Below are 57,671 nucleotides of genomic sequence, written 5' to 3'. Positions count from 1 at the left end.
AGCTGGATCGGCCCGCGGCCGTAGTAGGCCGCCTGGCCCGCGGGACAGCCGTACGACTGGCTGGTGTCGCAGTAGTGGGGGTAGTTCGCGGTGTTCTGCTCCACCACGTAGACCAGGCCGCCGGTCTCATGGTTGACGTTGGCCAGGAACGCGGCCGCCTCCTGCCGCTTGACGGTGTCGCTGCCCGTGTTCGCGAAGCCGGGGTAGGCGCTCAGCGCCGCGGTCAGGCCGCTGTAGGTGTAGAAGGAGTTGCGGTTCGGGAACATCTGGTTGAACTGCGCCTGGCTCACGACGAAGCCCGTCGAGGGCGGGTTCGTGGGGGGATTCGTGGGCGGGGTCGTGCCGCAGGTGTACGGCTCCCAGTACCACGTGCTGATCACGGGGTCGTAGCCCGGGTTGTCGTGCTCGGCGATGTAGAACCTGCCATCGGTGTACTTGACGATGTTTCCGGTGACGTACGCCCTGCCGGCCACCCAGTTCGGGTAGCTGCAGCCCGAGGTCGGGGGCGGTGTCGTGCCGCCGCCGCACACGCCCTGGTCCGCCCAGACGTCGGAGGTGCCGGGAGTCTCGTTCTGGGTCCACCACTTCGCGGACCAGTTGTGGCCGTTGTAGGAGGCGGCCGTGCCGCCGACGTACACCGTCGAGGAACTCCACGCGGTGGTGCAGCTCGCGGCGGAGGCGGAGGACATCGGCAGGACGACCGCGAGCACGCTCGCGAGCGCCAGGGCGGAGAGGGAGGCCATGATGCGCTGTCTCAACACTTGATCACTCCTTCGTGCGGTGGGGGCCGCACAGGTTCGGTGACAGGGCCGGTCCTTACACGAGCTGTCGGCACCGTGACCGGTACCTCATCCGGGGAGGTCGCCGCCGGATCGGGGGCACGAGTGGCCGCGCGGGAGGTTTGCGGACCCGGTCGCCGGCGAGCGGGGAAGGAGTGCGTCGCATGATCGCTTCCATGGGGGAAACCGGGGGGTGTGGGGCGTCCGGACGGTCGGACTTCCATGCGATGACGGCCTGCGTCATCGAGTTCGCGCAGCTCATGGTCGGACCGGACAGTGGCGAGCGGGTTGCCGGAGCTTCCGTTCGCCGTTTCTCTTAAGAAAGTTTCCTAAGAGTTGTCGTGATACTAGCCTTGACAGACTGTTGTCACAACCCCTGAGGTCGCGAGTTTCCCTTGTGCCGCCGGGGTGCGTTCCCCGTCCGGGCGGGGGACGCACCCCCGTTCACCTCGGGGTTGCCCGTCCGTTTAGGTGCGAATGTGTCCGTTAATGGGGATTTCGGATGTCATCATTGCGGCATGTTGGAATCCGTCGGGCTGGATCCTGTGGAGGAACGCGTCTACCGGTTTCTGGTGACGACCGCCGAGGCGGATGTCACCGACCTCGTGAGGAAGCTGGACCTCGACGCCGAGACGGCCGAGACGGTGCTGGTCTCCATGCGGGACAGAGGTCTGATCCGGGAGGCGCCCCCAGACGGACGGCGGTTCACCGCCGTGGCCCCGGACATCGTGCTGGGCTCGCGGCTCCTCCATCACCAGCAGTCACTCGACTGGGCGCGGCGCGAAGTGGAGCAGCTCTCCGAGGAGTATCGGGGCAACGCCCGCCGCCGCGACGCGGGACGGCTCGTCGAGGTGCTGCCCAACCGGCTCGCGATACGCGAGCAGCTCTACCACACGCAGGCGAACGCCCGGGAGGAGGTTCTCTACTTCTGCAAGGGGCGCCCGATGGTGATGCAGGCGACCGAGAACGACGAGGAGCCGGCCGCGCTGCTCCGCGGGGTCGCCTACCGGGTCGTCTACGAGCGCGACCTGCTGGAGGAGCCCGGGATGCAGGCCAACGTCGCCTACGGCGTCAAACTGGGCGAGCAGGCCAGAGCCGTACCCTGGCTGCCGGTGCGGCTGACGGTCGTCGACAGGAAGATCGGCGTGCTGCCGCTGGTGCAGGAGGCCGGAATCTCCGAGCCGACGGCGGCGCTGGTGCGGAGCGGCCAGCTGCTGGACGCGCTGATCGCGCTCTTCGAGGGGTACTGGGACCGGGCGACGCCGCTGCGGGTCGCCGAGGACGGCGCCCTCACCGAGGGCGCGCAGACCTGCCCGCTGAACTCCGACGACCTCTATCTGCTCTCACTGCTGGTCGCGGGAGTGGCGGACAAGTCGATCGCCACCCAGCTGGGGATCAGCCAGCGGACCGTGCAGCGGCGCCTGTCGCACATCATGGAGCTGGCCGGCGCGCAGACCCGGATGCAGCTGGCCTGGCACGCCGCCAGGGAACGCTGGCTCTGACGCGGCGTCCTGCCCGAGCCGGTCAGTCGGTGCCGAACTCCATCGCGGCACGGTCGAGCATCTCGTCGTCGCCGGAGACCTCGCCGCGTGAGGCGATGGCCTCGGCGCCGCCCTGCGGCATCGCGCCGACCAGTTCGGTCGAGGCCACCTGGGCGGCACCGAGGAGCGCGTGATGGGTGCCGACCATGCCGAGGCCGGCGTACTGCTCGAGCTTGGCGCGCGAGTCGGCGATGTCGAGGTTGCGCATGGTGAGCTGGCCGATCCGGTCCACCGGGCCGAACGCCGAGTCCTCGGTGCGCTCCATCGACAGCTTGTCCGGGTGGTAGCTGAAAGCCGGGCCGGAGGTGTTCAGGATCGAGTAGTCCTCACCGCGGCGCAGCCGCAGCGTCACCTCGCCGGTGACCGCCATGCCGACCCAGCGCTGCAGCGACTCTCGCAGCATCAGCGCCTGCGGGTCGAGCCAGCGGCCCTCGTACATCAGCCGGCCGAGCCGCCGTCCCTCGTTGTAGTAGTTCGCCAGGGTGTCCTCGTTGTGGATCGCGTTGACCAGTCGTTCGTACGCCGCGTGCAGCAACGCCATCCCCGGCGCCTCGTAGATGCCGCGGCTCTTGGCCTCGATCACCCGGTTCTCGATCTGGTCCGACATGCCCATGCCGTGCCGTCCACCGACCGTGTTCGCCTCCATCACCAGGTCGACCGGGGTGGCGAACTCCTTGCCGTTGATCGTCACCGGGCGGCCCATGTCGAAACCGATGGTCACGTCCTCGGTGAGGATCTCGACCGCGGGATCCCAGAATCGCACGCCCATGATCGGGTTCACGGTCTCGATGCCGGTGTCGAGGTGCTCCAGGGTCTTGGCCTCGTGGGTGGCGCCCCAGATGTTGGCGTCGGTCGAGTAGGCCTTCTCGGCGCTGTCGCGGTAGGGCAGGTCGTGGGCGAGCAGCCACTCCGACATCTCCTTGCGGCCGCCGAGCTCGGACACGAAGTCCGCGTCGAGCCAGGGCTTGTAGATGCGCAGGTGGGGATTTGCCAGCAGGCCGTACCGGTAGAACCGCTCGATGTCGTTGCCCTTGAACGTCGAGCCGTCGCCCCAGATCTGCACGCCGTCCTCGGCCATCGCCCGGACCAGCAGGGTTCCCGTGACGGCGCGACCGAGCGGCGTGGTGTTGAAGTAGGGGCGCCCGGCCGAACGGATGTGGAACGCACCGCAGGTGAGCGCGGCCAGGCCCTCCTCGACCAGCGCCGCGCGGCAGTCGACCAGGCGCGCGATCTCGGCACCGTACGCCAACGCGCGGTCGGGCACCGAGGCGATGTCGGGCTCGTCGTACTGGCCGATGTCGGCGGTGTAGGTGCACGGAACGGCACCCTTGTCGCGCATCCACGCGACGGCCACCGAAGTGTCGAGGCCGCCCGAGAAGGCGATACCGACGCGCTCGCCGGTGGGCAGGGAGGTGAGAACCTTGGACATAAGACAAGAGTATGCACTGCGACGCATGTTCATGCAAAGCCCTGCGGCCACATCGCGTCGGGGTTTGTTGGCCGCCGCTCCGGCACCGGACGGGAATCGCTCGCTCCACCGCCTGATCCGTCCCGCTACCGGCGACCAGGGGAGACCGGCCCTCGTCCGTGCGCCACGCAAAAAACCCCGCCCGTCTCCGAAGAGACGGACGGGGCTTCGTGAGATCCGGCTACGGCGTGCCGAGCATCGGGACCGCGAAGAAGACGATCATCGCGATCGCCAGGGCGATGACAAAGCCGATCAGCTCCCAGGCCCAGTCGTGATGATGGCGCCGGCCGTACCTGATCATCTTGTGCTTGTGCCGCGCATGCCCGTTCGCCGGGTCCGGGACGGAGGTCGCCACCTCGGGCTCGCGGATCGCGGCCATCTCGCTCGTCTCGGCGAGCTCCGCCGCCCTCGGCGCCCGGCCGAGGTCCAGGTCGTCCGGCCGCTCCTCGTGCGGTGCCGGGGCGCCCGGCTGGTAGACGTGGGTGGACCAGCTGGGGAACACCGGTTTCGCGTACGGCAGCTGGTCGTGCTGCGGCCCGGGGCCCGGATGATCCCTGTCGGTGAACCAGTCGGGGAGCGGCGGCTGCGCGCGTTCGGAGTCTGCCGGGGGATCCGGATTGGTGAGCCACTGGGGCAGCGGCGGCTGCTCGTGACGTGCCAGGGCGTCCAGCTGGTCCGTCTGCAGGGGCCAGCCGGGGAGCGGAAGCACACGGGACGCCCTCTCCCGGCGGGCCGCCATGTCCCGGATCGCCTCGTCGAGGGTCATCTCACCGGGAGGCGCCTCGTCGGAGACCGTCCTGTCGGAAACTGTCGTATCGGAGACCGCCGTATCGGAGGACGTCTCGTCGGAGGACGCCGAGGCGACCAGCTTGTCGGCGGGGGCGGGCGTCACCCGCACCTCGGGGGTGAGCGGCCGGAACAGGTTCTCCGCCGGGGCGTCGTCGAGCACGTCCGCCGGGATCGGCGCCGACAGCGGCATCGCCCGGCGGGGCTTCGGCCGCTGGAGCCTCAGGCGGGAGACCCGGGCCCCCGCGTCGTCGTCGAGTGCCGTCAGGACCGAGTCCCTGATCTTGGGCATCGGGGCGGTGGCGGCCTCGTGGGCGGAGACCACCGCGGGGTCCGGGGGAGAGAACGGGTCCGGAGAGCGGTTCGACGGGGAGAACGGGTCCGGGAAGCGGTCCGGCGGGGAGGCCGGATCCTGAAAGCGTCCCGGTGAGGAGGGGCCGGTCGGCGAGCCGGCCTCGGCGAGCGGCAACGGCCACGCGGGCGTCGTCGGCCAGAGCTGTTTGACCAGCGGGGACGGAGCTCGCCGGGCGGCCGTCGCCGTGACGGCCCGCGGTCCCAGCAGGGCGGCGCGCAGGCCGACGGGCGGGACGGCCCAGGGCGCGCGGGTGAGCACGTCGCGGATCGGGGCGACGCTCATGGCGCCGAACACGTCGGCCAGGTGGTCCGGGACCTGGGTCGAGGCCAGGGCCAGGCTCAGCGACTGGGCGAAGCGGCGGCAGGCGCTCACGGTCAGCTCGTCGGCGGTGTCGCCGGCCACGTCGAGCACCCAGGCGAGCTCGGAGGTGTCCATCTCGCACATGCCGGACAGGTACAGGACCTCGCGCTGGTGCGGGCGCAGTTCGCGCAGGACCCGCTCGACGAGGGCGGACGCCGGGTCGGCGCCGACGGACAGCGGGGCGTAGACGACGTCGCGCTGGTGGATCTCACGACGGGCCAGCGCGTACAGGGCGGCACGCGGCGGGTTCTCGGCCGTGACGACGGCGAGGACGGACGTCAGCGCGTCGGCGGCGGAGGCGGCGTCGCCGAGCTGGTCGTGGCAGTACGCGAACAGCCCGGTGGCATGGCGGTCGTAGAGCTCGGCGATGAGGTCGCCGCGCGAGCGCTGAGCGAGGAGCGGTTGGGTCACGGGACCGGTTCCTCCGCGGGATGGTTCGGCGAGCGTGGTGCAGAACGGGGGTTGTGAAATCTGTGAAACTTGTGACGTGCGATGCCGGAGGGGTTTACTCCGGCAATGTGGGTAATCATGTCAACTCATGGGCACCTCCCGCACTACCCAATGCCTATTTGATTAGAAATACACCTCTCCCGCCCCTCTTGACACGGGGGTGGGGCGACAGATCGTAAATGACGACCGTAGGCTGGGCCGCCGTGGATCGCGGGGGCGGTCATGGGGCGGGGAGCCGCGACCCTGCCGAAAACAAGAGGTTGCGCATGATCACATTCAACGGTGTCACCAAGCGCTACGCCGATGGAACCGTCGCCGTGGACAATCTGAGTCTTGAGGTCCCCACCGGGGAGATAACCGTGTTCGTCGGCCCTTCGGGCTGCGGCAAGACCACCTCCCTTCGCATGATCAACAGGATGATCGACGCGACCGGAGGGCAGATCCTCCTTGACGGTGTGGACGTCAAGACGATCGACCCGCCGACCCTGCGCAGGGGCATCGGGTACGTCATCCAGCAGGCGGGGCTCTTCCCGCACCGCAAGATCGTCGACAACGTGGCGACGGTTCCCTACCTGCTCGGCTGGGACAAGAAGAAAGCCCGTGCCCGGGCGATGGAGCTGCTCGAACGGGTCGGGCTCGACCTCAAGATGGCCGACCGCTACCCCTTCCAGCTCTCCGGAGGCCAGCAGCAGCGGGTCGGCGTGGCCCGCGCCCTGGCCGCCGACCCGCCGGTGCTGCTGATGGACGAGCCGTTCAGCGCGGTGGACCCGATCGTGCGCGCGAGCCTGCAGGAGGAGCTCCTCCGGCTGCAGTCCGAGCTCAACAAGACCATCGTGTTCGTCACCCACGACATCGACGAGGCCGTCAAGCTCGGCGACCGGGTGGCCGTGCTCCGGGTCGGGGGCAAGCTGGCGCAGCTCGCCGATCCCGCGACGCTGCTGACCCGGCCCGCCGACGACTTCGTCCGTGAGTTCCTCGGACGTGACCGGGGCATCCGGCGGCTGTCCTTCGTCTCCGGCGACGGGCTACGGCTGCGCACCGACCTGACCGTGCCCGCCTCCGCCGAGGTCTCCTCGCTGCGAGGCACGACCGAACCCTGGCTGGTCGTGGTGGACGAGGACAACTGTCCGCTGGGCTGGATCGCCTCCAAGGACCTGCCGGAGTCCGGCACGCCGGCGGACGTGGAGCTCGCGCCGTACGGAACGTTCGTCAAGGGCCGCGACTCGCTGCGCGCCGCGCTGGACGCGACGCTGCTGTCCCCGTCCGGGAGCGCGATTGCGGTGGACGAGTCGGGGCGCGTCGTGGGCGTCGCGGTCCGCGAGGCGCTGGACGAGGAGCTGGCGCTGGTCGCCGGGGGTGTCGGAGGCGTCGATGGCTGAGGAACCGCTGGTCCGCTGGGACTGGATCGGACGTAACTGGCCCAACATCCAGGGACTGCTGGTGGACCACGTCGTCATGGCGCTGGTGCCGGTTGTCATCGGGCTGCTCATCGCGCTCCCGCTCGGGCTGGCCGGCGCCCGCTGGCGCTGGCTCTACCAGCCGACCGTCGGCGTCATGAACGTGATCTACTCGCTGCCCTCGCTGGCCGTCTTCATCGTGCTCATCCCGATCACCGGCCTCGCCACCCGGGAGACCGTCATGGTCCCGCTCACGTTCTACGCCATGGCGGTGCTGATCCCGGCCGTCGTGGACGGTCTCACCTCGGTCCCCGACCACGTGCGCCAGTCCGCGGTGGCCATGGGCTTCACCCCGCTGCGCAGGCTGCTCCGGGTGGAGCTGCCGATCGCGGTGCCGGTCGTGCTGGCCGGGCTCCGGGTGGCGGCGGTCTCCAGCATCAGCCTGGTCAGCGTGGGCGCGCTGGTCGGCAGGGGAGGGCTGGGCTACCTGTTCATCGACGGCTGGCAGCGGCAGTTCTACACGCCGATCGTCGTGGGCATCGTGCTGACCGTGGCGCTGGCGGCGGCCGCCGACCTGCTGCTGGTCCTGGCGCAGCGACTGCTGACCCCGTGGTCTCGGGCAAGGAGGACCGCGTGAACTGGGTGATCGACTTCTTCACGAATCCGGACAACTGGTCCGGCCCGGACGGCATCCCCACCCGGCTGCTGGAGCACCTGGAGTTCTCGGGCATCTCGCTGCTGCTCGCCATGCTGATCGCGCTGCCGCTGGGGCTGTGGATCGGCCACACCGGCAAGGGCGCGCTGTTCGCGATCCTGAGCGCCAACGCGGCCCGCGCCCTTCCGACGCTGGGCCTGCTCGTGCTCATCGTGCTGCTGATGGGCGTGGGCACCATCGTCCCGGTGCTGATCCCGCTGGTGGCACTCGCCGTGCCGCCCATCCTGGTCAACACCTACGAGGGCATCCGCAACGTCGATCCCGACCTGCGGGACGCCGCGTACGGCATGGGCCTGCGCGGCGGACAGGTCCTCGGCCGGGTGCTCGTGCCGACCGCGCTGCCGCTCATCATGCTCGGTCTGCGGGTCGCCGCGATCCAGGTGGTGTCGACCGCGACCGTGGCGGCTTACGTAGGCTTGGGGGGTCTCGGCCGGTTCATCGTCGACGGTCTCGCGACCAAGGACTTCCCCAGCACGATCGGCGGGGCCGTTCTCGTGGCGCTGCTGGCTCTGATCGTTCAGCTGGGGTTCGGGCTGGTGCAGCGTTTTCTGGTCTCTCCGGGGGTGAGCCAGCGCTTGACCATACGCTAATCTCCTAATTACCCCCCGCTTTGGAAGGGAACGTACGATGAAGCGCCTTTTCAGCACCGCGGCAGTCATTCTGTCCGCGGCGCTCACTCTTACCGCGTGCGGTGGCGGCGACCCGCTCACCAGCGCCTCCGCGAGCCCCGCGGCCTCCGGATCCGCGCCCGCGGCCGGGGGGAAGGTCGTCGTCGGCTCGGCCAACTTCCCCGAGAACGTCCTCCTCGCCGAGATCTACGCCCAGGCCCTGGAGGCCAAGGGCGTGCAGGTCGAGAAGAAGCTCAACATCGGCAGCCGTGAGGTTCTCGTCGACCAGGTCAAGAGCGGCGGCCTGACGGTCCTGCCGGAGTACATCGGCTCGCTGCTCGCCTTCATCGACAAGACGACGACGGTGAAGAGCAAGGAGGAGATCGTCGCCGGGCTCAAGGAGAAGCTCCCGGCCGAGCTGGAGGTCCTGGAGCCCGCCGCGGCCGAGGACAACAACTCGCTGACGGTCACCAAGGAGACCGCCACGTCCGGCGGCCTCACCACGATCGAGGACCTCGTCAAGGTCGCCAAGGGCTACACGGTCGGCGGCCCGCCGGAGTTCCAGTCCCGGCAGGAGACGAACTTCAAGGACACCTACGGCCTTGAGTTCAAGGAGTGGAAGAAGACCGGTGACGCCACCGCCGACGCCATCAAGGACGGCACCGTCCAGGTCGGCAACGTCTTCACCACCGACCCGAAGATCGTGCTCAACGACCTGGTCTCGCTGCAGGACAACAAGAACGCCTTCGCCGCCGACAACATCGCGCCCCTGGTCAACAAGGCCGGCGCGAACGACACCGTGAAGACGACGCTGAACGCGGTCTCGGCCAAGCTCGACACCCCCGGTCTCCTCGCGCTGATGAAGCGCGTGGCGATCGACAAGGACGACGCCGCCACGGTCGCCAAGGACTGGCTGACGCAGAACGGTCTGCTCTAGTCGCTCCTGATCGTTTTTCTCCTGTTTCGATCTGATCCAGCCGTACGGCCCGCACCGCTCCACCGGTGCGGGCCGTACGGTTTCCGCCCGGGACGCCGTGGACGTCGTGGACGCCGTGTGCCGCCGCGTACGTCGTGTGCCGCCGTGTTCGCGGTGCCCGTCCGAGCTCACGGGATTCATCGGGCCCGCCGGAGTCCCGTTCACGGGCGATGCCAAGGGTGACACCGGTTTCCGGGATGATTACCGGCATGAGTGAGTTCATCGAGGCAATGGCCCAGGTGCCGACCGCCGTGACGGTCATCACCGTCAAGGATGAGCGTGACGACGTGGGGACCACGGTCGCGACCTTCACCTCGGTCTCACTGGACCCGCGGCTCGTGATGGTGAGCATGGAGAACACCCGCTACCTCAACGAGCTTCTGCTCCGCCACGACCGCTGGGCCGCCAGCGTGCTGTCGACCGGGCAGAAGACGATCGCCAGTCGCTTCGCCACCGCCGGTCGCCCCGGCGCGCGGCTCCTGCTCGCGGGGACGCCGCACCACCGGGGTGAGCTGAGCGGGGCACTCATCGTGGACGGCGGCGTGACCGCCCTGGAGGCCGAGACGGTCCAGGTCGTCCCGGCGGGGGACCACACGCTTTTCATCGCCAGGGTCCTCGCGGTCGACTACGTGGACTCGGCACTTCTCCCGCTCGTGCGGTTCCGCGGCCGCTACCGGCCCACCGCCTGATCGCCGGCACCCCGGGCGCATTCGCGGCGGCCTCTCACGGTGATCGGCATGGCCTGCCGGCTCGCGAGGAACTCGGACCGCTCGCTCCCAGGGGGTGAGACCGTCCGCCGAACGCCGTTCCCCGTCCGCCGAACGCGAGACGGGGAACGTCGGTTCCGGCGGCACGCGTCAGCGGATCGTCCACCCGCCCGGGAGCATGAGCGGGCCGTACGAGGGCAGGCCGAGCTCGGTGGCGAGGTGGGCGATCGGGCCCCACGCCTCCAGGCGGACCTGGGCCAGGGCGGCGGACTTGTCCTCGCTGGACTCCGCCGGGCGCAGGCGCTCCAGCGGGCTCAGCCTGGGATAGATGCGGACGGGGGCATCGTCGGCGAGCCTGGCCTTGCCCCTGGCCAGCGCGAGGGCGTCCTCAAGACCGCCGAGCTCGTCGACGAGACCGCGTTCGCGCGCGTCGGCGCCGGTCCAGACCCGGCCCTTGGCCAGCTCGTGGGCACGCTCGCGGGGCAGGCCGCGGCCCTCGGCCACCTTGTTCACGAAGTCGTCGTAGACCCGGTCGAGCCAGGCGTTGACCCGTGCCCACTGCGCCTCGGAGAAGGCGTTCGTGGGGGAGAACATCCCGGCGTTGGCGCCTTCTCCGACGGTCTCGGAGGACACCCCGAGCTTCTCCAGCAGCCCGCCGATGACGGCCTTGCCGCCGAAGACGCCGATGGAACCGGTGAGCGTGCCCGGCTGCGCCACGATCACGTCGGCGGCCATCGAGACCATGTAACCGCCGGAGGCGGCCAGGTCGCCCATCGAGATCACGATGGGCTTGCCCGCCTTGCGGGTGAGCACGACCTCGCGCCAGATGGCGTCGGAGGCCACGTAAGAGCCTCCGGGACTGTCCACCCGGAAGACGACGGCCTTCACGTTGTCGTCGCGGCGGGCCGCGCGGAGGGCGGCGCAGATGGTGTCGGAGCCCATCGCGCCACCGCCGCCCAGCGGGCTGCGGCCACTGCGGCCGAGCCGGATCGCGCCGGTGCCGTGGACCAGCGCGACGGTCTGCTCACCGGGATGCGGGAGCTTCCTGGCGATCAGGTTCTTGGCGTAGCGGCCGACGTAGAGCAGCAGCGAGTCGTCGCCCACGGCCTGCTTGACCTCGTCGTAGACCTCGTCACGGTAGGCCAGCCGGTCCACCAGCCCCGCTTCGACCGCCTCGGCGCCGATGAAGGGGCCCCGGTCGATGAGCTCGCGGACCTTCGCGGGGTCGAGCCCGCGTCCCTCGGCGACGCCCGCGATGACCTGCTCGGTGACCGACTCGGTGATGCGGCCCATCGACTCGCGGTGGGCGTCGGTCATGTGGTCCTGGGTGAAGGTGTTGGCCGCGGTCTTGTATTCGTGCCGCTGGCCGATCTGGTATTCGACGCCGAGCTTGCCCAGCGCGCCCCGCAGGAAACGCTGCTCCATCGCGACGCCGGTGAGCCCGACGTCGCCCGACGGCTGCAGGTAGACCCGCTCGAAGGCGCTGGCCAGATAGTAGGGGACGGTGCCGGCCCCGAACTCGCCGAAGGTCTCGGCGAACGCGATCGTCAGCTTGCCCGCCGCCCGGAAACGGGTCACGGCCTGGCGCAGCTCCTGCACCATCGCCAGTCCCAGCGGCTGGGTGCCGATCTTGACGACCAGCGCCTTGACCCGGGGGTCCTTCCCGCCGCGCTTCAGCCCGGACAGCACATCGGCCAGGCTCGTCCTGCGCATCGACAGGATGGCGCTCAGCGGATCCGCCGGGGGTCCCTGGGTCAGGCCCTCGGTGAGGTCGAGCTCTAGGACCAGTGGAGCGGTGCGCCGCTGCCGGTACCGGTCGACGGTGTCGATGATCACCTTGGTCGCGTCCATGTTCTTCACCCTAAGCGACACATCGCCGACTTATATCGCATGGCGGGTGTTCACCTGCTTTCTCAGGAGCAAGGTGGTTGTAGAGGGCGGAGTACCTTTCAGGCGCTTTTTCTCCGCCGACGTGAGGGCGTCCCTGAACGTGGTCGTCTTGCCGACCTTCGCGGTGAAGTTGACCCCGCCATGGGCCCAGTTCAGCCAGGCGGCGAGCAGTTCGCTCTCGAAACCGGCCCTGGCGGTCTTCTTGGCGGGCTTGAGCACCCGGTAGGCCGTACCCAGGGTGGAGACGCGCGTGAGCTCGGAGAAGACCTTGCTGGCCTTGGCGGTCATGCCGAGATAGCAGGCGAGCGTCGCGTCGGGCAGCGTTCCCTTGCCCCGGGTGATCTCCACGGCCCACTGCGCGGCGGTCAGCGTCTTCTTGGACGTGCCGCGCGTGCACATGACGGGCGCCGCGGCGGGGGTGGCGGGGGTGGCGGTCACGGTGACGGTGACGGTGACCTGCGGCAGGGGAATCGGCTCCGGCGCGGGGGCCGGCGGGTCGCTGACCGGGGAGGGACCCGAGCTCGGCTCGGGGCTCGGGTCGCCCGCCAGGTCGTCATCGGGGTCGCCCGGGGTGGATCCGTCTCCCGGATCGGGGTTCTGGGTTATGGCGGGATCGGGAGTGTCTCCGGCGATCGCGACGCCCAGGTCCAGGCGCGGGGTGCTCACCCCGTCGTAGACGATCGGGCGGCCCGCCGCCTTGAGCAGGTCGAGCAGCGCGTCCGGAGCGCCGGGGGACTTCTGCGCCATCAGCGCCATGGCGCCGGTGACGTGGGGGGTGGACATCGAGGTCCCGCTGTAGACCTGGTGTCCGCCGCCCGGCACCGCGGAGTCGATGTCGACGCCGGGGGCGAAGAGGTCGAGTACGGAGCCGTAGTTGGACCAGTAGGGAACGTGGTCGCCGTCATCGGTCGCGCCCACGGTCACCGCGCCGGACAGACAGCCGGGAGCCCCGGCGCCGGGGGAGCCCTCGTTCCCGGCCGCGGCGACGACGGCCACGCCCTTGGCGCGCAGGACCTCGACCCGCTCCTTCATCGCTGCCAGGTCGGGCTCGGCGTCGCATGCCCCCTCGTAGAGCCCGCCCCCGAGGCTGAGGTTCACCGCGACGAGACCCGGAATGGTGTTCTTGAGCTCCGCGACGCGATCGAGGGCGAGCAGGAGCGAGGACTCGTAGGCGGTGAGGCAGGCTCCACCCTCGTCGCAGTCGTTGATCCGGCTGAAGACCTGGATCGCCACGATGCCCGCGTCGGGCGCGACGGCGTGGGCGATGCCCGCCACGTGGGTGCCGTGGTCGCACAGGTTGACCCCACCGTCGAGGCAGGCGGGGGTCTTGGCGTCGGCGGATTCGGAGTCGGTCTCATCCCCGTTGGGACAGAGCGACTGGGCGCCCTCGCTCTCGTCCGTCACGGAGAAGCATTCCTGATCCACGACCTTGTTCGCGAGATCGGGGTGACCGGCGTCGATCCCGGTGTCGATGATCGCGATCGTCTGACCCTCGCCTCTGATCCCGGCTCCGTGTGCCTTGTCAGCGCCGATCACCTGCAGGCCGGAGGCCAGCGAGGTGGGGAAGTAGGCGCGGTCCCGGCGGATGGAGCGGACGCGAGGGTCCTCGGCCAGGCGGGTCAGGGACTCGCCGGTGCCCTGGACGACGATGAAGGAGGTGTCCGGCGGCTCCAGAATCACCTGTGCGTCGGGTAGCAGTCGCGCCTCCCCGGCGACGGGGGCCGCCTCGGCGGGGGCCGCCACCTCGACGATGACCCGTGCCCCGTCGGTGTCCACCCCGAGGCCGGCCTCCAGCTTCGGAGGGGCGGCCGGATCCTCCGCGGGGGGAGCGGGTGCCGGAGGGTTCTCGGTCGTGGCGGGAGCGGGTGTCGCGGAAGGGGCGGGCGCCGGGGGACTCCCGGCGAAGGCAGGTACGGCGGGGGCGAGGCTGAACACGATCGCCATGGCCACGAGGGCTCGAAGTCGCACTTGTCCTCCGGGGGATCAACAGGCGATTCGGAGTCTAGGTAGCGATTCGTCCCTGGTGAATACTTTGCCCCGGATTTAGAGGATCTTCTCAGAAACGGGCTCGGCCCCCCGCGGCGTAACGCACACGGAGGGCCGAGTGTTCGAAATATTACTTGAGGCCGTTGGCGATCGCGGTGATGAGCTCACCGTTGGCGGTGTCTCCGCTGGTCTCCCAGAAGAACGCGCCGCCCAGACCCTGGTTCTTGGCGTAGGTCATCTTGCCGGCGATGGTGCTGGGGGTGTCGTAGCTCCACCACTGGCCGTTGCAGAAGGCGTAGGCGGTGCCGCCGACGGTGCCGGTGGCCGGGCACTTGGTCTTGAGGACCTTGTAGTCCTCGTTGCCCGCCTCGTAGGTGCCCGGGGCCGCGCCGGTCGCGGTGCCGCCCGGAGCCGCCTGCGTCACGCCGCTCCAGCCTCGGCCGTAGAAGCCGATGCCGAGCAGGAGCTTGCTGGCGGGGATTCCCTTGGCCTTGAACTTCTGGATCGCGGCGTCGGAGTTGAAACCGGCCGTCGGGATGCCGGTGTAGGAGGTGAGGGGCGAGTGCGGGGCCGTCGGTCCCTGAGCGTTGAACGAGCCGAAGTAGTCGTACGTCATCGGCATGAGCCAGTTCAGGTTGTTGATGGCACCGGCGTAGTCGGCGACGTCGATCTTGCCGCCGGCGGAGCCGTCGGCGGTGGTCGCCGCGGTGACCAGGGCGTTGGCGCCGAACCTGCTCCGCAGAGCGGAGATCACGTTCTTGAACGCGTTCGGGCCGCTGGCGTCACAGCTCAGACCGCAGGCGTTGGGGTACTCCCAGTCGACGTCGATGCCGTCGAACACGTCGGCCCAGCGCGGGTCCTCGACCAGGTTGTAGCAGGACTCGGCGAACGCCGCCGGGTTGGCCGCGGCCTGGGTGAAGCCGCCGGACCAGGTCCAGCCGCCGAACGACCAGATGACCTTGATGTTCGGGTAGGCCTTCTTCAGCTTGCGGAGCTGGTTGAAGTTGCCGCGCAGCGGCTGGTCCCACGTGTCGGCCACGCCGTCGACGCTCTGGTCGGCGGTGTAGGCCTTGTCATAGTCGGCGTAGGAGTCGCCGATGCTGCATCGGCCGCCCGCGGTGTTGCCGAACGCATACAGGATGTGCGTCAGCTTCGCCGCCGAACCACTCGTGACCAGATTCTTCACGTGGTAGTTGCGGGCGTAGACGCCCCATTCGGTGAAGTATCCGACGAGCTTCTTACCCGAGACCGGGGGAACGGTCGGGGTGACCGTCGGGGTCGGGGTCGGGGTCGGAGTGGGCGTCGGCGTCGGGGTGACCGTCGGCGTCGGCGTCGGGGTCGGCGTGGGGTCCGGGGTGCCGGTGCCGTTGCAGGCGCCGCCGTTGAGCTTGCAGTTCAGCACGCCGGTCAGTCCGCCGGGCGCGCCGTTGAATCCGAAGCTCACGGTGGCCCCTGCCGCCACGGCCCCGTTCCACGACTTGTTGACGAAGGTGTAGTGATCGCCGCTCTTGGTGAGATCGGCGTCCCACGCGGAGGGGATCGACTTGCCGGCGGGGAGGTCGAACTCGACCTTCCAGCTCGTCAGGGCACTCGTTCCCGCTTTCACGGTGACCTTGCCCTCGAAGCCTGAGCCCCAGTCGGACACGGTGGAATAGGTGGCCGTGGCGGGAGTGGCGGCCGTCGCGGCGTTCATCCCCATGGGGGCGAGCAGCGCCGCCGCTGCGATGAAGGAGCCGATGGTAATTCGTCGCAAGGGTCGCTCCAGGTCAGTTGGTGCCTAGTCCCCGTATTCATAGGAAAGTTTCCTATTAGTTCTCAGAGCGTAGGTTCTCGTTCGCGGGCGGTCAATGCCTTGTCCGTCGATATAAGGCCGATTTAAGGTTTTCCGTCCATGTGACGTACACGCGCCGGTTGAGCGCGTGACGAATGACCTGCGGAGCAGGGGAGACGCGGGCCGGATCGCGGCTGGGCGTCACATCCGGGCGGGGTGGTAGGCCGAATTACGGATGGGCGCGAAGCGCAAAAAGGCCGACCCCATATCGAGCGGCCAGCCTGAAAGAGACATGAAACGAACCGGTCGCCCGTTGAGTGACCGGTTCGACCAAGACATGAAACGGGCCGGTTGTCTGTTGAGCGACCGGTTCGACCAAAACATGAAACGGGCCGGTTGTCTGTTGAGCGACCGGTTCGACCGAGATATGAAACGGGCCGGTCACACGACAGGTGACCGGCCCGAATGCGGGTTGGGAGCGGAGGCTACCGTCTGCGGCTCATCCCTCCGCGGCCGGTTCTCCGATGCTCCGTTTGCCCGGGCCGCTCTGCCCGTTCTGAATGCTCTGAGCGCTCTGGATATCCCGGACCTCCTGGGGGGCCGGGGCGTCCCGCTCGCTCTCGTCGACGGCCTGGACCCCGTAGGCCGGAACGGGAACCTGCCGGAGCCAGAGGGCGCCCAGGGGAGGGACACGCAGGCGGGCGGAGTACGGCAGGCCGTGGCGGGGCTCGTCGATCGCCTCCACGGTGCCGAGGTTGCCCACCCCGCTGCCCGCGTAGTCGTAGGCGTCGGTGTTGAGCACCTCCTCCCACGACCCCGGATAGGGCAGACCGAGGTTGTAGTCGTCGTGCGGCGAGCCGGAGAAGTTGGCCACGCAGGCCAGGGCCGAGCCGTCCTTGGCATAGCGAAGGAACGAGAACACGTTGCCCATCGCGTCGTCGGCGTCGATCCAGCGGAAGCCCTCGGGGGAGGTGTCCATGTCCCAGAGGGCAGGGGTCTCCTTGTAGATCCGGTTGAGATCGCGGACCACCCGCTGGACCCCCTTGTGCCCGTCGAAGTCGAGCACCCACCAGTCGAGCCCGCGCTCCTCCGACCACTCCGAGCCCTGGCCGAACTCCCCGCCCATGAACAGCACCTGCTTGCCGGGGTGGGCCCACATGAAGGCGAACAGCGCGCGCAGGTTCGCGAACCGCTGCCACTCGTCGCCGGGCATCTTGCCGAGCAGCGATCCCTTGCCGTGCACCACCTCGTCGTGCGAGAGCGGCAGCACGAAGTTCTCCGAGTAGGCGTACATCAGCGAGAACGTCATCTGGTGGTGGTGGTAGCGCCGGAAGATCGGCTCGTGCTTGAGATAGGCGAGCGTGTCGTGCATCCAGCCCATGTTCCACTTGAACCCGAAGCCCAGCCCACCCAGGTGCACCGGCCGGGAGACGCCCGGCCACGCCGTCGACTCCTCGGCGATGGTGGTGATGCCCGGCGCCTCCCGATAGGCGACCGCGTTCATCTCCTTGAGGAACTCCACCGCGTCGAGGTTCTCCCGCCCGCCGTACTCGTTGGGCGTCCACTCACCCTCGCGCCGCGAGTAGTCGAGATAGAGCATCGAGGCGACCGCGTCGACCCGCAGCCCGTCGATGTGGAACTCGCGCAGCCAGTAGACCGCGTTGGCGACCAGGAAGTTGCGGACCTCCCGGCGGCCGAAGTCGAAGATGTAGGTGCCCCATTCGGGGTGCTCGCCCCGCGCGGGGTCGGCGTGCTCGTAGAGCGGCGTCCCGTCGAACCTGGCCAGCGCCCAGTCGTCCATCGGGAAGTGCGCGGGCACCCAGTCGACCAGCACCCCGATCCCGGCCTGGTGCAGGCGTTCCACCAGGTATCGGAAGTCGTCGGGAGTGCCGAACCGGGCCGTCGGGGCGTAGTAGGACGTCACCTGGTAGCCCCAGGAACCGCCGAACGGATGCTCGGCCACCGGCATGAACTCCACGTGGGTGAAGCCCATGTCCACCACGTAGTCGACCAGCTCGGTGGCCATATCCCGGTAGGACAGCCCCGGCCGCCACGAGCCGAGGTGAACCTCGTAGGCGCTCATCGGCTCCGCCGCCGCATTGCTGCCGGCGCGCCGCCGCATCCACTCCTCGTCCTGCCAGCCGTACTCCGACTTGTCGATCACCGACGCGGTCGCGGGCGGGCATTCGGTGCGCCGGGCCATCGGGTCGGCCTTGGCCCGCCAGACCCCGTCCGCGCCGAGGACGCCGAACTTGTAGCGGTCACCCTCGCCCAGCCCCGGGATGAAGAGCTCCCACACTCCCGAGCTGCCCAGCGAGCGCATGGGGTACGCGGTGCCGTCCCAGTGGTTGAAGTCTCCGAGGACCCGCACCCCGCGCGCGTTCGGCGCCCATACGGCGAAGGCCGTGCCCTGCACGTCCTCGTGCAGCATGACCCGCGCGCCGAGCACCTCCCAGAGCCGCTCGTGACGCCCCTCGCCGATCAGATGGAGATCCACCTCGCCCAGCGTGGGCCAGTGCCGGTAGGGGTCGGTGGTCTCGTACGGCTCGGCCCCGGCGTAGGCGATCCGGAGCCGGTAATCGGGGATCTTGTCAAGGCCGGGAAGCGTCGTCGCGAACACTCCGTGGGCCACATGTCTCATCTCGTGAGCCTGGCCGTCCACGACCGCCTGGACCTTCTGCGCCAGTGGCCGCAGCGTCCTGATGGTCACACCCTCCGGTCCCAGGTGCGCCCCCAGAATCGAGTGCGGATCGTGGTGTGCACCGCCTGCCAGCCGGTCCAAGTCCGCGTTCATGGCTCACTCCCGCTAGATCGATATCCCTAACCCTGCCGTACCCGGGCACCCAACTCATGCCCTTGTCCGCTATCACCATGCGTGTCGCGAAAAGGTGCGGATTTGTGGGCGGAAAAATCCCGATTGGCATCCCTTGAAGCTTATGAAAACACTGTCCGCGCACCGAGTGGATCACACGGAGAGTGATGGCGCATCCGTATGATCCACCGCCACCCGTACCCGCCCGGCCTCTCCACGGCGTGAGTGCCGCGTTCCCGAAGCCTCCCGCACTTCACGGGGGCCGCGCGAGGGTTGCGCGAGACCGGTTGAAGGTCGTGTTCCCACAGCTTCCCGCACTTCGTGGGAGCCGTGCGCCTGGAGATCAGCGAGGGTTCTTGGCCGTGACGTCGCGGGCGGTGACGCGGAAACCCTGCCAGTGGGTCGGCATGAGGTCGCCGTCCTCGTCACGGGGGACGTGGTGGTAGCCGACGTTGACCCATACGACGGGATCCTTGACCCGCTCGCCGTTGATATAGCGGTCGACGGACTTGGCGCATCCGGGAGAGGGGTTGATGGTCGCCAGGCGCTCGCACGAGCGGTAGGTGCTGACGTAGACGTCGGCGCGGGTGAAGGCCTCGTTGGCGGGGCCCCGGTATTCGGAGCTGTCGGCGTTGTTGATCTCCCAGGAGACGCGGTGCCCGTCGGCGTTGCGCACCTTCTGATCGACCACGCGCCACCAGCGCATCGGCCCGTTGACGGCCTTGGTCTCCCTGGCGAACGCGGTGCGTTCGAGCTTCCGCTTGGCCGTACCGGATCCTGAGAAGTCGTACTGTTCGACGAGGTCGTCGGCCTTGCCCGCGACGTCGAAGTCGAGGCGCCAGAAGATGTTGTGGTTGTGGCTCGTCTCGAAGGTCCTCGCCCCCACCCCGATCGGCCAGCCGTGCTCGGGCGTGGTGGTGAACCCGGACAGCGAGCCCGTCGCGCCCACGCGCGGGGTGATCGAGCCGTCGTCGGAGAAGGCCCATTCGACCAGGTAGGTGTACCAGCCGACCTGGAAGGCGGAGAACACCACCAGATCGTGCCCCTGGGCAGACGTGTTCGGCCCGTCGTAGTCGGACTTCAGATACGCGTGGCCACGCGCCCGCGTCGTCACGCAGACGAACTGCTCGCGGCGCTCACCCCCCGGGCAGTCGGCGGACTGCAGCGCGATGGCGGTGTAGCCCAGGGCCCCGATGTCGTGGTAGCGGGGCCGGCCGCTGTCGTAGGGCACGTGGATCTGGGCCAGCGCGGTGCTGCGGAGCACCGTGACCGCCCGGTTGCCCTTCGGCGTGTAGACGACCTTGGTGAGGGTCAGTCCCTCGATGTTGCGCATCTCCCAGCAGAGCTGCCAGCGTGCGCCGTTCGGCAGGGTCTTGTCGATCCGGTACGGCGCGCTGCACGGGGGCGCCGGAGCCCGTACGGCATGCGCCGCCGATGCGGGTGCCCCGGCGCCGGTCACGGCCCGGGTGGCGGTCATGGCCTGCGGCGCCGGTGCGGCCTGGGCACCGGTCATGGCCTGCGGCGCCGATGCGACCTGGGCGCCGTGCGTGGCGGGCGCGGCTTGTGCCGAGGCGGCCTGTGCCGAGCCGAGGCCTCCGGCGAGCATGACGCAGGAGAGGGCGAGGCGGAGGAACACGGTCACCACTCCAGGGTGTGGATCTTCTTGGCGGACAGGTCGACGACGATCCGGCTGGTGTCCAGCCACGTCTTGTCGGGCAGCCGGACGAACAGCCGCAGGCACCGGTGGATCCCGCAGTGCCGGGCGGGCCCCCGCTCACCGGCCGGTGTGAAGATCAGCCCGCGCAGGCCCAGGTCGGCCGCGGACCTCAGCTGCCTGCCCCCCGCCCTGGCGTAGGACTCGCGCACGCCCCCGCCGTACTGCGGGTGAGCCAGGAGCAGTTCGGCGGCCGTCGCCTCCTCCGCCTTGGACGGCGGCGGCTGCACCCCTCGCGCCACGCTCTCCTCGACGACCGTGCCCCGGTCGAGGTCGACGGTCCGCACGATGAGCCTGTCGGCGCTGTAGTCGTACAGGTAGGCGTCGGCCCGCCGTCGCTCGTCCGCTTCCTTGTCGTCGTCGCGCTCGACGTAGAGGAGCTTGACCTGCCCGGCCGCCATGTGCTCCCGGGAACCCGCCGACGCGATCGTGCTCGCCCGCGCGATCTCCTGTGCGGTCAGCGGATCCCCCTGCACGACCGCCCGGGGCGCTGACCCCGCCGCCTGAGACCCCTGCTCGCCGGGTATGAACAACACGGCCCCGGCGACGGTCACCATCCCCGCTCCCGCGACCGCCATCACCATCAGTCTCCGCCCCACGAGCGCCCTCTTTACTCATTGTTGACCTTTGACTGCGAACGGTAGCCGCAATGGGACGTCTGGGCAGATCAAACGGCGGATTGCGCCATTGGTGTATGACGAGGTGGTTTGCGAGATAGGTGAGGAGCCGTGTTCTGCCTGGCGCTGCCGATGCCGGCGGATTCTCCGCTGTGGATCGACCGCGAGATGAAGTGCGGGCCCGGCGTCAACGCTCGGGATGTGCGATCTCGGGCTCGCTCCGAGGAGACGTGTGCGCCCCCGTCTTGGATGGCGACAGGGTCAGGTGCGAGGTGATTTCCGGTTATCCGTTATCCGGCGCGCGGCATGGAGCGCGATTCCGGTTGCCCGGCGCACACCGTGGGAACACCGACCTGCAAGGACTCGATGCCGGGACATGGGGAGCCCGAGGTCGAAGGGTTGCCTTGACGGATCCGTCTTGACCGTTTCGCTCATTACTGTCGACAGATAAGTGACGACGGCATACTGTATTCCAATGCACGGCAAAAATGGACAAAAGCTGACATTTCTAACCCCTTCCGGGTTCTTCAGTCGTTCACGCACAGTTGCTCCCCCGACCTGGAGCCGTTGGTTGATCCCTCCGGCGGCCCTGTCGGTCCACCTCGCCATCGGCCAGGCCTACTCGTGGAGCGTTTTCAAAAAGCCCCTTGAGTCGGCCTTCGGTCTGACGGGCACGGCCAGCGCCCTGCCGTTCCAGCTGGGCATCGTCATGCTCGGCCTGTCGGCCGCCTTCGGGGGGACGCTCGTCGAGCGCAACGGCCCACGGTGGGCGATGTTCGTCTCGATGATCTGTTTCTCCTCGGGATTCCTGATCTCCGCGCTCGGGGTGGCACTCGGGCAATATTGGCTGGTCGTCCTCGGATACGGTTTCGTGGGCGGGATCGGCCTCGGCATCGGCTACATCTCGCCGGTCTCCACCCTGATGAAATGGTTCCCCGACCGGCCGGGAATGGCCACGGGCATCGCGATCATGGGGTTCGGCGGAGGCGCGCTCATCGCCTCGCCGTGGTCCACCGAGATGCTGAGCGCCTTCGGCTCCGACCTGGGCGGGATCTCCAAGACGTTCCTGGTGCACGGCCTGGTCTACGCGGTCTTCATGTCGATGGGCGTGTTCCTGATCCGGGTCCCGAGGGAAGGCTGGCGTCCTCCCGGCTGGGATCCGGCGAAGACCGCCGTGCGATCGCTGGTCACCACCGCCAACGTCTCGGCGCGCAACGCGATCCGCACCCCGCAGTTCTGGTGTCTGTGGGTCGTCCTGTGCTTCAACGTCACCGCGGGCATCGGCATCCTGGAGAAGGCCGCCCCCATGATCGGCGACTTCTTCGCGAACACGTCCACGCCGGTCGCGGCCGGTGCCGCCGCCGGTTTCGTGGCGCTGCTGTCGCTGGCGAACATGGCGGGACGCATCGTGTGGTCCTCGACCTCGGACGTGATCGGCCGGAAGAACATGTACCGCGTCTACCTCGGCGTGGGCGCCCTGTTCTACCTGGTCATCGCACTGGCCGGAGACTCTTCCACACTCCTGTTCATCGTCTGCGCGATGGGCATCCTGTCCTTCTACGGTGGAGGGTTCGCCACCGTCCCGGCGTACCTGAAGGACCTGTTCGGCACCTATCAGGTGGGAGCCATTCACGGCCGGCTGCTGACCGCCTGGTCGACCGCGGGCGTGCTCGGCCCGTTGATCGTCAACGCCGTCGCCGACTCGCAGGAGGCCGCCGGCAGATCCGGGTCCTCGCTGTACACGACGTCCCTGTACATCATGATCGTGTTGCTGGCGGTGGGCTTCCTGGCCAACGAACTGATCCGCCCGGTGAACCCCGTCTATCACGAGCCGCCGGTCGAAGAAGAGGCCGGTCAGCAGGGCCCGCTGGCCATGAGAGGAGAAGCGTGATGGCAGACGGCCAGGAGACGAGCACCGGATTCAACCCTCTGATGCTGCTGGTGTGGGCATGGGTCGGGCTGCCCTTCGCCTACGGGGTCTACGAACTCATCCAGAAGGTCGCCCAGCTGTTCGGTGGCTGACGGCGGTAGACCGGACCACGTCGAATGCGGCGCGCGGACTCCCCAGCGCCCGCGCCGCATCCGACTTCGCTCGTCGACGACGGATCGTCAACCTTCTCCACCGTGGTGGGGAGACGCTGTGATCCGGCGTGATCGAAGAATCTATCCGGTGTTCACGCAAAGTAGCCGGAGCTATCCGTCGGCTGCGATCTCCGTTCCAGCGCCGGCTGCGACGATCTGAGCGACCTGCTCCGGTGGGATCCCGGTCGTGTCGACGACCTTCGCTTCGCAGCCGAGCCAGGGCAGGGCGTCACGGTAGTCCGGGAGATGGTCAAGACGCCACTGCCGTGCCTGCCTTTCTACGGCGTCCGTCTCGATCCGGTGGATGAGGGTGTCGTGGTCGGTGTGCAGGACGAAATGGTGGACGGGGATGCCGGCCTTCTCGAGGCCGATGCGGATCTCCGTCCAATATTGCTCGACGAGGACCGTCTGCGGGATGACGAGCACTCCGCCGAGATAGCCGAGCAGCTGGGAGGCGGTCTCCACGACCAGCCCGCGCCACGGGGGCCAGTGCTGGAAGTCGCCGAGCTCCGGGAGGCCCTGAACATGTCTCAGCATGTAGCCGACCTGTTCGGGGTCGAAGATCCTCGCCTCCGGAACGAGCTTGACCAGTTCCCCGGCGGTGGTCGTCTTGCCCGCCCCGAAGGTCCCGTTCAACCAGATAATCATCGCCCGAGCGTATCCACGCGAGGTGACCATGACGGGCCGATTCGCTCAAGTCGATCTAGAAAGGGCGCCTCGGCGATCCGTGGGAAGGGCGTCTGCCGGTGGGTCAGATCGGCTTCTCGGCGGACGCCAGGGCCTTTGATCGGCGCGAGGTCATCCAGTAGGCGATGCTGAGGATCGCGAAGAACGGGACGCCCGCCCACCACGCGGGCCGCAGCGGTGCGATGAACAGCGTCGAGACCAGCGCTCCGGCGAGGAACAGCATGGCCAGCAGCGAGGTGACCGGGGCGCCCCAGAGCTGTACGGGCGACGGCGGGAGGCCCTGGATTCTGCGGGTGCGGCGGAAGGCCCAGTGCGTGGCGAGGATCAGCAGCCACACCACCAGCGCTCCGAAGACCGACACTCCGAACAGCGCGAGGTACGCCTCGCTCTCGCTCGCGGCCGACAGCGACGCGGCCAGGGCCAGGCCGAGTGCGGACAGCGCGAGGGCGTTGCGCGGCACGCCCGAACCGCTGAGCCGTCCCGTCCACGCGGGTGCGTACCCGCCGGTGGCCAGCGAGTGCATCATGCGAGTGGTCAGGTAGAGGTTGGTGTTCGCACTGGACAGCGCGGCGGTCAGCACGACGAAGTTCATGATGGTCGCCGCCGCGGGGATGCCGGCGGCCGAGAACACTCTGACGAAGGGGCTCTCCGTGACGGCCCCGCCCTGGGCGGTCGTGGTCCACGGCACCACGGTCAGCACGATCGTGATCGCCACGATGTAGAACAGCGCCAGGCGGGTGACCATCCGGCGGGCGGCGCGGGGGATGTCCCGTGCGGGGTTCTCCGACTCCGCGGCGGTGACCGAGACGACCTCGACGCCGACGTAGCTGAACAGCACGAACACGATGGCAAGGGAGAGCCCGTTGATCCCGTTGGGAAGGAAACCGCCGTGCGCGGTGAGGTGCGCCGTACCGGTGGCCTCGGCGCCGGGCAGGCCGACGGTGATCAGCAGGATGCCGAGCAGGATGAACACGACGATGGCCGCGACCTTGATCATCGAGAACCAGTACTCCACCTCGCCGAACACCCTCACCGCCACGGCGTTGGTGATCAGTACGACGGCGGAGAACACCACCACGGGCACCCAGAGCGGCAGCGACGGCCACCAGAACCGCACGTAGATCCCACCCGCGATGACCTCGCCGCCGATGGCGATGACCTGGACGGTCCAGTAGGTCCAGCGGACCACGAATCCGGACCACGGACCCAGGTAACGGTGGGCGATGATGCCGAAGGCGCCCGCCTGGGGATGGACGACGACCATCTCGGCCAGGGCCCATCCGATCACCAGGGCGACGGCCGCGCAGGCGATGTAGGCGATGATCGTGGCGGGTCCGGCCTGCGAGATCGCCAGGCTGGAGCCGAGGAAAAGCCCGGTGCCGATCGCGCCGCCCAGGCCGATCATGGTGAGCTGGCGTCCACGGAGACCGCGGTGCAGGCCGGATTCGTTTTCCACGGCAAACCTCTTGGGGGGTGGGTTCAGGCCTTACGGCATGCGCTGATGGCGTCGACGACCGTGTCGAGGTCGGAGCGGTCGTTGTAGTAGTGGAGGGACAGCCGCAGCAGGTTGCCGCGTGGCGCGGTGACGATGCGGCGCGCGGCCAGCTGCTCGGCCAGTGCGTTCGGATCGTCGTCCTCGATCGCCACCTGCGGTCCGCGGAACCCGGCCGGACTGGCCACCCGCTCGCCCGCCGCGGCCAGCCGCTCGGCCAGCTCCTCGGCCAGGGCGGAGACGTGGATCTGCACGGCGTTCAGGTCCACCCGCTCGATGAGGTCGAACCCGGCGTTGGCGGCGTAGGCCGACGGCACGGGCGGGGTTCCGGTCTCGAAGCGGCGCGCGTCGTCGGGGAAGTCCAGCAGCCGCGTGTCGAAGGCGAACGGATTCGTACGGCCGAACCACCCGGTGAGCTCGGGGTCACGCTGATGCGCGAGCCCGTCGCGCACGTAGAGAAACGCGATGCCGGGCAGGCCGAGCAGATACTTCAGCGAGCCCGACACCAGGTAGTCGCAACCCAGCTCGCGCACGTTGATCGGCATTACGCCGGCGGCCTGGTAGGCGTCCACGAACACCCGGGCACCACGCTCATGCGCCAGCTGGATGACCTCCTCGACCGGCAGGCGGGCACCGTTGCGGTAGGTGACCAAGGGAATGGACACCAGGTTGACGCTCTCGTTGATGACCGCGGCGTAGGCCTCGGCGTCGATGTTCTCGCCGGTGTCGGCGGCGACCAGGACCCGCGCCCCGCGCTGCGCCTGGGCGAGCCACACGTGCGCGATGGATGGAAATTCCAGGTCGCTGGTGATGATCTCGGCGCGGCGGGACCAATCCAGCGACGACGCGACCTGGAAGGCGGCTTCGGACGCGCACGACAGGATCGCGATCTCATGGGGGAAGGCTCCGATGAGGCGGGCGAACCGCTCGCGGGCCCACTCGACCTCGGCCATCCACAGGCCCCACGGCGCGCCCTTGTCCCTCATGGAGAATCCGATCTCCTGCAGGGAGTAGGCGAGCCTGGATGACAACGCGCCCTGACTGCAGCTGGCCAGGTGCACCGTGTCGGTGAGTGCTGGAAACTCGGCCCGGAACTGCGTAGCGTCCAAATATTGCGACATTTCGGGCACATTACATGCGTTGTTTCAACCAGGTCAACCATTTTCAATGTGGCTGACGGCGGTTAGGATCGCCTGGTGACTGGAGCCAGGATTCGGGAAATCCGTACGCAGCGAGGATTGACCGTCGCACAACTGGCGGAGGCGGCGGGTGTGTCCACAGGGCTGATCAGCCAGGTCGAGCGTGGTCGGACCGATCCGAGCCTGGAGACGCTCAGGAAGATCGCGAAGGTGCTCCAGTTGCCGCTGTTCAGCCTGTTCCAGGAGCAGGACACGAAGGCCGTCTCGGTGATCCGCGAGAACAACCGGATGCTGGTCGCGTCGCCGGTCGGTGGGATCACATACTCACGGATCTCGCCCGGGCACGGCCGGCTCGAAATGCTCAAGGGACACCTGCCGCCCGGCGGCTATTCGGCCGTCGAGCCCTGGTCGCATCCTTCTGAGGAGTGCGTCCTCGTGCTTGAGGGGCGGCTCATCGTCGAAGTGTCCGGCGTGCAGCACGACCTCAGCGTGGGAGACAGCTGCTACTTCCACTCCTCGCTGCCGCACCGCTATCTGAACCCCGGCGACACCCCCGTCGACTTCGTCATCGCGGTCACCCCACCCAGCTACTGATCCGGCCGACGACGAACCTGCTGGAAGCCCAGCGCGCCGAGCTCAAACGGCTCGTGGACGAGACGGCCGCGCCGGCATGACCCTCAGCGGTTCACCTTCGGTAGCGCCACGTCCCGGATACCGATTGCGGCGCTATGCCATCTTGGCGGCCCGTACGGCGGCGTAGATCTGCAGGGTCGCCGGTAGGTCCTCTGGACGGGCGGTTCGAACAGCACAGGTCATGGAGGTGTCCATCACCCGAACAGCATGCCCGTTCTGAGCGATCACCGCCATCGGTGAAGAGTGGCCGTGATCATGCTCGGCCCTTCTACCAGGGGCTTCGCGTCTTTCCGGGATCATCTCTGCGGTCTGCGTCACGCATCGCCACCGCTCGTCGCGGAAAAGATTCGTTGACTTTTCAACAATTCGACACAATGATCGCGTTGGCTGTCAGATCATCTGTAAAGCGATCATCGTAAATGCGGCACTTCGCCGCACCGTTGCAAGCAAGGGGAGAAGCCGTGCCCACTATCAAGGTCAAGCTCGCATTGGGCCTTGCGAGCGTCGCCTCGCTCTCTGTCATCCTTGGCACCGTCACCCCCGCGTCCGCTGATGCGGCGTCTTCGGGTGTCACCTTCTGGTCGGGTGCCTTCGCCGGCCAGTCCGTGACCTACGCGGACCCGAGCGCCAATTGCACGACGCTGCCGTTCACGGTGCACTCCGAGTTCAACAACACCGGCAAGTCCATCCAGGTCTACAAGACGGCGGACTGCACGGGCCAGGCGCTCACCTTTCCTGCCACCGACATCCACAGCTTCATAGGTTTTGACGGTCGAAGCTTCCGCGCGACCAGCTGACACTTACCTCAAGTCTTAAGGAGGCCCTTTCACTCGAAATTGGGTGGAAGGGCTCTCCCATTCCCGTGCTCGATGGCTGAGCCCCTTGATCCGGAGACCCCAAGCTGTTGGCCACGTCGCGTTGCGTCAGATCTTGCTCGCGCCTGATCTCCGCAGACTTGTGCGCCCGGACCTCTGCGACGAGGCGTTGCCGAGTGTTCCGTACATCCTGGCTCCGGTGTCGTTTTGCATCTCGCCTGGAGCAGCCGACAGCTGAGATGCCTTGACCTCAACCTTGCTTGAGCTTCTACGGTGATCATATTCGTTCAACCGTTGACAAGGAGCTCATTAAATGATCATGAAGGAGTATGCCCGGGAAGAGCTTGCCGCGCAGCCCATCGGTTACTGGAGCAGCCAGGCGGGCCGGGTCGTGGTCGGGCGTATCCGGGCGGAGCTGGCCGTGGAACAGCTTACCCAACCGCACTGGTGGACCCTCAACCACGTCGCGGGTGCTCCGGGCACGTGGAGCCGTGCCCGGCTCGCCGATCGTCTGGCTCCGTTCGACGACCTCGGCATCGACTTCGAAGGCGTCTTCGACGACCTGGTCACGCGCGGGTGGATGACGGAAGAGGCGGGGGTCCTGTCTCTTACCGAAATCGGGGAGGCCGGGCGGCTCCGCGCCCAGGCTCGCAACGCACAGGCACACGAGCAGATGCACGAGGGCATCGGGACGGACGAATACGTGGCCACTCTCAACGTCCTGCGCCGCATGATCGCCAACCTGGGCGGCAACAGCGACCTTCACTGAGCCCTTTCTTCTTCCTCATGTTTCGACCCACCGGCGGGCCTGAAGCCTGGCGCCGCTCTCGTGCCTGCCGCTTCACCTCGTCCCAGTTCGCCGTGCTCATTCGCACTGCTCGCCGGCCACCTCCGCCGCATAATTGGCACTCACGAGAGTCCTTGAAATCTGATCCGCATGTCACTGAGTTTGGCCTCGTTGATGGCCATGAACCAAGGCCCCGGCCCGCGCTCCTTGATCTCACGTTCGATGTCATTCCAGCGGCGTGTGAGCAGGCACATGGTTTCCCAGTTCGACAGGTCTTTCTTGCCGGCGAGCCAAAACACGCGCAGCCCGCTCTGGGCATAGAGCATCGCTTTAGCGTGCTTGGTGCGGATGCGCTTGTCTCGCGTAATCACCACCAGATCCCTTGCTGCCACTTTGGGAATCCAATCGTCATCCAACGTGCCGAGGGGCACTTCAGGGATGAGCCGATGGTTGGTGTGGATGACGTCCCTGCGCAGGAGGGCCAGAGCGCGACCGACGCCGAGGGAGGTCTCGTCAACGAAAAAGCGCAGGCTCTGCGGATCTATGGGGGGCATGACTTTCCAGAAGGTCAGGCGCAGCGGCGCTTCTCGAACAAGACTGCGGCATGCACCTGTTCAAGCGGCAGCTCATACAGTTCAGAGATCATCTCTTCGGAGTCGCCGGCCCTGACCTGCTCAGCGATCACCTCGGTGGGGACGGATCGAATTGCGGGCTCACCGAAGGCCCGCAACGGATCGATCTTGACGTCGGGAAGTCTCGGATCGGGAAGCATGCGCACGGCGGTCCCGTCGTCGAACTCCACCGCGTTGACGAAGATTTCGACAGGATCGGCCATGACGAGCTGGTTGCTGCGGAGCACCACCAGCAGAAGCTCCTCCTGCAGGCCGACCTGCTCCTGAATCCGTTGGACGAGCTCTTTGCCGTGTGGGGTCACGAAGTTCGCCGACTGGGCGAGGGGATATTGCGATCGGGTCTCGGTCCGTAACTTTGTTATGGCCGGTCGCATGTTGATGATGGGAACGCCCGCGTTGCGATACTCGGCCAGTAGGCGAGTTTCGACGAACTCGCCCCACGTCGCTGTTTCCTCGCCGGTATGACACTGCCGGACGACCGGATCATAGGTGCGCCCACCGCGGATGTATCCATCGATCCAGCGTCGCGCGGTGCCCGAGCGCAGACCGAGTAGGCGATCGACCTGAGGCATCGTATATGTCGGTCGTCCGAGGAGGTCAACGACACCGCTCATGTTTCGCATCATCCCATCGGCGTGGCCTTTGGCAACTCCTGCCACTGAAGAACAGGTGAATCAGATCATGAATTTGCGATTCGCGGGAGTGCTTTGAAATTATTTCATGTGGTCAGCGTTTATCAGTTGAAGTGATATTACCCCCTCATGTCTGCTTTTAACGTAAATGATCATTTTTAGACAATTAAGCGAAAATGTAAATTCGTGCGACCTGGCCCGCTCAAGGCCTTTTGCTGGCGCGTGTCGCCGCCGGTGGGCACCAGGTGATGAGGGTCGTCGCCGAGGTGCGGGAGCTCGCGGGTCCGGATGAATTCGGCACTGTCGGTCCACGGTTTCTGTGCTGGTCAGCCACGCACTGCGGCCAGGCACTCGTCGTACAGGTCGATGATGTCGCCCTTGCCGTCATTGTCGACCCATGTCATCGATGCGGCATCCAGGCATGCGAACGCCGTCGCGATCACTGCGCGGGCCTTCGCGCCCACGCTGCCGGTGGCGGCGTCCATGCGCACCTCGATGAGCGGCAGCAGGTCTTCCTGGAAGCGCAGTTGCTTTTCGAGCCAACCGGCACGTAGCGAGGCGGTGTTGTGCAGGAGACGGAACCGCTCCAGGGCCTGTTCGCGGCTGTCATGCAAGGCCAGTACGGCGGCAACCCCTGTGCGCAGGGCCTCCCAGACACCGACTTCGGCCGGCAGTTCGCTGATCGTGTCTGTCAGGACCTGCCCGAACCGGTCCTGGTTGCCGCCGAGAAGGTCCTCCTTGGTGCCGAAGTAGCGGAAGAGGGTGCGCTGGGAGACGCCGGCCTCTCGGGCGATCTGGGCGATGGTCGTCTCGTCGTAGCCCTGTTCGGTGAACAGACGCAGGGCCGTCTCAAGGATCTCTCGGGAGGCCAGCCGCCGGGTCCGGTCCCACAGCGTGGCCGGTGCACCCCTCGCTGTCTCGGCTTCCTGCTTCACGTGCCCAGGTTAACCCAGCACTGCCAGAGTGGCGCTCGCACGCAAATTGGCAGTCGCTGCCAAACAGTCGTACGCTGTCAAAAGGTGACCGTCGCGGTACGGCCCACCGCCCCACGGGCCGTAGCCGCCGACCGATCCCCCTACCTCCCAAAAGCACGGAAAGGAACGCGTCATGTCTGCACCTGCAGCTTTGATCACCGGTGGAACCAGCGGCATCGGCAAGGCGACCGCCGAACTGCTCCACTCCCGCGGCTACCGCGTCATGGTCACCGGCGTCAGCAACCTCGCCAACGCCGGACTTCCCGAAGACGTCACGGTCGTCCGGGCCGACGCACGGTCCCTGCCGGAGATCGACCACGCAATGGAGCAGGCACGCCGGCAGTTCGGCTCCCTCGACCTGCTCTTCCTCAACGCGGGCGTCTCCCGGCCCGGCCCGATCGAGTCAACCGACGAAGCCGCCTTCGACGCCCTGTTCGACATCAACGTCAAGGGCACCTTCTTCACTCTGCAAAAGGCGCTCCCGCTCCTCAACGAGGGCGCCTCGGTCGTGTTCACCGTGGGCGCCGGCGAAGGGCTCGGCGCCGCCATGACAGCCGCCAAGGGCGCTCTGGTGCCCCTCATGCGGTCCCTCGCGCTCGAACTCGCCCCCCGCCGCATCCGCGTCAACGCCGTCAGCCCAGGACTGATCAACACCCCTGCCTACAGCAAGATGGGTGTCTCCCAGGAAATGATCGACTCCTGGGCTCGGGACGTCCCGCTCGGCCGCGCCGGCGCTCCCGTCGATATCGCCGAGGCCGTGGCCTTCCTCGCCTCGGACGCCGCCGGCTACATCACCGGCGACAACCTCATCGTCTCGGGAGGCATGGGTGTTCACGCCCGCCCCTGACGAGCGGTTCCGCACTCGGCTCTGACCGGGAACGTCCACCGGGGCCGGCGATCAAGCTGTGGCCTTTGTGAGCCGCCGGCCCCAGCGGATGCCCTTCTCGCTGCGGATACGTGCGCGCTCGCGGCGCTGGGTGGCGAGGACGTCGGGTGGCGCACCGGGTGGGAACCAGTGAACCTACCCGGTCACAGCAATAGCCACCGCTCGTGCACACCATCGACGCGAACCCGTAGGGCGCTGAGAGTCGTCTCTCACGGCCGGAGGCTCCTGAACATCGACTCCTGAGCGAAAATCGGGTAGGAAACGGGCCGTGAGGTGGGCACCGGGACCGGCCCTCCGATGTGTGTCGATTCCGATTCAGGAGAGCATCATGATCAATATTTTTGTGCTCGGAGCCGCGTGATGCGTATCGAGGTCAACGGCATCGCGCTGGAGGTGCAGGTCAGCGGGGAGGGCCCGGCCGTCATGCTGGTGCACGGCTTTCCCGACACCCACGCGTGCTGGCGGCACCAGGTGGCCGCGCTGAACGCCGCCGGATATCAGACGATCGCCCCTGACCTGCGCGGTTTCGGCGCCTCGGACAAGCCGGAGGACCTGGAGAGCTACAAGATCGCCGCGTATGCCGGGGATCTGATCGGCATCCTCGACCAATTCGGCATCGACAGGGTCCACCTCGTCGGGCACGACTGGGGCTCGGCCCTCGCCCAGCTGGTCGCCATCATGGCGCCCGGCAGGGTCATCGACCTGGCCTGCCTGTCGGTCGGCCATCGCGGCGCGATGCTGTCGGCCGGATGGGAGCAGCGGGAGAAGTCCTGGTACATGTTGCTGTTCCAGTTCCAGGGGACCGCCGAGCAGTGGCTGACCCAGCACGACTTCTCGAACATGCGGCAGATGCTGACCGAACATCCCGATCGCGACGAGGTCATCGAGCGCATGCGTGACCCCCGGGCACTCAGCGCGGCCCTGGCGATCTACCGCAAGGGGGTGCCGCCCGAGTGGCTTCTCAACGGCGACGCCATCCTGCCGCCGATCTCGGTGCCGACCATGGGCGTGTGGAGCAGCGGTGACCGGTTCCTCACCGAGCGGTCGATGACCGGCACCGAAGAGCACGTCGCCGCGCCGTGGCGCTACGAGCGGCTCGACGGAATCGGCCACTGGATGCAACTGGAGGCGCCCGGCAAGGTCACCGACCTGCTGCTGGACTTTCTCGCCTCGGCGGAGGCCCAGGCGGGCTGATCGCCAGGCCGGTCAGTGCCCGTTCCAGAACTGCGTGCGATCGGGGAGCTGTTCCGAAGAGCCGAGGATTCCACCGACCAGCTCTCGCGTCTTGCGCTCCCCGTCCGCCTGCGCCCGCTGTACGGCCGCGCAGAGTTCCTCCGCCAGCTCCTGGCTGTCCATGCGCATGACGTTCGGGTTCAGGGTGAGCTTCAGGATCCGGCCGGCCGAGTCGGTGACGACCCGGATCATCTCGCCGGCGGCCGTGCCCTCGCCGGTGAGATCGCTCAGACCCTCCTCCATCAGGCGCAGGGTCGCGTCATCCGGGTAGCCCACGGGATGCTCCTTTGCTACGTGAGTTTCCATCCGGGCGGGAAGGAGACCGAACGCAGGCCCCGCCCGATGGTCTTTCCCACCCGTTCCCCGTCCATGGTCATGACCTGCTCGTCGTCCGGTAGGCGGCCCCGAGCCGAGAGGGGCTCGGGGCCGCCTACCGGCTCCTCACCATGAGAGGCCGCCTGCCGGGTTCCTCGCCATGAACAGATCACGAAGTTCTGTGCGCCGCATCGTGACGAGAGCATCGTGCACGCATGTTCCGCACGTGATAAATCCCAATTAATGCGGCATTAATGAGCTGACCGTCAGCTGAGCGGCACCGGCTCGGGGCGCAGGCAGGTGCTCACGATCGGAATGGAGTGACCGGTTCCGGCCGACCGCAGCAGCGACTCCATGACCTCCAGGACGTGGAAGGCCAGCGAGCCGCCGGCGCGCGGTTCCAGTCCCTCGGGAGTCCCGGCCATGTCGGCCAGTCCGAAGCCGCGCGAGGAGTTCCGGTAGCCGGCCGACTCGGGCAGCGTCTCCCAGGCGGTGCCGTCCAGGCGGAAGAGTTTCACGTCACCGCTGAAATGGTTCGGGTCGGGGACGACGAGCGAGCCTCGCTCGCCGTGGACCTCGATGTTGGCCGACACGGTGGCGACCGCGTCGAAGCTCATCACCATCGTCGACACCGCTCCGGACGCGTGGACCAGCACCCCGGTGACATGCGTGTCGATCGAGACCGGGATGAGCTCGCCCTGGCGCGGCCCGGAGCCGATCAACCGCGAGTCGTGGGTACGGCTGGCCGCGCCGATCACCGAGACCACCGGTCCCAGCAGCGTGACCAGGGAGGTGACGTAGTAGGGCCCCATGTCCAGGAGTGGGCCCCCGCCGGGGACGTAGTAGAAGTCGGGGTTGGGGTGCCACCGCTCGTGGCCGGGCGTCATCATGGTGGCCGTCGCCGAGATGGGCCGCCCGATCAGGCCGTCGTCGATGGTCCGCCGCGCGGTCTGGATCCCGGTGCCGAGTACGGTGTCCGGGGCGCATCCGACCCGGACGCCGCGTTCGGCGGCGGCCGCCAGAACGGCCCCGGCCTCGGCGGTCGTCGCGGCCAGCGGCTTTTCGAGATAGACGTCCTTGCCGGCGGCGATGGCCTGCAGGGCCACCTCGGCGTGGGCCGCCGGCATCGTGAGGATCAGCACGACGTCGACCGCCCCGTCGGCCAGCAGGTCGGGGACCGGCAGGGCGCGGACGCCGTCGTGGGCCTTGGCCACGGCCTCGGCCCGCGCCGGATCGAGGTCGGCGACGGCGACCAGCCTCACGCCGTCCAGGGTGTTCAGCGTCGCGAGGTACTGGCCGGAGATCGCACCGCAGCCCACGATGCCGATCCCGACGGGGGCGTCCGGCGACCGGCCCGCGATGCCGGCTTCGGCGGGGGCGCTCATCGGCCGGCCCACAGCAGGCCGCGCTCGACGATGGTCCGGACGTTGGGATCCTCCAGGACCTCCACCCGGTGTCCGGGGGTGCACACGAAGATCTTCCCCTCGCCCCAGGACCGGGTCCAGATCGCCGGTGACGTGACCGGCCGGTGCCACGGGTCGCCGTCACGGACCGCCTGTGTGGTGGTGGCGAGCACGTCGCAGTAGTCGTCGGCCAGCACCCAGTACTGCTCGGTGACCAGGTCGAAGTCCTCGATGCCCCGGGTGATCGGGTGATCGGCCGCGCCGGGCAGCATGTTCACCCGGTACGGCACGTAGTTGTCGCTCTGCTCACCGGTCTGTTCGGCCTCGGGGATCCCCGGGTGGCAGGCGAACTGGCCGCCGACCAGATGCAGGTAGTCGGAGCTGCCGCGGAAGGCGTCGACGATCCCCCCGTGCCAGCCGGCGAAACCCGTGCCCGCCTCGACGGCGGACCGCAGTCCCCGGAGCGCGTCCTGCTCGATCGAACCCATCGTGAAGCACTGCACGATGAGATCGAGGTCGCCCATGACGGAGGCGTCGGCGTAGATCTGCGGCGAGTCCTCGACGCGGACGGAGTAGTCGTTCTTCTCAAGGAACGGGATGAACAGGTCGGTCGCCTCGACGGGCTGGTGACCTTCCCAGCCGCCCCGCACGATGAGTGCCCTCTTTGACGTCATAGCTCCCCGCCCCAGTGAATTGCCCTGACTTCGGTAGATTTCCGATGATATTGAAAGACACCGGAAATCTGCAGCAGTCGTGGACGGGTTCTCGCCGATCGACGGGGTCTAGCGCTCCGTCTGGAAGGCGGTCATGGGGATGGAGAGCCAGGTCGGGCGGTTGCGGGCCTCGTAGACGACCTCGTAGGCGGCCTTCGCGAGCTCCAGGGCGCGCAGCAGTACGGCGTCCTCGGGGCGCAGGTGCCCGCCTCCGGCGGAGTAGCCGGCCAGGAACGACGAGCGGTTGAGCTCGGCCCACTCCACGGCGCGAGGCCGCAGGTTGCGGGCGTCGGGGTGGTCGGTCAGCAGGTGGAGGGCGGCGTAGTCGAACGAGCGGAGCATGCCGGCCACGTCCCTCAGCGGGGAGGAGAGGGCCCGGCGCTCGGCGATGGGCTGTCCGGGCTCGCCCTCGAAGTCGAGGATGACCCAGTCGCCGGTGGTGCGCATCACCTGGCCGAGGTGGTAGTCGCCGTGGACGCGCTGGACGGGCATCTCCCGGGCCGCGTCGGTGACCCGCTGGTAGGCCTCCTCGGCGACATGGGCGTATTCGCCGAGCTCGGGGACCTCGGCGATCGCGAGGTCCAGGCGGCGGCGGTGATCCTCGATCATCCGCTTGACCTCCTGCGCCTCGATCACCTCGGTGGGGAACGCGGCGGCCAGCTCGTGGTGGACCTGGGCGGTGGCCATGCCGAGGCGGCAGGCCTCGGCGCTGAAGTCGCCGCCCGCCTCGGCGGCCGAGGGGTTGAGCGAGGCGTAGAGGTCACGGACGCTGGCCAGGGCCAGCGCCCAGCCGTCGTTGGCGTTGGACAGGAACTCCTGGGTCATCGCCAGCGTGGTGGGCTCTCCGTCGAGGTCGGTCTCGATCCAGCCGTACGGCTGCGCGACGTGCGAGTCGCTGCGGAGGGCCAGGGCGGTGACGATCTCCAGCTCGGGGTTGACGCCGGCGATCAGGCGGCGGAACAGCTTGCAGATGTAGGTGTCGCCGTACACCAGGGAGGTGTTGGACTGCTCGGCGCCCAGCACCAGGCTGCGGAGCGAGGTGTCGATCTCCGTCCCCTCCATGTGGCGGAAGCGGAGCGGCCCGAGGTCGCGGCCCGCGGCCATCGCCTGGAGCAGGACGCCGGTGAGATCCGCGTCGTAGGCGGCGTCGTAGTATCCGTCGCCGATGTGGGCGGGCTTGAAACGGGCGGACTCCTCCGCTCCGCTGCCGAGCAGGAGCTGGTAGCGGTCGCGTGCCCCGCCCTGACACACAGAGATGATCAGATGACGCAGGCCGTGGGCGAGCTCCACGTCTGATTCGACGGTGAGATCGTCGATCGGCCGCCCCTTACCGGCGAACCATCGTTGATGGGTGATCCAGCCGGTAAGGAGCTCCGTCAACACGGCTTTACGCCTCCTGGGATACGGGTGGCAGGGTGAACCAATAGAACCCATGCCCAGGGAGAGTCAAAAGATACGGAAGTTCGCCAATCGCTGGAAAAGGAACTCCGCCCATGGTCTCGACGGGAATCGATCCCTCGAACCGGCGGAGGTCGAGCTCCACCGGTTGCGGGAACCGGGAGAGGTTGTTGACGCAGAGGACCCGGTCGTCGCCGTACTCCCGAACGTAGGCGAGAACGCTCGGGTTGGAGGAGTTCAGCTCGGTGTAGGCGCCGAGACCGAAGACCGGGTGACGCTTCCGGATGTCGATCATGCGCTTGGTCCAGTGCAGCAGGGAGCCCGAGCTCTTCTGCTGCGCCTCGACGTTGATCGCCTGGTACCCGTAGATCGGGTCCATGATGACCGGGAGATAGAGGCGCCCGGGGTCGCAGTCGGAGAACCCGGCGTTGCGGTCGGGGCTCCACTGCATCGGGGTCCTGACACCGTCACGGTCGCCCAGCCAGATGTTGTCGCCCATCCCGATCTCGTCGCCGTAGTAGAGCACGGGAGAGCCGGGCAGTGAGAGCAGCAGCGCGGTGAACAGCTCGATCTGGTTGCGGTCGTTCTCCAGCAGCGGGGCCAGCCGCCGCCGGATACCGACGTTGGCGCGCATCCGGGGGTCCTTCGCGTACTCCGAGTACATGTAGTCGCGCTCGTCGTCGGTCACCATCTCGAGCGTGAGCTCGTCGTGGTTGCGCAGGAAGATGCCCCACTGGCAGTGCTCGGGGATCTTCGGCGTCTGGGCCATGATCTCCGAGATCGGATACCGGGACTCCCGCCTGACCGCCATGAAGATGCGCGGCATCAGCGGGAAGTGGAACGCCATGTGGCACTCGTCGCCGCCGGTCGCCGGGTCGCCGAAGTATTCGACCACGTCCGCCGGCCACTGGTTGGCCTCGGCCAGCAGCACCCGGTCGGGATACAGCCGGTCGATCTCCGACCTGACCCGCTTCAGATACTGGTGGGTCAGGGGCAGGTTCTCGCAGTTCGTGCCGTCCTGCTCGAACAGGTAGGGGATGGCGTCCATCCGGAACCCGTCGATGCCGAGGTCCAGCCAGAACCGCAGCACCTCCAGCATCGCGTCCTGCACGTCCGGGTTCTCGTAGTTGAGGTCCGGCTGGTGGGAGAAGAACCGGTGCCAGTAGTACTGGCCCCGGACCGGGTCGTGGGACCAGTTGGACGTCTCGGTGTCGACGAAGATGATCCGGGCGTCCTTGTAGAGCTCGTCGTTGTCGTTCCAGACGTAGAAGTCGCCGAACGGACCCTCCGGGTCATGGCGGGAGGCCTGGAACCAGGGGTGCTGGTCGCTGGTGTGGTTCATCACCAGGTCGGCGATGACCCGCATACCTCGCTTGTGGGCCTCGTCCACCAATTTGACGAAGTCTCCGAGATCACCGAAATCCGGAAGGATTTTCATGAAATCCGCGATGTCGTACCCGCCGTCGCGGAGCGGTGACTCGTAAAGGGGCAGCAGCCAGAGACAGTCCACACCGAGCCACTGGAGATAGTCCAGTTTCTGGATGAGACCGCGAATGTCTCCGGTACCGTCCCCGTTGGAATCGGAGAACCCCCGAATGAGCACCTCGTAGAAGACGGCACGCTTGAACCAGTAGGGATCGCGCGGTTTTTCCTCGTCGAAGGTGTTCGGGATTGGCTCAGGTAGCTGACTCACCAGTGGACTCCCCGCTGTTCTGCCGGTATAGGCGTACCCGGCCGGCTCACCGCTGGTTCGCCGCCGCGGAACGCAAAGTGAAGACGTGCGCTGGGTGGATGTGGGGATCGAGGCGCACGTAGTTGGTCTCCCGCCAGCGATACGACTCGCCCGAAAGTTCGTCGTCCACGACGAACTCGGCGTGCCAGTCGAGACCGAGGGTGGGCATGTCCAGCGACACCGTCGCCTCATGGGTGTTGTGTGGGTCAAGATTCACAACCGCGAGGACCACGTCGCCCAGGCCGTGCCGTCGTGTGGCCGTGTCGTAGGCGCCGGGCAGTCGCTTGGAAAAGCAGACCACATCCGGATGGTCGACGCTGTGAAAACGTAGGTTACGCAATTCTTGGAGCGCCGGGTGCGCTCTTCGAAACAAATTGAGTTGGGTGATGAATGGGGCAAGGCTACGGCCTTCCCGCTCTGCCCCTACCCAATCGCGTGGTTTGTACTGATATTTCTCGCTATCTAGGTATTCTTCACTACCCGGTCGAATCGGAACATTCTCCGCGAGTTCGTATCCGGCGTAGACGCCCCAGGTCGGCATTGTCAGCGCTGCGAGAATCGCTCTGATATAAAATGCCGGGACACCACCATGCTGTAGATATTCATGGAGAATGTCCGGAGTGTTGACGAACACGTTCGGTCGCAGGAAGTGCGACGTCACGTGGGAGAGCTCGTTCAGGTAGTCCTCGACGTCGCTGCGGGAGTTCTTCCACGTGAAGTAGGTGTAGGACTGGTGGAAGCCGACCTTGGCCAGCGCCCGCATCATCGCCGGCCGGGTGAACGCCTCCGCCAGGAACAGTACGTCCGGGTCGGTGGAGTGGATGTCGGCCAGCAGCCGCTCCCAGAACGCCACCGGCTTGGTGTGCGGGTTGTCCACCCGGAAGATCCGTACGCCGTGGTCCATCCAGAGCCGCACCACGCGCTTGATCTCGTCGTAGATGCCCTTCGGGTCCTTGTCGAAGTTCAGGGGATAGATGTCCTGATACTTCTTCGGCGGGTTCTCCGCGTAGGCGATCGAGCCGTCGGCGCGGATGTTGAACCACTCCGGGTGCTCCTTGACCCACGGGTGGTCGGGCGCGCACTGCAGGGCGAAGTCGATGGCGACCTCCATGCCCAGCTCGCGCGTCTTGGCCACGAAGGCGTCGAAGTCGTCGAAGGTGCCGAGGTCGGGGTGGATGGCGTCGTGCCCGCCGTCCTCGGAGCCGATCGCCCAGGGCGAGCCCGGGTCGTACGGCTCGGGCGTCAGGGTGTTGTTACGGCCCTTGCGGAAACTGTGCCCGATGGGGTGGATCGGCGGCAGGTAGACGACGTCGAAGCCCATCTTCGCGACGGCGGGCAGCCGCTTCGCAGCAGTCGCGAAATTTCCGGACTTGGGGGCGGTGTCCCGCTCGACGATCGCGCCCTCGGAGCGCGGGAAGAACTCGTACCAGGACCCGAACAGCGCCCTGCGCCGGTCCACCCTGATCGTGCGCCTGGCCGACTTGGTCACCAGCTCCCTGAGCGGGTGGGTGCGGAGCAGGCCCAGCGTCTCGGGGAGCTGGGCCATCGCGAAGCGGGCGCGCGGGTCGATGCTCGTGTCGCGCAGCCTGGCCGCCACCGCCTGCAGCGCGGCCCGGTGTCCGCACACATGCTCCTGCGTGACCTTCAAGGCGGTCTTCTGCCGCCTGCCGGCCTGGGCGGCTGCTTTGCCGGTGGCCGTACCGCCGCTCACGGTCTTGCCGCTCACGGTCCTGCTGTCGACGGGTTTGCAGTCCGCGGGCCGTACGGCCCGCGCCGCGCGTTCGAAGAGCCGGGCGCCCTCCTCGCACATCAGGTCGGCGTCCATGCCGCGCGGGATCTTGATACCCGCGTCGTGCAGCCAGGTGGCCATGGGGTCGCCCCACGCCTCCACGCGGAAGTGCCACTCGCCCTCGGTGGGCAGCGTCACCTCGACGCCCCAGCGGTCCGTACCCGGTGCCAGTTCCCTCATGGGCAGCAGGGGTCCGCGTACGCCGTCGGGGCCGGTGAGTGCGGCTCCGGCGGCGACGGCGTCGTGTCCCTCCCGGAACACGGTCGCGGAGATCTCGAAGGTCTCACCCGCTGCGGCCTTGGCGGGGCGGCGCCCGCTGTCGACCGTGGGGTGAATGTCTTGGATTGGGATTCGTCCGATCATCGCGTCTCAAGGTAGCGGCGGCACGCCCGGTACCGCCGGAAGAAGCCGGCAAAGAAAGATCTTCGTTTTTCAAACATTCCGGTGACCGGGCTTGGGGCAAGGTGTAACCCTGCCTTCACCTGGATGACCACTCCCGGGGTGGAGGCTTATGACTCATAGGTCGTTGCCCCAATAGTCCATCTTCATGCGTGCCGGTGGAAGAGTGCGGGATCTCTTACTCTCCGGCGAGTTGAGCTAACACCCATCAACCCGCCTTTGTTGTGTTTGGGGCGTATTGATAGTGGTGAGAGGGAGACGCGTGAGTGTTTTGGTCGCCCTCGTGGCGCTGAGTAACTAGGGTCTGGCACCGTGAGAGCAATTCGTAGGTTCACCGTCCGCACTGTCCTGCCTCCTGAGCTGGCCTCCCTCAGCGAACTTGTGCTCAATCTGCGCTGGTCATGGCACCCCGAGACATTGGATCTTTTCGCCGAGGTGGACCCGGCCACCTGGGAGAGGGTCGGCCAGGATCCGGTCGCCATGCTCGGCGCCGTCGAGGCCGGTCGGCTGCGCGAACTGGCCGCCGATCGACGTTTCCTCCGACGGCTCGCCGACGCGGCCGACGATCTTCGCGAATACATGACCGCGCCCAGGTGGTACCAGACCATCTCCGACGCGCCCAAGGGCATCGCCTACTTCTCACCCGAGTACGGCATCGCCTCCGCCCTTCCACAGTACTCGGGCGGCCTGGGCATCCTGGCCGGTGACCACCTGAAGGCGGCCAGCGACCTCGGCGTGCCGATCCTGGCGGTCGGCCTGCTGTACAGGCACGGCTACTTCACCCAGTCCCTCTCGCCCGAGGGCTGGCAGCTGGAGCACTATCCCTCCCTCGACCCCGGTGGCCTGCCGCTGTCCCTCCTGAAGGGGGAGGACGGCGAGCCGGTACGGGTCACGATCGGCCTGCCCGAGCAGCGCGCGCTGCACGCCCAGGTCTGGGTGGCCCAGGTCGGCCGGGTCCCGCTGCTGCTGCTCGACTCCGACGTCTCCGAGAACGACGTCGCGGCCCGCGACGTCACCGACCGCCTGTACGGCGGAGGCACCGATCACCGCCTGATGCAGGAGCTGCTGCTCGGCGTCGGCGGCGTCCGAGCCATCCGGGCCTACTGCGAGGTCAGCGGCCACGCGGCCCCCGAGGTGTTCCACACCAACGAGGGTCACGCGGGCTTCCTCGGCCTGGAGCGCATCCGCGAGCTCACCGAGGCCAGACTCTCCTTCGACGAGGCCCTGGAGGCGGTCCGCGCCGGGACCGTCTTCACCACCCACACCCCCGTTCCCGCCGGGATCGACCGCTTCCCCGCCGAGATGATCGGCCGCCAGTTCGGCGGCGACAACGCGTGGCCCACGGTCCCCGTGGACCGCATCCTGGCGCTCGGCGCCGAGGACGAGCCGGGCAAGTTCAACATGGCCGCGATGGGCATGCGGCTGGCCCAGCGGGTCAACGGGGTCTCCGAGCTCCACGGTGCGGTGAGCCGGGAGATGTTCCAGGGTCTGTGGCCGGGATTCGACATCGACGAGATCCCGATCGGGTCCATCACCAACGGCGTGCACGCGCCCACCTGGGTCGGCCGCGAGATCATGGAGCTGGCCGGCAGGGAGCTGCCCACGCTGGTCGAGCGGGCACAGGGCTGGGAGAGCGTCAACAAGATCTCCGACGCCGACGTCTGGAGCATCCGAGGACGGCTGCGCAAGAGGCTGGTCGAGGCGGCCCGCCTGCGGCTCCGGCAGTCCTGGATCAACAGGGGAGCCTCGCCGCCCGAGCTCAACTGGATCGACGACGCGCTCGACCCGGATGTGCTGACCATCGGATTCGCCCGCCGGGTGCCCTCCTACAAGAGGCTCACCCTGATGCTGGCCGACGCCGACAGGCTCCGCTCGCTGTTGCTCGACCCCGACAAGCCGATCCAGATCGTGATCGCGGGTAAGGCCCACCCGGCCGACGAGGGCGGCAAGAAGCTCATCCAGCAGATCGTGAAGTTCGCCGACTCCGAGGACGTACGGCACCGCATCATCTTCCTGCCCGACTACGACATGGCCCTCGGCCAGCTGCTCGTCCAGGGCTGCGACGTGTGGCTGAACAACCCCCTCCGCCCCCTGGAGGCGTGCGGCACGTCCGGCATGAAGGCCGCGCTCAACGGCGGGCTCAACCTGTCGATCCGCGACGGCTGGTGGGACGAGTGGTACGACGGCACCAACGGCTGGTCCATCCCGACCGCCGACGGCGTCACCGACCCCGACCGCCGCGACGAGCTGGAGGCCACCGCGCTCTACGACCTGATCGAGCACGAGGTGGCCGACCGGTTCTACGACCGCACCGACGGCCTGCCCAGGCGCTGGCTGGAGATGGTCCGGCACACCCTGACCACGCTCGGCCCCAAGGTGCTCGCCGGGCGGATGCTCCGCGACTACGTGGTCGACCTCTACGCCCCGGCCGCCAGGTCGGCGCGTGTCCTGTCGAGTGACACATACGAGCAGGCCAAGAGCTTCGCCTCGTGGAAGCTCAGGGTCGGCCGGGCGTGGCCGGGGGTCCGGGTCGAGCACGTGGAGGCCTCGGGCCTGGGAGACACCCCCGAGCTGGGGGCGTCCCTGGAGCTGAAGGCCACCATCGCCCTCGGCGAGCTGGAGCCCGGTGACGTCCGCGTCCAGGCCGCCTACGGCAGGGTCGGGCTCCACGACGACCTGGTCACTCCGACCTACTCGGACCTGGCCGTGGAGGCGGACGGTGACGACGGCAGGGCGGTCTTCAGCGGGGTCGTCCCCCTGGATCGCACCGGGTCCTTCGGCTACACCGTCCGGGTCGTCCCCAACCATCCTCTGGTGGCGTCCGCCTCCGAGCTCGGTCTGATCGCGGTGCCCGAGGAGCCGGCGGGAATGACCAACGGCACCCTGCGCTGATCCCGGGGGTCTCCCGGAGGGCCGCGGACCTCCGGGAGACCCCGTGAATCTCAGGAGAACGACACCTTCACGTCGTCGGCCCTGACGAACATCACCCGGTGGCCGAACTGGATCTGGTAGTACCGCAGCCCGCCCCGGACCATCTGATGCTGCGACGTGTCGAAGGTCACAGCTCGGTAGTACTCACCCTGGGCGGCCAGGCCGAGGGTGTAGCGCTCGCCCGCCGAGAGCGTGTACTGCAGCGGGGTGATCGCCTGCACCGGCACGTTCGCCGGGTAGGCCTCGGGCTCCGGATACGCCCTGCCGTACACCGGGATGCTCGTGAGCCCCGGCCGGGGCGTGACCACCAGGCCGGGGGAGGGGACCGCCGTGGGATGCCTCGCGGGGTTGTGGAACCAGGCTCTCTGGCCCAGGTACCAGATCGCCGTCCAGTCGCCCCGCCGGTCGGCCACCGCGTAGCGCTGGCCGGTGGTGGCACGGGCGCTGTGGTCGTAGACGCTGTAGAGCGAGTCGCCGGTCGGGTGCTTGCCGATGTCCTTGACCAGCGGGGCGTCCTCGCGCGGCTCGGTGCGCAGCCACACCGAGGAGGACCCGTGCGGCGGGCAGGCGGCCGACGGGCTGGCGCCGTCGCAGCCGTAGTAGTACGGCTGGTGGGTGGCGTAGTCCGGCAGGATCATCACCGACCCCGCGTTGCGGGCGCCGGAGGAGTGCAGCGGCCTGCCGAGCAACTCGAAGTAGTGCGCCCAGTCCCAGTAGGGGCCCGGGTCCTCGTGCATGCCGGAGACGGTGCTCGGCAGGGTGCCCGGCACGTTGTCGTGGCCGAGGATGTGCGCGCGGTCCAGCGGGATGCCGTACCGCTGGGTCAGGTAGCGCACCAGCTTGGCCGAGGTGCGGTACATCGCCTCGGTGTACCAGGCGCCGCCCTGGGCGAGGAAGCCCTCGTGTTCCAGGCCGATGGACTTGGCGTTGACGTACCAGTTGCCGGCGTGCCAGGCGACGTCCTTGGTCTTCACGTGCTGGGCGATGTGCCCGTCCTGGGAGCGCAGCGTGTAGTGCCAGCTCACATAGGTGGGATCCTGCACCAGCTTGAGCGTCGGGTCGTACAGCGTCTCGGTGTCGTGGATGACGATGTAGTCGATCTTCTGGGTCGACGGCCGGTCGGACAGGTCGTGGTTGCCGTAGTCGCCGGCGCCGAACTCCTCGTAGGGAGCGGGAATCCACTCGCAGGAGACCGTGGGCGGGCACTCGACGCCGCTCCCGCCGTGCTTCCTGAGGCCCAGGCGGTGCAGCCGGCTCTCCAGCGGCCGCAGGTCCCCCGCGGCACGCAGCCGTACACGCTGGCCGTCGCCGGTGACCCTGTCGGCGCCGGAGCGGATCGTGGCGTAGACCTCGTCCGCGAACGCCTTGGCCGCGCTCTCGTCGGACGCCCCGGAGTATCGCGCCACGGCTCCGTACCACGCGGCGGGTTCGCCGCCGAGCGGGGCGCCCAGCTGTTTCTGGTAGTCGGCCAGCAGCGCTGCGCCCCCGCGGATGTTGACCGCGTCGTCCCCGCGGAGCCTCTCCTCGCTCTCGCCGGTCAGCTCCGCCGCGCGCTCCAGCGTGCGCAGCGAGGCGGGGATCTCCGCCGGGACGGCCGTCTCCACGGGGTGCCTGGCCGCTCGGGCGTCGTCGCCGCGGGGGTCCTCGCCGGGGCCGGTGTGGTGCTGCGGGGTCCGCAGCAGGGCGGCGGCGTCGGTCAGGTGCATCGGGCCGAAGCCCCCGGAGGTGCTCGGCAGGCCGGCGTTGGCGTCCCAGCGGGACTCCAGGTAGGAGACGCCGAGCAGGACGTTCTCGGGCACGCCGTAGGCCTTGGCCGCCTCGGCGAAGGCCGCCTGCCGGTCGCCGGGGGCGGCCTGGCCGGCGAGCGCCGTCCGGGGCGGCGCTCCGGCCGAGAGGGGTCCGGCCGGAGCGGAGGCCGAGAAGGGTCTGACCGGGGCGGAGGCCGAGAAGGGTCTGACCGGGGCGGAGACCGGGAGAGGGCCGGTCAGCGTGCCGGCGGAGGCGGGCTGTATCAGGGCGAGGCCGCCGGCGGCCACTACGGCCGCGACCGCCGATCGAAGGGGAGTCGATCGTCGCATGGGGGCTCCTGGACTGGGGGATCCGGTGCAGCCAGACTGCGAAGTAAAGATCGCACTGTCAATAAGTTTCTTCACATTGACGATCGTCAAAGAAGAATTTCTTCGCGATGCGGATTGGCGGCGCGACACACCACCGAGAGGAACGCGGATTTTGTCATCAGCGGGTGTCGGGCCGTATGGGCCCGTCACCACCCGGCGTGCCTCCCGTGACCACTCCGCCGGACGCCTCGTCGAGGGCTTGGCCCTCCTTGCGCGCCGCGCGCCGGCATCTCACCGATCGGCATCGTTCATGATCGGCGAGATATCGGAGCGCGGCGGCGCGGACGTTGGTCTCTGGGAGTCGTCCGGACCCGGGGCGACCGTGGGGAGCTCAGCCGTTGACCTCCAGGGCCGTCCGGACCGCGGATTCCAGGGCGCCCTCGATCCAGGAGTGCTTCAGTGAGGTGTGCTCGCCGGCGAAGTGCAGCCGGCCCTCGGGAACCGCGATGGCCGGGTGGATCTCGGTCATCTGGCCCGGGGTGAAGACCGCGGCCTCGCCGAAGGCGTAGCGGTTGCGCAGCCAGCTCTGGGTCTGGCCGCGGCCGGTGTAGAACTCCACGATGCGGTCCCCGTGCACCTCCTGCAGCCCTCGCAGCGCGTAACCGTAGCGCTCGGCGTCGTCCATCGAGTCCCAGCGGGTGGCGTCGTCGGCCCAGGCGTAGCTGGCCAGCACGACGCCGCCGTCGCTGCCCGGCACCGGGTGCGAGGGGAAGTAGATGAACCGGTTGGCGTTGTCGGTCACCGAGCCGCCGCCCGCCACGTGGCTGAGGGATCCGGGGCGGTAGCGGGAGCCGAGCTCGCGCTTCCAGTCCTGCTCGGTGAACTCCCACCATCGCCTGCTGAACTCCAGCAGCACCTTGGTCGCCGAGTCGTAGTGAAGCTCGATCACCGCGCGCCGCTTCTGGTAGGAGAGGGCCGGGGCGATCTCCACGTGGCGCAGCGCGGAGAACGGAATCGTGATGATCGCGAGATCCGCCTCGAAGGTCTCGGCCCGGCCCTGCGGCGTGGAGTCCGACTCGGTGCTGCCCCTCTCGGTGACCGTCTCGACCCGCACCCCCCGGGCCGTGTGCTCGATCCGTACGGCCCGGCGGTCCATCCGGAGGTTGTCGCGCAGACCCGGTGCCAGCCGATAGGGCAGCTCGCGGCTGCCTCCGGCCATCTCCCAGTAGGTCGCGGACGCGTTGACCAGGCTCCGGGTGAGGAAGGTGTGCATGAACGACAGCGGGAGCCGGGAGGTCAGGTTCTCTATGGTGCCGATGGCGTCGACCGCGGCGGCGCTCAGTTTGGCGTGCTCGGTGAGGAAGCGGTTCATGGAGTAGCCGTCGAACTCGTACATCACCCGGGCCCAGCCCTCGATCAGCGCGGGCAGCGGCTTGTCGACCCGTCCCGAGCCGCGCACGACGGAGATGTGGTCGCGGACGGGGTCCAGCGCGTCGTCCAGGATCTTTCCCGCGGTCCGGGCGTCCTTCAGCCCGAACGAGGCGTTGATCTTGCGCGGGTCTCTGGCGTACTCGTCGCGTCGCTGGGCGATGCCGTTGACCCGGATCCAGGTGTTGTTCGTCTTCTCCGGAGCCCTGAACTCCCCCCGGGAGGGGCCGGAACGCCAGACCTTCCCGTCGTGGGAGGTGTAGACGACGGGCGGCGTCGGGCCCGCGGCCTCGGCGCCGGGCCGTACGTCCACGTTGTAGAACAGCCGGCGGGAGATCCCGAGCTTGTCGATCAGCGCCAGCGTGAGCGGGTGGAAGTCGGGGATGCGCATCGCCCCCGCCTCGGCGTACTGCCGCCGGTCGGCGAATCCCGTCCGGAAGGTCTTGATCCGGCCGCCGATCCGGTTGCCGTTGGCCTCGATGACGGTGACGTGGTGCCCGGCCTCCTTCAGCAGCGTGGCGGTCACCAGCCCGGAGATCCCGGCGCCCACGATCAGCACCTTCTTGGGGGCGCGGGTTCTGGGCAGGCCTCTGTCGATCAGCGTCCGGAGGTATTCGAGCTTGAGGTCCGACCCGTCCTCGCCGACCAGCAGCAGATCCCGTGCCACGTCCATACAGGTGTTCCAGCGCTCTCCCCTGTGCGGCGCCCGCACGGTGGTCGCGGCGGCCTCGCCCGTGATCGAGCCCACGACCGACCCCACGGCGCCCAGTCCGGCCAGTTTGGCGAACCCGCGCCGGTTGATACCTGTCACTACGGCCTCTTTCCCGATGGTCACTCTGGGTAGGTGAATGACTACTATCGGGTCAAGCGTTGGTAATGCCAGGTTCCCGTCGGCTGGTGCTCCAACCGGTGAGGGCAAGGGTTTTCCCATCGGGACCTCCGTGCGCCGCGCGCAGGACGCGAAGGGCCGGGCGGTGCGCGGGTGGCGGGGCCTTCGCCGGGAGTTCGCCTGGGGGTCGTGGGGACGGTGCGCCTGTCGGAGGACGACGTTTCCGCAGGTCATGATGAGAGTGGAGGTTGCAGGGGAAGTGCCGTTTTTGTTCATATCTATCCGATTTGGGGCAGATAGAGGGGGCGAGGAAGCTCACGAATTCCGGAGAAGACATTGGACGCCTGGACATTCGAAGGCCAGCCCGGTGCGCTGGGCGACACCACGGTCACTCTCGTGGAGGGTGGTTCGTTCTGTGTGTCCGCACGCAACGGCGACATCGTGCAAGGGGGAGCTCAGGGGGTCTACCACGCCGACACCCGGTTGCTGTCGCGCTGGGAGCTGCGCGTGGACGACTGCCCGATCGAGGCGCTCCGCGTGCTCGCGGGCGAGCCGTACCACGCGACGTTCCTCGGCAGGGCCTGCCCCCGTCCCGGACGGGTGGAGAGCACCCTGCTCGTGATCAGGGACCGCTATGTCGGCGGGGGCCTTCGCGAGGATCTGACCCTGCGCAATCTGGCCGACGAACCGGCCGGATGCGTGGTCGACATACAGGTCGCCTCCGACGTGGCCGGTCTGTTCGAGGTGAAGTCGGGCCGGGTCCAGCACGTGGCCGACGTGGAGGTGACCACCGACAGGTCGGGGCTGCTGATCGTCTCCGCCACCCGGCGCCGCGGCACCAGGATCGTGGCCGAACCCGCGCCGTTCGCGGTGCCGGGCAAGCTCATCTTCCGGGTCGTCGTCCCCGCGCGCGGCGAATGGACCGTCAGCCTGCAGGTCAACCCCATCCTGGAGGGGGAGGAGTCGCCCGCCTGGTTCTCCACCCACCACCCGCTCGAATACGCCGAGCCCGCCAGGCGCCGTGCCGACTGGGACCGTCTCAGCTCGACCATCACCACCTCCAACCGCGCCTTCTCCCAGGTCCTGCACCGGTCCAGGGAGGATCTCGGGGCGCTGCGGATGTTCGATCCGAGCGTGCCCGACGAGCCGCCGACGATCGCCGCGGGCGCACCGTGGTTCATGACCCTGTTCGGCCGCGACTCGCTGCTCACCTCGTGGATGGCGCTGCCGCTGGACCAGTCTCTGGCGATCGGCACCCTGCGCCGCCTGGCCAGGTTGCAGGGCACCGTCGACGACCCGCTGACCGAGGAGAAGCCGGGCAAGATCCTGCACGAGCTCCGCTTCGGGCCGCAGTGCGCCGACTCCTCGGAGGGTGGCCGCGCCTACTACGGCTCGGTGGACTCCACCCCGCTGTTCGTGATGCTCCTGGGTGAGCTGCGCCGGTGGGGCGTGCACGAGGAGGTGGTCGAGCAGCTCCTACCGTACGCCGACGCCGCCCTCGGCTGGATCCGCAGGTCCGCCGACCCGTTCCTGTCCTACCAGCGCAACTCCGACCAGGGCCTGATCAACCAGGGATGGAAGGACTCCTTCGACGCGATCAACTTCGCCGACGGCACCCTCGCCCGCGCGCCCATCGCCCTGGCCGAGGTCCAGGGTTACGTCTACGCCGCCTACGTCGTACGCGCCTACTTCGCCCACCACGTCGGTGACAGCGCGCTGGAGGAGGAGTGGTTCACCCGCGCGACGCGGATCCGGGAGGAGTTCAACGAGCGGTTCTGGCTGCCCGACCGGGGCTACTACGCCATCGGTCTCGACGGCGCCGGACGTCCCATCGACAGCCTCGCCTCCAACATGGGGCACTGCCTGTGGACCGGCATCGTGGACGAGGACAAGGCGCCCTCCGTCGCCGAGCGCCTGCTCTCGCCGGAGATGTTCACCGGGTACGGCGTGCGCACCCTCGCCTCCGACATGGGCGCCTACAACCCGATGAGCTACCACAACGGCTCGGTCTGGCCACACGACAACGCCCTGATCGCCGCCGGCCTGATGCGGTACGGCTTCGCGAAGGAGGCACAGCGGATCGTGTACGGCCTGCTGGACGCGGCCGAGGTCTTCGGCTGGCGGCTGCCGGAGCTGTTCTGCGGGTTCGACCGGGCCGAGTTCGCCTGGCCGGTGCCGTATCCCACCTCGTCCTCTCCTCAGGCCTGGGCCGCCGCGAGCCCCATCCAGCTGGTCCGCACCCTTCTCCGCCTCGAGCCGTGCATTCCCTACGACCGGGTGTGGCTCGACCCCGTCGAGCTGGAGAGCCTGCGCATCACGGGGCTCCCGCTCGCGGGCTCCCGGGTCACGATCGACGTCGGCGAGGAGGGTGTCGCCGTCGCCGGGCTGCCGGAGGGGATCGCGCTGATCAACGAGCCACGCGGCCCCACGACACCCGCTCCGTCGCAGGTCTGCTGACCAGGTCCGCCGAACAGATCCACCGAACGGATCCGCTGAACAGGGTCACTCTCCCCTCGGTTGTCCCATCCGAAGATGTTCGAGGCGAGGTTGACATGACTTCTTCAAACGTTCGCCCATGGTCTGAGGGAATGCGCATCGTGATGGTCGCGCCGCCCTGGTACGACGTGCCCCCTCTGGGCTACGGGGGCATCGAGGCGATGATGGCCGATCTGATCGCCGGGCTGGCCCGGCGCGGGCACGACGTCACCCTGATCGGGGCGGGCAACTCCGGCACCTCCGCACGTTTCCTGCCCACCTACGACCAGACGCCCTCCGAGCGGATCGGGGAGTCGATGCCCGAGGTTCTGCACGCGGCCAAGGCGTACAGCATGACCCTGAAGCTTGACGCCGACATCATCCACGACCATTCGCTGGCTGGGCCGCTGACCGCGCCCGGGCAGATCGTGCCGACCGTGGTCACCTGTCACGGCGAGGTGGACGGTGAACTCGGCGAGTACTACCGGGTGCTCAACGAGACGGTGTCGCTCGTCGGCATCTCCGAGGCCCAGCGGCGGATCGCCCCGGACCTGAGCTGGGCGGGGGTGGTCCACAACGCCGTCGACGTCTCGTCCTTTCCCTACAGGGGGCACAAGGAGGACTGGGTCCTGTGGCTCGGCAGGTTCAACGAGGACAAGGGCGCGCACCTGGCCATCGATGCCGCCCGCGCGGCCGGACGGCGGATCGTCCTCGCGGGCAAACTCACCGAACCGGTGGAGCACCGATACTTCGAGGAGCACGTCAAGCCCCGGCTCGGTCCCGACGCCGAGTACGTCGGCCAGGCCGACGCCGACCACAAGCGCCAACTGCTGGCGAGGGCCCGCTGCCTGCTCTTCCCCATCCTCTGGGAGGAGCCGTTCGGCATGGTCATGATCGAGGCCATGGCCTGCGGCACCCCCGTGGTCGCCCTCGCCAGGGGGGCCGTGCCCGAGGTGATCGTGGACGGGGTCACCGGTTTCATCCGGAGCGATCCCGCGGAGCTTCCCGCGGCCATCGAGGCGATCGGCAGGCTCGACCCCCTGCACTGCCGGGCCCATGTCGAGCGTTGCTTCGACGCCGAGGTGATGGCCCGCGGATACGAGGGGATCTACCGTCAGGTGATCGCCGGTCTGACCACGCGCCCCGGAAACGCCGAGGAAACCGGGGACCTGGTCATGCCCATCAACTAGAGCGCGCCCTATGTTGGGTGGCGGCATTCCTGTGCGGCCGTGTGCCGGCGTGATCGCGCGCCGGCACATCGGTGTCGGTGCGCCGCGGTTCGGCGCGCCGGTGTCAGGGGTGTTCGGCAACGGAGTTCTCGGCGGAAGGCGGAAGGACGTTCATGGGCGAGTTCGTGCGGGTGGAGACGGCTGACGGGATCGCGACGATCAGGCTCGATCGACCGAAGATGAACGCGCTCAACCGGCAGGTCCAGCTGGAGATCGCCGAGTGCGCCCGGCAGGTGGACGCCGACCCCGGCGTGTACGCCGTGGTCGTCTACGGCGGGCGGGTCTTCGCGGCGGGTGCCGACATCAAGGAGATGGCCGACATGTCCTACGCCGACATGGTGGTGCACTCGGCGGTGCTGCAGGACTGCTTCACCACGGTTGCGAAGATCGGGAAGCCGGTCGTCGCGGCCGTGACCGGCTACGCCCTCGGTGGCGGCTGCGAGCTCGCCCTGTGTGCCGACGTTCGCATCGCGGGTGAGTCGGCGAAGCTCGGCCAGCCCGAGATCCTGCTCGGCATCATCCCCGGCGCGGGAGGCAGTCAGCGGCTGCCCCGGCTGATCGGCCCGGCCAAGGCCAAGGACCTCATCTTCACCGGCCGCCACGTGTCCGCCGACGAGGCGCTGCGCATCGGCCTGGTGGACAGGGTCGTCCCCGACGACGACGTCTACACCGAGGCCGTCGCCTACGCCGCCCAGTTCGCCGGCGGCCCCGCCCTGGCTCTGCGCGCCGCCAAGCAGGCCGTCGACCACGGTCTCGAGGCCGACCTCGACACCGGCCTTGAGATCGAGCGCCTGCAGTTCTCGGGGCTTTTCGCCACCGACGACGCCAAGATCGGTATGAAGGCGTTCGCGGAGAAGTCCAAGGCCACGTTCACCGGTCGCTGACCCATGCGCCGAGCCCGGCCGGCTGTTGGGTTTGGTCAGGTTTGGCCGTGCGTTGCCGGTATCGTGCCGGATTATGGTGCGGTTGGTGAAGCGTGCGCTGGTTCCTGCCCGGTTGCGACGGGTGGTGCTCGGATGGTTTGACTCCAGATATATCTCCCGAGCCGATCATCGGCAGGACATCAAGGACGCGCTCTGGGAAGTCCAGACGCTGGGCAGGGAGATCGTTTCGCTGCGCGCCGAGGTCGGTGAGCTGCGGGCGCAGGTGGACAAGGTCCGGCTCGATCCGATCCGGGCGAAACGCTGGGACGACGCCCACCGGCTCTCCGAGGAGACCGCGGTCGCCATGGACGGTGTCCTCCAGAACGAGGTGCTGCTCTGGCAGGCCGTGGACCGTCTCTCGGCGGGACCGGCGGGACCGGCGGGACCGGCGGGCTCGGCGGACACCGTGACCTCTGAGGGCTCGGCGGACACCGTGACCTCTGAGGGCTCGGCGGTCTCCGTGGGCTCGGCGACCGCGGTGACCACCGCCGGTCTTTCCGGCTCCTCGGGGAGTGCCGCATGAGGGTGACCTGGACGGCCGACGGCGGCGTCTGGCATCTGACCTTCCGGCTGGACCCCGAGGACGCCATCACCGGGTTCTGCGCCGACGGCCAGCCTCTGAAGCTGGCCACGAACTCCTTCCGGGTCGAGCTGCCCCGCAAGCCGTACGACATCCACCCCGATCTTCTGGCCCTCGCCGCGTGGACCGTCGTCGCGCCGTGGACCCGGCGCCGGATCGTCTTCGACCGGCCGATCTCGGCGGAGCTCGCCACGGCGATCCAGTCGGGCTGGGGGATCGAGGCGGGACCCATCGGCGGGCAGTCGCGTTCCGGCGGCAGGCTGGCGATCTCCTACAGCGGCGGCGCCGACTCGGCGGCGGTGGCCGCGATGCTGCCGGACGCGCCGTTCGTTCACTTCCAGCGGGTCTCTCACCCGCGCGTGCCCAACCGCTGGAGCCACTACCGCTCCGACGTCCTGGCCGCGCTGGCCGGCAAGACCGGACGCGATCTCACCGTCGTCCGCTCCGATCTGGAGTTCACGCTCGCCGAGCCCCGTCCCGGCTACCCCGAGCACCACGCGGTGGCCGCGGGGGCGCTGCTGCTGGCCGACGAGCTCGATCTGGGGGGTCTGGCCTTCGGCTACGAGCTGGGCTCGCGCTGGCTGGGGGGCGACCGTTACCTGCGCCGATACACCCCCGACAACCTGATGTGGGCCTCGCACGGCGCCTGGGGCCGGGCGTTCGCCGCGGCCGGCCTGCACATCGTGCTCCCGGTGGGAGGGGTGAGCGAGGCCGTCACCATGCGGATCGCCCTCGGCTCCACGCTGCGCGAGCAGGTCCGCTGGTGCCTGCGCGGGGTGAGCGGCCCGTGCGGGACCTGCGGGAAGTGCCTCTACAAGGAGCTCATCCACGCCGCCGTCGAACGCCGCCCGCTGCGCACCACGATCGGCCCCGGCCGCCCGGTCGCGCGCAAGTGGCAGGAGCCCCCGCCGTACGGCGGGCAGGAGATGATCGAGTACGGCTGCGCACGCGTGCCCGGCATCGAGGACACGGCCTTCGGCAAGGCCGCGGGATTCCTCGGCGCGACCGAGGCCTCGACCGCCTGGCTGGATCACTGCTACCCGCCCGCGATCGAGGAGATCCCCGAGCCGTGGCGTAAGCAGATCCGCGATTTCATGGACGTCGAGGTCGGGTTCATGAACGAGGATGAGGCACGACGCGTCGAGACCTGGGGGATGTCGTGAAGGTGTATGTCTCGGTGGACATGGAAGGCGTCACCGGGCTGACCGACCCGGAGGAGATGCACGCCGGAGGCCGGGGCTACGAACGCGGCTGCGAGCTGATGACCGCCGACGCCAACGCGGTCGTCCAGGGCGCCTTCGACGCCGGAGCCGAGGCCGTGCGCGTCAACGACGCCCACGGCTCGACCAAGAACCTCAGGATCGACCTGCTCGACGAGCGGGCGACCCTGATCAGGGGTCCCGGCAAGCCGCTGCGCATGGGCCAGGGGCTCGACGAGAGCTACCGGGTGGCCTGTTTCGCCGGCTACCACGCGCGGGCCGGGGTCCAGCACGGCGTCCTGAACCACACCTGGATGGGCAAGGAGATCCAGAACCTCTACCTCAACGGCGAGGTCTGCGGCGAGACCCGCCTGGTCGCGTCGTTCGCCGGATCGCTCGGCGTGCCGGTGGCCCTGGTGACCGGGGACGAGGCGGTCTGCGAGGAGGCCCGCGAACTGCTCGGCGACGTCGAGACCGTCGCGGTCAAGGACGGCGTCGACAGGTTCTCCGCCGAGCTCCTGCCGCCCGCCGTCGCCCAGGCCCGCATCCGCGAGGCCACCGCCCGCGCGCTCGGCCGGGTGACCGACTTCCGCCCCTTCACACCGGAGCCCCCGTTCACCCTCGGCGTCGAATGGAACTCCACCGCCATTGCCGCCGGCTGCGCGATCATCCCCGGCGTGACGTCGGCAGGGCCCCGCCACACCGAGTTCGTCACCGATGACTTCTCCCAGATCATGGCGCTGCTGGGCCTCTTCGCCATGATCGGCGGCCAGGTCGCCTGCGGCAGCGGAGTGTACGGCTGACCTTCCCCGACCGCTGATCTCCCCCGACCGCATCGACCTTTTCCCGACCGAGGGCCGCTGATCCCCCTGACCGAAGACAAGAGCCCGTCATGGTTGACGTCCTCCCCCGAAAACACAACAAGTGCAGCCTCCCCGCGCCGGACGTCCGATGAGGACGAGGAATCGCCATGAGTGAGAACAGGGCCCTGACGCGCAGGGCGCTGCTGGTCGGCGTGGGGGCCGCCGGGGGCGCCGGGGCCATGTTCGCGGCCATGGGCGCGCTGGGTCTCGCCCCCGACTCCCAGGAGAAGAGCTTCGTTCCCCCGCAGCCCTCCGACTTCTCCCTCAGCGGCAGGGCCGCGGCGAAGGTGGTGATCCTCGGCGGGGGGGTCGCCGGGCTGACCTGCGCCTACGAGCTGGGCAAGGCCGGATACGACTGCACGATCCTGGAGGCGGCCGACCGGGTGGGAGGCAGGAACCTCACGCTGCGCGGCGGGGACCGGCTGGCCGAGATGGGCGGGGAGACGCAGACGGCGGGGTTCGAGGAGGGGACCTACTTCAACGCGGGGCCCGGGCGGATCGCCCCGTGGATGGTCACCATGGACTACTGCCGCGAACTGGGCGTTCCCATCGAGACGTTTGTCAACAACAACGCCTCGGCGTACGTCTACACGCAGGGGATGACGGCCCCGATCCGCTCCCGCACGGCTCGGGCCGATTTATACGGATATGTCGCAGAATTGCTGGCCAAGGCCACCAATGCGGGCGCCCTGAACCGGCGGCTCACGAAAGACGACCGCGAGCGGCTCTCGGAGTTCCTGCGGCGCTTCGGCGACCTCGGCCCCGACCTGGGTTACCACGGCTCCACGCGTCGCGGCTTCGAGACCTACCCCGGGGTCGCGGACGGCGTCCCCATCGCCGGTCCGTCCTCCCTGAGGGCCGTGCTCGCCGCGGGCACGGGCCGGGCGATCACCAATGACTTCGGCTACGACCAGGCCACCCCCATGTTCCAGCCGGTGGGCGGGATGGACTCGATCGTGACCGCCCTGGTCAAGGCGGTCGGGCGGGATCGGATCAGGACGAGCACCCGGGTCACCGGGGTCAAGAACCTGCCCGACGGCGTCGAGGTCACCCATCAGGGCGGCACGTTCAAGGCCGACTACTGCATCGCCACCCTGCCGCCCCACCTGTTCGCGCGGCTGCCGCACAACCTCGGCGCCCCGGTCACCGCCGCGCTCCGCACCCCCGCCCCGGTCGCCGCGGGCAAGATCGGCCTGGAGTACGGCAGGCGCTGGTGGGAGATCGACGACCGGATCTACGGCGGCATCACCGAGACCGACCTGGACATCACCCACATCTGGTACCCCTCGTACGGCTACCACTCCAGGAGCGGCCTGCTGGTCGGCTACTACAACTCCGACGAGAACGCCGAGCTGTACGGCAAGCTGCCCCACGCCGGCCGCCGCAGCCGCGCGCTCACCCAGGGCAAGAAGATCCACGGAGAGAAATACCGCTCCGAGCTCCGTTCGAGTCTCTCGATCGCCTGGCAGCGCCAGCCGTACATCGAGGGGGGCTGGACCACCTGGCCTTCCTACCAGGGCGCCTTCACCCTGCTCCAGCGCCCGGCGGGCCGGGTCTACTTCGCCGGCGACTGGCTCACCCACCTGATCGCCTGGCAGGCCGGGGCGCTGGAGTCCGCGAGGAGGGCCGTCACCGACCTCCACAGCCGGGTTCTCCAGGCGACCTCCTGACCTCCCGTCCAGCGGTCGTACTCTCTAGAGCAGAGAATCCGAGGGAGACGACGATGGCGATGACGATCGGAACACTGGACTGGGCGAACGCCGGTGACCGGCTGGATCTGCTGGCGGACCCGGTGGCACAGGCGATCGGCGACCTCGAAGGGGTCGAGGTCGCGGAGATCGATCCGGCGCTGGCGGACACGGCGGCGTTCTGCGAGCGGTACGGAGTGGACATGGCCGAGTCGGCCAACTGCGTGATCGTGGCGGCCAAACGGGGTGGGGAGGTCCGCTACGCGGCGTGCATGGTGCTCGCGACCGCGAGGGCGGACGTGAACGGGGTGGTCCGGCGGCACCTGGACGCGCGGAAGATCTCGTTCGCGCCGCAGGAGGACGCGGTCAGGCTCACCGGGATGGAGTACGGCGGGATCACTCCGCTGGGGCTGCCCGAGGGCTGGCCGGTGCTGGTGGACGAGGCGGTGGCCAACCACCCGGGGGTCGTGATCGGCAGTGGCGTCCGCCATTCCAAACTGGCACTTTCCGGTGCCGTCCTGGCCGGGCTGAAGACGGCGGAGGTGCTTCGCCTGGCGCTGTGAAGCCAAAATGATATTAAGTGGTGGAGGGAATCGGGAAACCGTCGGGTCTCGCTAGACGTTATTGAGTCGAAGAATGTGGCCCGATGGTTCATCTCGTGGGCGGTGCCTAAGCCGATATGGTGCTTCATGCCATGAAACAGGACGACCGGTTGGGCCCCTACCGGCTGCTACGGCGGCTTGGTGAGGGGGGTATGGGCGTAGTTCACCTCGCTGTCGACCCCCAGGGGCGGCAG

Annotated in this window: 46 protein-coding genes (2 of these 46 only partly in view); 23 read left to right on the top strand and 23 right to left on the bottom strand. The window is 68.3% G+C overall.

Annotation, left to right across the window (positions count from 1 at the left end):
- Positions 1 to 758, bottom strand: the 5' portion of a protein-coding gene (locus tag CHC08_RS18475) for a glycoside hydrolase family 19 protein (RefSeq protein WP_420823574.1). Its footprint begins 319 nt before the window's first position; the window shows 758 of its 1,077 coding nt (coding positions 1-758); its start codon is at positions 756 to 758; the stop codon falls past the left edge of the window.
- A gap of 539 nt (positions 759 to 1,297) precedes the next feature.
- Here CHC08_RS18475 and CHC08_RS18470 point away from each other — a divergent pair.
- Positions 1,298 to 2,281, top strand: a complete 984-nt coding sequence (locus tag CHC08_RS18470; protein ID WP_089208537.1) for a helix-turn-helix domain-containing protein — start codon at positions 1,298 to 1,300, stop codon at positions 2,279 to 2,281.
- Positions 2,282 to 2,303: 22 nt separating this feature from the next.
- Here CHC08_RS18470 and argG read toward each other — a convergent pair whose 3' ends face one another.
- Together argG and CHC08_RS49630 are read right to left on the bottom strand one after the other, a co-directional pair.
- Positions 2,304 to 3,749, bottom strand: a complete 1,446-nt coding sequence (gene argG, locus CHC08_RS18465) for an argininosuccinate synthase (RefSeq protein WP_089208536.1) — start codon at positions 3,747 to 3,749, stop codon at positions 2,304 to 2,306.
- 220 nt (positions 3,750 to 3,969) lie between these two features.
- Positions 3,970 to 5,700, bottom strand: coding sequence for an RNA polymerase sigma factor (locus CHC08_RS49630; RefSeq protein ID WP_089208535.1), 1,731 nt, complete (start codon positions 5,698 to 5,700; stop codon positions 3,970 to 3,972).
- A 305-nt stretch (positions 5,701 to 6,005) separates the two neighbouring features.
- Here CHC08_RS49630 and CHC08_RS18455 point away from each other — a divergent pair, with 305 nt between their 5' ends.
- The 5 genes from CHC08_RS18455 (at position 6,006) to CHC08_RS18435 (ending at position 10,124) form a co-directional block, all read left to right on the top strand.
- Positions 6,006 to 7,118 carry an ABC transporter ATP-binding protein gene (locus tag CHC08_RS18455; RefSeq protein WP_089208534.1) on the top strand — a complete coding sequence of 371 codons (1,113 nt, stop codon included), beginning with the start codon at positions 6,006 to 6,008 and terminating at the stop codon, positions 7,116 to 7,118.
- Complete coding sequence (locus CHC08_RS18450) at positions 7,111 to 7,773, top strand: ABC transporter permease (RefSeq protein WP_089208562.1); 663 nt, start codon at positions 7,111 to 7,113, stop codon at positions 7,771 to 7,773. The genes CHC08_RS18455 and CHC08_RS18450 overlap by 8 nt, the downstream gene beginning before the upstream one ends.
- Positions 7,770 to 8,441, top strand: a complete 672-nt coding sequence (locus CHC08_RS18445; RefSeq protein ID WP_089208533.1) for an ABC transporter permease — start codon at positions 7,770 to 7,772, stop codon at positions 8,439 to 8,441. The genes CHC08_RS18450 and CHC08_RS18445 overlap by 4 nt, the downstream gene beginning before the upstream one ends.
- A 37-nt stretch (positions 8,442 to 8,478) precedes the next feature.
- Positions 8,479 to 9,396, top strand: coding sequence for an ABC transporter substrate-binding protein (locus tag CHC08_RS18440; protein ID WP_089208532.1), 918 nt, complete (start codon positions 8,479 to 8,481; stop codon positions 9,394 to 9,396).
- 248 nt (positions 9,397 to 9,644) lie between these two features.
- On the top strand, positions 9,645 to 10,124 hold the full coding sequence (locus CHC08_RS18435; RefSeq protein WP_089208531.1) for a flavin reductase family protein: 480 nt from the start codon (positions 9,645 to 9,647) through the stop codon (positions 10,122 to 10,124).
- 168 nt (positions 10,125 to 10,292) lie between these two features.
- Here CHC08_RS18435 and sppA read toward each other — a convergent pair whose 3' ends face one another.
- From sppA to CHC08_RS18405, 6 genes are all read right to left on the bottom strand, one after another.
- Positions 10,293 to 11,993: a signal peptide peptidase SppA gene (sppA, locus tag CHC08_RS18430; RefSeq protein WP_089208530.1), complete on the bottom strand. Its 1,701-nt coding sequence runs from the start codon at positions 11,991 to 11,993 to the stop codon at positions 10,293 to 10,295.
- A gap of 30 nt (positions 11,994 to 12,023) precedes the next feature.
- The gene (locus CHC08_RS18425) at positions 12,024 to 14,000 is read right to left on the bottom strand and encodes a S8 family peptidase (RefSeq protein WP_143653265.1); all 1,977 of its coding nucleotides are present in this window, start codon (positions 13,998 to 14,000) and stop codon (positions 12,024 to 12,026) included.
- 148 nt (positions 14,001 to 14,148) lie between these two features.
- Positions 14,149 to 15,771 carry a glycosyl hydrolase family 18 protein gene (locus tag CHC08_RS18420; RefSeq protein WP_245878397.1) on the bottom strand — a complete coding sequence of 541 codons (1,623 nt, stop codon included), beginning with the start codon at positions 15,769 to 15,771 and terminating at the stop codon, positions 14,149 to 14,151.
- A gap of 517 nt (positions 15,772 to 16,288) precedes the next feature.
- Complete coding sequence (gene glgB, locus CHC08_RS18415) at positions 16,289 to 18,583, bottom strand: 1,4-alpha-glucan branching protein GlgB (protein ID WP_089208528.1); 2,295 nt, start codon at positions 18,581 to 18,583, stop codon at positions 16,289 to 16,291.
- A gap of 361 nt (positions 18,584 to 18,944) precedes the next feature.
- On the bottom strand, positions 18,945 to 20,243 hold the full coding sequence (locus CHC08_RS18410; RefSeq protein WP_245878396.1) for a copper amine oxidase: 1,299 nt from the start codon (positions 20,241 to 20,243) through the stop codon (positions 18,945 to 18,947).
- Positions 20,240 to 20,914: a Tat pathway signal sequence domain protein gene (locus CHC08_RS18405; RefSeq protein ID WP_143653263.1), complete on the bottom strand. Its 675-nt coding sequence runs from the start codon at positions 20,912 to 20,914 to the stop codon at positions 20,240 to 20,242. The genes CHC08_RS18410 and CHC08_RS18405 overlap by 4 nt, the downstream gene beginning before the upstream one ends.
- A gap of 589 nt (positions 20,915 to 21,503) precedes the next feature.
- Between CHC08_RS18405 and CHC08_RS18400 the strand changes: the two genes are divergently transcribed.
- A complete protein-coding gene (locus tag CHC08_RS18400) occupies positions 21,504 to 22,823 on the top strand; it encodes an L-lactate MFS transporter (RefSeq protein ID WP_420823573.1) in 1,320 nt (439 codons plus the stop codon).
- Positions 22,823 to 22,954, top strand: coding sequence for an MFS transporter small subunit (locus tag CHC08_RS52435; protein WP_275937185.1), 132 nt, complete (start codon positions 22,823 to 22,825; stop codon positions 22,952 to 22,954). The genes CHC08_RS18400 and CHC08_RS52435 overlap by 1 nt, the downstream gene beginning before the upstream one ends.
- A gap of 171 nt (positions 22,955 to 23,125) precedes the next feature.
- On the opposite strand, the gene CHC08_RS18395 is transcribed toward CHC08_RS52435, so the two are convergent.
- The 3 genes from CHC08_RS18395 to CHC08_RS18385 all read right to left on the bottom strand — a co-directional run bounded on the left by CHC08_RS18395 (position 23,126) and on the right by CHC08_RS18385 (position 26,314).
- Complete coding sequence (locus CHC08_RS18395; protein ID WP_089208559.1) at positions 23,126 to 23,662, bottom strand: P-loop nucleotide/nucleoside kinase family protein; 537 nt, start codon at positions 23,660 to 23,662, stop codon at positions 23,126 to 23,128.
- A gap of 103 nt (positions 23,663 to 23,765) precedes the next feature.
- Complete coding sequence (locus CHC08_RS18390) at positions 23,766 to 25,157, bottom strand: amino acid permease (protein ID WP_218825356.1); 1,392 nt, start codon at positions 25,155 to 25,157, stop codon at positions 23,766 to 23,768.
- A 23-nt stretch (positions 25,158 to 25,180) separates the two neighbouring features.
- On the bottom strand, positions 25,181 to 26,314 hold the full coding sequence (locus tag CHC08_RS18385) for an aminotransferase class V-fold PLP-dependent enzyme (protein WP_089208525.1): 1,134 nt from the start codon (positions 26,312 to 26,314) through the stop codon (positions 25,181 to 25,183).
- 75 nt (positions 26,315 to 26,389) lie between these two features.
- Between CHC08_RS18385 and CHC08_RS18380 the strand changes: the two genes are divergently transcribed.
- The 3 genes from CHC08_RS18380 to CHC08_RS18370 all read left to right on the top strand — a co-directional run bounded on the left by CHC08_RS18380 (position 26,390) and on the right by CHC08_RS18370 (position 28,549).
- The gene (locus CHC08_RS18380) at positions 26,390 to 26,926 is read left to right on the top strand and encodes a helix-turn-helix domain-containing protein (protein WP_089208524.1); all 537 of its coding nucleotides are present in this window, start codon (positions 26,390 to 26,392) and stop codon (positions 26,924 to 26,926) included.
- 500 nt (positions 26,927 to 27,426) lie between these two features.
- A complete protein-coding gene (locus CHC08_RS18375; RefSeq protein ID WP_089208523.1) occupies positions 27,427 to 27,762 on the top strand; it encodes a hypothetical protein in 336 nt (111 codons plus the stop codon).
- Between the two features lie 331 nt (positions 27,763 to 28,093).
- Entirely contained in the window at positions 28,094 to 28,549 is a 456-nt protein-coding gene (locus CHC08_RS18370; RefSeq protein WP_179282102.1) for a MarR family transcriptional regulator, read from the top strand.
- A gap of 140 nt (positions 28,550 to 28,689) precedes the next feature.
- Here the strand turns inward: CHC08_RS18370 and CHC08_RS18365 are convergent, their stop codons facing one another.
- From CHC08_RS18365 to CHC08_RS18355, 3 genes are all read right to left on the bottom strand, one after another.
- Positions 28,690 to 29,121: a PIN-like domain-containing protein gene (locus CHC08_RS18365; protein WP_089208522.1), complete on the bottom strand. Its 432-nt coding sequence runs from the start codon at positions 29,119 to 29,121 to the stop codon at positions 28,690 to 28,692.
- 14 nt (positions 29,122 to 29,135) lie between these two features.
- The gene (locus tag CHC08_RS18360; protein ID WP_179282101.1) at positions 29,136 to 29,813 is read right to left on the bottom strand and encodes a DUF433 domain-containing protein; all 678 of its coding nucleotides are present in this window, start codon (positions 29,811 to 29,813) and stop codon (positions 29,136 to 29,138) included.
- Between the two features lie 344 nt (positions 29,814 to 30,157).
- Positions 30,158 to 30,766 carry a TetR/AcrR family transcriptional regulator gene (locus CHC08_RS18355; RefSeq protein WP_089208520.1) on the bottom strand — a complete coding sequence of 203 codons (609 nt, stop codon included), beginning with the start codon at positions 30,764 to 30,766 and terminating at the stop codon, positions 30,158 to 30,160.
- A gap of 172 nt (positions 30,767 to 30,938) precedes the next feature.
- Here CHC08_RS18355 and CHC08_RS18350 point away from each other — a divergent pair, with 172 nt between their 5' ends.
- Positions 30,939 to 31,652 carry an SDR family NAD(P)-dependent oxidoreductase gene (locus CHC08_RS18350; protein WP_089208519.1) on the top strand — a complete coding sequence of 238 codons (714 nt, stop codon included), beginning with the start codon at positions 30,939 to 30,941 and terminating at the stop codon, positions 31,650 to 31,652.
- A 399-nt stretch (positions 31,653 to 32,051) separates the two neighbouring features.
- Positions 32,052 to 32,885, top strand: a complete 834-nt coding sequence (locus CHC08_RS18345) for an alpha/beta fold hydrolase (RefSeq protein WP_089208518.1) — start codon at positions 32,052 to 32,054, stop codon at positions 32,883 to 32,885.
- A 12-nt stretch (positions 32,886 to 32,897) separates the two neighbouring features.
- On the opposite strand, the gene CHC08_RS18340 is transcribed toward CHC08_RS18345, so the two are convergent.
- The 6 genes from CHC08_RS18340 to CHC08_RS18315 all read right to left on the bottom strand — a co-directional run bounded on the left by CHC08_RS18340 (position 32,898) and on the right by CHC08_RS18315 (position 40,637).
- Complete coding sequence (locus CHC08_RS18340; protein WP_179282100.1) at positions 32,898 to 33,200, bottom strand: YbaB/EbfC family nucleoid-associated protein; 303 nt, start codon at positions 33,198 to 33,200, stop codon at positions 32,898 to 32,900.
- Positions 33,201 to 33,505: 305 nt separating this feature from the next.
- A complete protein-coding gene (locus CHC08_RS18335; RefSeq protein WP_089208556.1) occupies positions 33,506 to 34,624 on the bottom strand; it encodes a Gfo/Idh/MocA family protein in 1,119 nt (372 codons plus the stop codon).
- Complete coding sequence (locus CHC08_RS18330) at positions 34,621 to 35,316, bottom strand: ThuA domain-containing protein (RefSeq protein WP_089208516.1); 696 nt, start codon at positions 35,314 to 35,316, stop codon at positions 34,621 to 34,623. The genes CHC08_RS18335 and CHC08_RS18330 overlap by 4 nt, the downstream gene beginning before the upstream one ends.
- Positions 35,317 to 35,424: 108 nt before the next feature.
- Positions 35,425 to 36,738, bottom strand: a complete 1,314-nt coding sequence (locus tag CHC08_RS18325; RefSeq protein WP_089208515.1) for a maltokinase N-terminal cap-like domain-containing protein — start codon at positions 36,736 to 36,738, stop codon at positions 35,425 to 35,427.
- A 4-nt stretch (positions 36,739 to 36,742) separates the two neighbouring features.
- A complete protein-coding gene (gene treS, locus CHC08_RS18320; RefSeq protein WP_089208514.1) occupies positions 36,743 to 38,446 on the bottom strand; it encodes a maltose alpha-D-glucosyltransferase in 1,704 nt (567 codons plus the stop codon).
- 46 nt (positions 38,447 to 38,492) lie between these two features.
- On the bottom strand, positions 38,493 to 40,637 hold the full coding sequence (locus CHC08_RS18315; RefSeq protein ID WP_089208513.1) for an alpha-1,4-glucan--maltose-1-phosphate maltosyltransferase: 2,145 nt from the start codon (positions 40,635 to 40,637) through the stop codon (positions 38,493 to 38,495).
- A 348-nt stretch (positions 40,638 to 40,985) separates the two neighbouring features.
- Between CHC08_RS18315 and glgP the strand changes: the two genes are divergently transcribed.
- Complete coding sequence (glgP, locus tag CHC08_RS18310) at positions 40,986 to 43,565, top strand: alpha-glucan family phosphorylase (RefSeq protein WP_089208512.1); 2,580 nt, start codon at positions 40,986 to 40,988, stop codon at positions 43,563 to 43,565.
- Between the two features lie 50 nt (positions 43,566 to 43,615).
- Here glgP and CHC08_RS18305 read toward each other — a convergent pair whose 3' ends face one another.
- Both CHC08_RS18305 and CHC08_RS18300 read right to left on the bottom strand, forming a co-directional pair.
- Complete coding sequence (locus tag CHC08_RS18305) at positions 43,616 to 45,682, bottom strand: N-acetylmuramoyl-L-alanine amidase (RefSeq protein ID WP_143653262.1); 2,067 nt, start codon at positions 45,680 to 45,682, stop codon at positions 43,616 to 43,618.
- Between the two features lie 370 nt (positions 45,683 to 46,052).
- Complete coding sequence (locus CHC08_RS18300) at positions 46,053 to 47,900, bottom strand: flavin monoamine oxidase family protein (protein ID WP_218825354.1); 1,848 nt, start codon at positions 47,898 to 47,900, stop codon at positions 46,053 to 46,055.
- A gap of 354 nt (positions 47,901 to 48,254) precedes the next feature.
- Between CHC08_RS18300 and CHC08_RS18295 the strand changes: the two genes are divergently transcribed.
- The 9 genes from CHC08_RS18295 to CHC08_RS51550 all read left to right on the top strand — a co-directional run.
- Complete coding sequence (locus tag CHC08_RS18295; protein WP_089208510.1) at positions 48,255 to 50,375, top strand: amylo-alpha-1,6-glucosidase; 2,121 nt, start codon at positions 48,255 to 48,257, stop codon at positions 50,373 to 50,375.
- Positions 50,376 to 50,506: 131 nt separating this feature from the next.
- Entirely contained in the window at positions 50,507 to 51,583 is a 1,077-nt protein-coding gene (locus tag CHC08_RS18290) for a glycosyltransferase family 4 protein (protein WP_245878395.1), read from the top strand.
- Positions 51,584 to 51,735: 152 nt separating this feature from the next.
- Positions 51,736 to 52,506, top strand: coding sequence for an enoyl-CoA hydratase/isomerase family protein (locus tag CHC08_RS18285; protein WP_089208508.1), 771 nt, complete (start codon positions 51,736 to 51,738; stop codon positions 52,504 to 52,506).
- 85 nt (positions 52,507 to 52,591) lie between these two features.
- A complete protein-coding gene (locus CHC08_RS18280; protein WP_179282099.1) occupies positions 52,592 to 53,068 on the top strand; it encodes a hypothetical protein in 477 nt (158 codons plus the stop codon).
- The gene (locus tag CHC08_RS18275; protein WP_089208507.1) at positions 53,065 to 54,288 is read left to right on the top strand and encodes a DUF6395 domain-containing protein; all 1,224 of its coding nucleotides are present in this window, start codon (positions 53,065 to 53,067) and stop codon (positions 54,286 to 54,288) included. Before CHC08_RS18280 ends, CHC08_RS18275 begins: the two co-directional genes overlap by 4 nt.
- Positions 54,285 to 55,127, top strand: coding sequence for a M55 family metallopeptidase (locus CHC08_RS18270; protein WP_089208506.1), 843 nt, complete (start codon positions 54,285 to 54,287; stop codon positions 55,125 to 55,127). Before CHC08_RS18275 ends, CHC08_RS18270 begins: the two co-directional genes overlap by 4 nt.
- Positions 55,128 to 55,294: 167 nt before the next feature.
- The gene (locus CHC08_RS18265) at positions 55,295 to 56,857 is read left to right on the top strand and encodes a flavin monoamine oxidase family protein (protein ID WP_089208505.1); all 1,563 of its coding nucleotides are present in this window, start codon (positions 55,295 to 55,297) and stop codon (positions 56,855 to 56,857) included.
- A 59-nt stretch (positions 56,858 to 56,916) separates the two neighbouring features.
- Positions 56,917 to 57,438 (top strand): YbaK/EbsC family protein, encoded by a 522-nt coding sequence (locus tag CHC08_RS18260; protein ID WP_089208554.1) that lies wholly within the window; start codon positions 56,917 to 56,919, stop codon positions 57,436 to 57,438.
- A gap of 131 nt (positions 57,439 to 57,569) precedes the next feature.
- Positions 57,570 to 57,671, top strand: partial view of a serine/threonine-protein kinase gene (locus tag CHC08_RS51550; protein WP_089208553.1) — the 5' portion only. Its footprint extends 2,127 nt past the window's final position; the window shows 102 of its 2,229 coding nt (coding positions 1-102); the start codon lies at positions 57,570 to 57,572; the stop codon falls past the right edge of the window.

This window comes from Streptosporangium subroseum (assembly GCF_900188345.1).
Taxonomy (GTDB): Bacteria; Actinomycetota; Actinomycetes; order Streptosporangiales; family Streptosporangiaceae; genus Streptosporangium; species Streptosporangium subroseum.
Note: the sequence above shows the minus strand (reverse complement) of the source record. Positions and strands in the feature narration are given on the sequence as shown.

Bases quoted from the DNA above. Each gene is read 5' to 3' on its own strand.
- CHC08_RS18470 (WP_089208537.1), top strand. From the start codon at position 1,298: ATGTTGGAATCCGTCGGGCTGGATCCTGTGGAGGAACGCGTCTACCGG.
- argG (WP_089208536.1), bottom strand. From the start codon at position 3,749: ATGTCCAAGGTTCTCACCTCCCTGCCCACCGGCGAGCGCGTCGGTATC.
- CHC08_RS18455 (WP_089208534.1), top strand. From the start codon at position 6,006: ATGATCACATTCAACGGTGTCACCAAGCGCTACGCCGATGGAACCGTC.
- CHC08_RS18450 (WP_089208562.1), top strand. From the start codon at position 7,111: ATGGCTGAGGAACCGCTGGTCCGCTGGGACTGGATCGGACGTAACTGG.
- CHC08_RS18440 (WP_089208532.1), top strand. From the start codon at position 8,479: ATGAAGCGCCTTTTCAGCACCGCGGCAGTCATTCTGTCCGCGGCGCTC.
- CHC08_RS18435 (WP_089208531.1), top strand. From the start codon at position 9,645: ATGAGTGAGTTCATCGAGGCAATGGCCCAGGTGCCGACCGCCGTGACG.
- sppA (WP_089208530.1), bottom strand. From the start codon at position 11,993: ATGGACGCGACCAAGGTGATCATCGACACCGTCGACCGGTACCGGCAG.
- glgB (WP_089208528.1), bottom strand. From the start codon at position 18,583: ATGAACGCGGACTTGGACCGGCTGGCAGGCGGTGCACACCACGATCCG.
- CHC08_RS52435 (WP_275937185.1), top strand. From the start codon at position 22,823: ATGGCAGACGGCCAGGAGACGAGCACCGGATTCAACCCTCTGATGCTG.
- CHC08_RS18395 (WP_089208559.1), bottom strand. From the start codon at position 23,662: ATGATTATCTGGTTGAACGGGACCTTCGGGGCGGGCAAGACGACCACC.
- CHC08_RS18385 (WP_089208525.1), bottom strand. From the start codon at position 26,314: ATGTCGCAATATTTGGACGCTACGCAGTTCCGGGCCGAGTTTCCAGCA.
- CHC08_RS18370 (WP_179282102.1), top strand. From the start codon at position 28,094: ATGATCATGAAGGAGTATGCCCGGGAAGAGCTTGCCGCGCAGCCCATC.
- CHC08_RS18365 (WP_089208522.1), bottom strand. From the start codon at position 29,121: ATGCCCCCCATAGATCCGCAGAGCCTGCGCTTTTTCGTTGACGAGACC.
- CHC08_RS18360 (WP_179282101.1), bottom strand. From the start codon at position 29,813: ATGAGCGGTGTCGTTGACCTCCTCGGACGACCGACATATACGATGCCT.
- CHC08_RS18350 (WP_089208519.1), top strand. From the start codon at position 30,939: ATGTCTGCACCTGCAGCTTTGATCACCGGTGGAACCAGCGGCATCGGC.
- CHC08_RS18345 (WP_089208518.1), top strand. From the start codon at position 32,052: ATGCGTATCGAGGTCAACGGCATCGCGCTGGAGGTGCAGGTCAGCGGG.
- CHC08_RS18335 (WP_089208556.1), bottom strand. From the start codon at position 34,624: ATGAGCGCCCCCGCCGAAGCCGGCATCGCGGGCCGGTCGCCGGACGCC.
- CHC08_RS18330 (WP_089208516.1), bottom strand. From the start codon at position 35,316: ATGACGTCAAAGAGGGCACTCATCGTGCGGGGCGGCTGGGAAGGTCAC.
- CHC08_RS18315 (WP_089208513.1), bottom strand. From the start codon at position 40,637: ATGATCGGACGAATCCCAATCCAAGACATTCACCCCACGGTCGACAGC.
- CHC08_RS18305 (WP_143653262.1), bottom strand. From the start codon at position 45,682: ATGCGACGATCGACTCCCCTTCGATCGGCGGTCGCGGCCGTAGTGGCC.
- CHC08_RS18290 (WP_245878395.1), top strand. From the start codon at position 50,507: ATGCGCATCGTGATGGTCGCGCCGCCCTGGTACGACGTGCCCCCTCTG.
- CHC08_RS18285 (WP_089208508.1), top strand. From the start codon at position 51,736: ATGGGCGAGTTCGTGCGGGTGGAGACGGCTGACGGGATCGCGACGATC.
- CHC08_RS18275 (WP_089208507.1), top strand. From the start codon at position 53,065: ATGAGGGTGACCTGGACGGCCGACGGCGGCGTCTGGCATCTGACCTTC.
- CHC08_RS18265 (WP_089208505.1), top strand. From the start codon at position 55,295: ATGAGTGAGAACAGGGCCCTGACGCGCAGGGCGCTGCTGGTCGGCGTG.
- CHC08_RS18260 (WP_089208554.1), top strand. From the start codon at position 56,917: ATGACGATCGGAACACTGGACTGGGCGAACGCCGGTGACCGGCTGGAT.